Origin of the sequence: Oerskovia douganii (assembly GCF_015142735.1) — a bacterium.
Classification (GTDB): Bacteria; Actinomycetota; Actinomycetes; order Actinomycetales; family Cellulomonadaceae; genus Oerskovia; species Oerskovia douganii.
Genome location: NZ_JACSPN010000032.1, coordinates 1 through 44,352 on the forward strand (window position 1 = coordinate 1; position 44,352 = coordinate 44,352).

Here is a 44,352-nt window from a genome sequence, read left to right on the forward strand (position 1 = left end):
CACTGTTGAGTTCTCAAGCAACCGACACGCACCGAATCCAACCCGTTCCCAGGCCTTCACTCGGGGCAACTTCTCAAAGCTACCAGACTCATTCCCGCGTCTCAACTCGCCGTTTCCGGTGAAGCCGATCCGCCTGAGCCTGCCGCCCCGTCGATCCCGTGGCACGCAGAGGTGTCTCCGAGAACTTCTGAGGGGTGGCCACCCGGGGGATCCAGCCACTTCGCGGCGGCTCCGAGGAGCTTCGCAGTGGTGTCTGTTCCTCCCTGCCGGGCTGACTTCGAGAACATTACGCGGCGTCCGGCGGCTCCGTCAACTCGCTGCCCCGTCTCGCCCCCGCCCCGCCGCGCCGGGCACCCGCGGTGCCTCCCTGAACCGGACCCTGTCGCCCGGCCTGACCTGCGCCGCCGCGTCGAGCGCCCCTCCCACGACGACCCCGATCACGGGGTACCCGCCCGTGACGGGGTGGTCGCGCAGGAACAGGACGGGACGCCCGTCGGGCGGGACCTGGATCGCGCCGGGGACGAGCCCCTCGCTCGGGAGCTCGCCCGTCCGCCGGTCGATCCTCGGCCCGGCGAGCCGCAGGCCCACACGGTTGCTCGCGTCGGAGACCTCGAACGTCCCCTCCAGGAGGGCTCGCCAGGCCTCGTCCCCGAACCAGTCGTCGCGCACCCCGCGGAGCACCGCGAGCTCGACGACGCCGACCACCTCCGCGCGGGGAGCGATCGCGTCGACCACGGGCAGCCGCGACGGGCGGGGACCGATCGCCACACGGTCCCCCACCCGCAGTGGAGCGGGCCCCAGCCCCGCGAGGACGTCGAACGAGAGCGAGCCCAGCACCGGGGTCGCGGCGAACCCGCCTCGCACCCCCAGGTAGGCCCGCGTCCCGTGCGCGGCGAACCCGAGCCGCAGCTCGGCGCCCGGCCGCGCCTCGAGCAGCGACTGCCTCCCCACGGGTGTCCCGTCGAGCGTCGCGGGTACCTCTGCTCCCGCGAGCGCGAACGTGGCTCGTTCGTGGAACCGCACCGCGAGCCCGCCGAGGGTGACCTCGAGCGCCGCGACGGGGCCGTCGTTGGCGAGCAGACGGTTCAGCAGGCGCAACGCCCCCTGGTCGGCTGCCCCCGACCGTCCGACCCCTGACGCCGCCCAGCCCGGACGTCCCGCGTCCTCGAGCAGGGTGAGCGGCCCCGTGGCGAGGATCTCGACCCCTCCCGCGACAGGGCGCGCCGCCGCACCGGAGAAGGGCGTCTCGCGACCGGGCCGGGCCTCCGCGGCCGGCGCACCCGCGCGGTCGGCCCCGGGGTGCCCCTCGTCGAGGTCGGGAGGGGCTCCGTCCTCCTCGGCGGCGTCCGCGCCGGCGTCCCCCGCCAGCCGGTCGACGGCCCGGAACCGCACACGGGTCCCCGCCGTCAGCAGCGCAGGCGGGTCTCGGTCGACGTCGAACAACCGGGCGTCGGTGCGTCCCAGCAGGCGCCAGCCGCCCGGCGTCTCGCGGGGGTAGACCGCCGTGAGGCCGCCCGCGAGCGCGACCGATCCTGCGGGCACGCGCGTCCGGGGCGTCGCGAGGCGCGGGGCCGCGATGGTCGGGTCCACGTCGGTCAGGTAGCCGAAGCCCGGCATGAAGCCGCCGAACGCGACCACGTACCCGCGCCCGCGGTGCCGGGCCACGACCTCGGCGACGGACAGGCCCGCCCACGCGGCGACGTCGGGCAGGTCCTCGCCGTCGTAGACGACGGGGATCTCCACGACGCTCCCCTCCCCCGGGTGCGCCACGGCCGTCCGGGAGGCCCACGCCTCCCGGACCGCGTCCTCCACCCTGGCCAGGTCCGCCGTCGTCGCCGCGTCGTCGAGGACCACGAGCACCGTGCGCGCCGCGGGCACGACGTCCACGACGCCGGGTACGTCCGCGGCCTGCAGCGCGGCGGCGAGCGCGTGCACCTCGTCGAGCCCTGCGACGTCGGCCAGGAGGGCGTGGTCGCCGTACGCCCGGATGCTCGGCGCGTGCGGCTCGCCCGATCCCGTCGGCACGGTCACCGCCCGATCGCCTGCACGACGACGCCGCTCGCCTCGAGCGTCCTGCGCACCGCGGTCAGGAGCGCTACCGCGCCGGGGGTGTCGGAGTGGACGCAGACCGAGTCCGCCTCGACCGTGACCTCCGATCCGTCCGCCGCGACCACGATGCCCTCGGCCACGAGGCGCAGCGCGCGCTCGGCGACCTCGACGGGGTCGTGCAGGACCGCTCCCGGGGTCCCGCGGGGCACGAGCGACCCGTCGGGTGCGTAGCCGCGGTCCGCGAAGACCTCGCGCACCACGGGCAGCCCCGCCTCCCGGGCACGCCGCAGCACGGCCGAGCCGGGCATCCCGACGACGGGCAGGGTCGGGTCGTAGGCCGCGACCGCGTCGACGACGGCCGCCGCCTGCTCCTCGTGCCGGACGATCGCGTTGTAGAGCGCGCCGTGCGGCTTGACGTACCGGACCCGGTCGCCCGCGAGGCGGGCGAACGCGTCGAGCGCGCCGATCTGGTAGACGACGTCGGCGGTCAGCTCGGCCGGCGCGACCGCCACGAAGCGGCGACCGAAGCCCGCGAGGTCGCGGTACGCGACGTGGGCCCCGATGCTCACGCCCCGCTCGACCGCACCGCGCGTCACGCCACGCATGATCGACGGATCGCCCGCGTGGAAGCCGCACGCGACGTTCGCACTGGTCACGAGGTCGAGCAGGGCGTCGTCGTCCGCGAGCGCCCACGGCCCGAACCCCTCGCCCAGGTCGGCGTTGAGGTCGATGCGGCGCCCGGGCGCCGGGAGGTGTGCCATGCCCCCATCATGGCCGAGGGCACGCGTGTCGGTCGTGACCCGCGGGTCACGACCGGCTGTACCGTCTGGTGCGGTCAGGCCATCGAGGGCTCTGCGTCGACCAGGTCGGCACGGATCTGCTCCCTCAGCTCGGGCGTCGGTTCGTGCCCGTGCTTGCTGATCATGTGGTCGTACGCGGCGTCGAGGACCTCTTCCTCCTCGCCCGCGATCGTCAGCGTGCAGTTGATGACGCTGGGTGTGGTCCGACAGTCGACCATCTTCCTCATGTGTTCTCACCTCCCCTCACGCGGGCCCCGTCGTCGGGGCTCCGGCGGGGGCGGCGTCCGTGGGCTGGGCGGGCGACGTCTCCGGTCCTTCCACCGTCCTCCCCCCGGGGAGGGGTGTCAACGGCCCGACGGCCGGACACCCCTCCCGTTCGTGGGTGCACCCGGGTAGATTTCCGCGGGTGACGACCTCCCTGCGCCCCGCGACCCCCGACGACGCCGCCCGCCTCGCGGAGCTGGCCGCTCTCACGTTCCCGCTCGCCTGCCCGCCCGGCTCCGACCCTGCGGCGGTCGCCGAGCACATCCGCGCGCAGCTCTCCCCGGAGAAGTTCGTCGCGTGGGCCGCGAGCCCCGACCACGCGCTGCTCGTCGCCGAGGGGCCCGAGCAGGTCGCCGACCTGGTCGGCTACGCGCTCCTCGTGCGCGGCGTGCCCGACGACGCGGACATCGTGGCCGTGGTCGGCGACGAGCCCACGGTCGAGCTGTCGAAGATCTACGTGCACCCCGCCGCGCAGGGCACCGGGGTCGCGGGCGACCTCCTGCGGGCCGCGCTCGACGCAGCACCGGCCCTCGTCCCGGACAAGGCCGTGTGGCTCGGTACCAACGGGGAGAACGCGCGGGCCCAGGCGTTCTACCGCAAGCACGGTTTCGCGTTCGCGGGCACGCGCACCTACGTCGTGGGCGGCGAGGCGCACGACGACGTCGTCATGGTGCGCCCGCTCGACTGAGCCCGCCGCCCGGCGTGCTGCGCGACGGCGCGACGCCGAGGACGGGCCCGCCGGGGCTCGGCGCTCCGTAGGTGACCCCGCGAGCCGGGCGACGAGCGCCGGGCTAGTGGTCCACCGGGCTCGCGGCACCGTCCCCCGCGTCGTCGGGGTGGAGCGGCAGGAACACGTGGACGTGCCCCTGGTCGGCGTCGACGCTCAGCCCGTCGAGCTGGGTCGCGGCCATGGCCCACGTGTCGGCAGCGCGCAGCCGGAGGTCGGCCGCGAGCGCCAGGAGGGCGGCGCGGGTGGGCTCGGCGGCCTCGCCGGCCAGCACGAGCGTGTCGACCGTGTCGCCCAGCAGCGCGATCGAGACGCCCAGCCCGTTGCGCGTCACGTTGTACCCCGACGCGCCGGACGGCAGCGCCTCGGCCTCGGCCGTCAGGGCCGCGAGCTCCTCGCGCCAGCCGGAGACCTGCTCGGGCGTCGCGGGTGTGCCGGGCGAACCGTCGAACGGCAGCGCGACCGACAGGTCCTCCATGGTCGGGGCGAGGCGCTCCTGCGCGGAGACCGCGAAGTCGGTCACGACGCCCAGGTTCTCGACGTCGCGCGCGGCCTCCGCGGCCTCGAGCTCGGCCACGCGCGCCGGGTCGGCGACGTACGCACCGGGCGCTCCGGCGTCGGGCCGTTCGACGGCCCGGACGACCGCCGCGACGACCAGGGTGACCACCGCGAGCGCGGCGACCGCGAGCCAGGCTCGACGTGCGCGGGAGAGGTACCGCGGCCACCGGGCGCGTTCGCGCTCCGGCGGCCGCGGGCGGGGACGGCCGGCACCGTCCCCGGTCCGGGGGCCCGCTCCCCGAGCCGTCGCCGAGCGCGCCGTGCGCTGGGCCGTGCTGCGCCGGGCGGACGTGGTCCGTGCCACGGGAGAACTCCTGTCGTCGTGGGAGCGGGAAGGCTGTGGTCGTCGGGTGCGTGTCCGGCCGCGGCTCGCCGTGCGTGCCGCGGCCGGGCCGCTCCCCCGGCGCGGGAGCCGTGCGCGGCAGGCGCCGCCCCCGTGGGGGCGACGCCTGCCGCTCGTGCATCAGCCGCAGGAAGCGGCCGCGTAGTCGACGGTGAACGTCGACGTCCGGTCACCGATCGTCGCGACCACGGTGGCGGCGCCCGCCTCGACCGACGTCGCGCGCGAGGCGAACGACTGCGCTGCGGACTTGCCCGGGGCGACACCCGTGAAGGTCTTCGTCCCGAACGGCGTGGTCACCTTGATCGTGGCCGGCGCGTCGTCGGTGTTGACGACCCGCACGTTGACGAGCGCCTTGCCCGCCGTGCACTGCGTGCGCACCACGACCTCGGCCGTGACCCCGCCCTCGACCGCCGGCACCGAGAGGGTGAGCGGCTCGCTCACGTTCCCGGCGACGTCGACCGCGCGGTACGAGACCTCGACGGCCCCGTCCCCGACGGCGAAGGGCTCGGTGTACTCGAGCCACTCGTCCGCAGGGGTGTCGGCGAGGCGGTACTCGACCCGGGCGAGGCCCGAGCCCGTGTCCGCGCCGGCCAGGGTGACCGTGCGCTCGGACAGCTCGGCCTTCACGGTCGGTGCCGTGGCGTCGATCTTGACCACGTGCGCGACCTCCTGCGACACGTTGCCGGCCTCGTCGGTCGCGCGGAAGGCGAGCGAGTGCTCGCCACCCGTCGTGAGCTCGATCCCGGTCGTGTACGGGGCCCAGGCGCCGTCGGCGACCTTGACCTCGATCGACGGCGCCTGCGAGACGTCGTCGGTCGCGGTCGCGGAGACCGTCACGGCCCCGGTGTTCCAGCCGGACGCGCCGGCCGCCGGGTCCTGGGCGACGGTCACGACCGGCGCCTGCGTGTCCTCGTCACCCGTGGTGACGTGGAACCAGTCGAACGCGACCGTGACCGGGACCTCCTGCTCGGGGCCGATGGCCACGAGACCGAAGGACGTCAGTGCCGCGTCGTTCGTGACTGGCGCCCCGAGGGACGTCCAGTTCACGCCGCCGTCGCTGACCCAACCCTGGTAGGTGTTGCCCACCTTCTCCATGCGCAGGTACCAGTAGCCCGACTCGGTGGTGTCGGCGATCTCGAGCTGGCGGTTGCCGCCGCTCGAGGCCGCGTTCTTCTCCGACGCGAGCTCGGCACCCAGGTTCAGCGGGGTGCCCGGCTGGTTCTTGGCGACCACGTCGAGCTTGACGTAGTTGTCGTCGTCGCCGTACGCCATCAGACCCGCGTACTGCCAACGGTGCAGCAGCGGAGCCTTGAAGCGGGTCTCCGCGACCCAGTCACCCTCGGGGGCAGCCTGGAGCACGAAGTTGCGCGGGCTGACCGGGTTGTTGTTGTTGATGTCGCCCGGCTGGGTGGTGATGCGCAGCTCGCCGCCGGCGACCTCGACCTTCGAGGCGTCGTAGCGGACCACGTTGTTCCAGCGGCAGCCGTCGAGCGAGGTGCCCTCGAACTCGTCAGAAGGAACCCGCGTCCCACCGTCAGGTCCGTCCGTCGAGTCCGGCGTGACCTTGAACCAGTCGACCAGCGCGACCGAGTCGGCCGTGCCCGTGTCGCCCGCGGCGATGACGCCGAAGGTCGCGTTCGCCTTGACCGGGGCAGAGCCCGCGATCGCGGTCCACGTCTGGCCGTCCGCCGAGTACGCGGCCGTGATGGCCGTACCCGTCGAGGTCAGCTTGAGGTACACCGACGACGGGAAGCTCGCCGCGACGTTCGTCTGGCCGTGCCACGTGCGCGCACCGCCGGTCTCGGTCTGGAACTCCAGGAAACGGTTGCCGTTCTGGTTCTTCGTGAACGCGAACTTGGTGTACTCGTCGTCGTTCACGTGCACGAGGAGACCCGCGTGCTGCCAGTGCCGTGCGAGCGGGACCTCGACCTTGGTCTGGATCTCCCACGCCCCGGCAGGTGCCGGCTGGCCCAGGTAGCTGATCGGGCCCGGGACCGCCTCGTTGATGTCGCCCTGGACGACGGGCAGGACCGCCTTGCCGTCCGCGACCGTGATCGACTTCCCGGGTGCGGTGCGCACCACGGTCCAGCGACCGGTGTCGAGCGACGCGGCGTCGAACTCGTCGGACTTCTGCGCCGCGCACTGCGGCGGCGTGCCCGTACCCGGCTCGGTCGGGTCGACCGGGTCGTCGTCGAACGTGAAGTCCTGGAACTCGACCGCGCTCTGGTTCGAGCTGTGCGCCGTCACGAACAGGCCGACGTCCTGGACCGACGCCGCTCCCGGCAGGGACACCGGGTCGCCGATCTGGGTGAAGTTCTCGCCGTCCTTGCTCCACGACGCGGTGTACAGGTCACCGTCGCGCTCGATCCGCACCCACGCGGGGTAGCTCGACGAGCTCGCCGCGGACGACGTCACGAGCTGGCCCGCAGCGTTGCCGCGCAGCCACTCGAAACCACCGTTGGGGCGGATGCCCAGGGCCGCGTAGCCCGGCGACTTGCCCGGCTGCGTCACGTCGTTGCGGACGATCAGCCCTGCCTTGGCGGACCCGTTGGAGTTGCCCTGGCTGTTGATCCTGACCGTCGCGGACCACTTCTCGTCCGCCCCGGCCTCCTTGTAGATGGCCGAGTACTCGTCGGTGCCCTGCCACATGTTGGCACCTGCAGAGGTCACGAGGTACTTGCCCTCGGAGAGCTGCTCGAACGTGCCGTTCGCGTTGGTGAAGGTCTTCATGCCGGCGAACAGGTCGCCGACCTGCGCCATGACGATGCGGGACTTCGTGGTGAGGCCCTTGTCGTTCGTGGCGACCGCGGTCAGCTTGTAGTAGTTGTCCGCCGTCGCGTTCCACGTCGTGGTGTACGGCGCGGACGTGTCCGTGCCGATCGACTCGCCGTTCACGAAGAACTCGACCTGCGTGACCGTGTTCTCGGCGTCCGTCGCGGCGGCCGAGACCGTGATCTCACCCTGCTCGAGCTGGACGCCCGCCTCGGGAGCGGTCACGACGACCTCGGGGCGGGTCGTGGCCGAGATGCCCTTGCCGTGCGCCTCGATGAAGTTCAGGCGACGCTCGCCCGCACCGGGGAACACGACGTACAGCGTGAAGCTCTCGCCCGGGTCCGCCACGTCGACGCGCACGTCGGTGAAGGTCCCCAGGCCGGTCTCCGGGACGGAGGCCGTGGCGAGGAGCTCGCCGTCGGGAGCGTCACGACGCAGCTCGACGGTGCCCGCCTGGGCTGCCGAGACGCGCAGCGACAGGGCGCTGATCTGGTGGAGGTTGAACGGGTCGTACGAGGACCAGGCCCCGTCCTTGCCCGTGATGACGGACCCGCCGCCCTCGACGTCCCGGCTCGGGAGCTGGGTCGTGCCCTGCGAGGACGTCTGGAACTCGGCCTCACGCTTCTTGCCGAAGACCAGGGTCGTGTCGGAGCCGGTCAGCGCGGGCACGTCGCCCTCGCCGCCGCCGTCGGTGTACCGGGCATCGAGCACGTAGAAGACGTTCATGTCCTCGCCGTGGCCACCGCCCAGGCCGGTCTCGACCGAGCCCGTGGTGCCGTGGAGCGGCTCGGACGGGTGCGCGTGCGCGTCGTGGCCCAGTGCGGGCTGGATGATGACGTTCTCGTCGACGATCGAGGCGTCCTCGGCGTCGGTGACCTCGACGTCCCAGTCGATCCGGTCGCCGAAGTCGAAGAACGACCCGGTCGGCGGCAGGTTGAAGTCGACCTCGGGGCGCGTGTTGCCGACCGTGATCGGGACCGTCGCGGTGCCGACCTTGCCCGACGGGTCGCTCACCGTGAGGCGGGCGTCGTAGACGCCGTTCGCGGTGTAGGTGTGCACCGGCTTGGCGTCGGTCGAGTCGGTCGTGCCGTCACCGTCGAAGTCCCACGCGTACGTGAGGGCCTCGTTCTCGGGATCCGTGCTCGCGGCACCGTCGAACGTGACGGTCAGCGGGGCCGTGCCCGAGTCGGGGGTGGCAGCCGGCTTGGCCACCGGTGAGCGCGATCCGGAGACGTAGTCGATGCGGTGCAGGCCCGAGTTCGGGTTGTCACGCCCGAACCCGCCGCCCCAGTCGAGCACGTAGAGCGCGCCCTCGGGGCCGAACGTCGAGTCGATCGGGGCGAGGAACTGCTCGTTCGACAGGAAGGGGTTGACCTTCTCGACGGCGGCGCCCTTCGGCGTCGTGTCCTTGAGGTCGATCGAGTACATCTTGTTGCGCGCCCACTCGTAGAAGAAGGGCTTGCCGTCGTAGTACTCGGGGAACTTGGTGTCCGACACGAGGTCGGCGTCGTAGCTGTAGAACGGACCACCCATGGGTGCGAGCCCGCCACCGGCGTTGATGACGCCGGGGGCAGAGGTGCGCTGGTAGCCGTAGTACATGTCCGCGGGCTGGGCCGCGGGGAGCTGCGTCAGACCCGTGTTCAGGATGGAGTCGTTGACCGGGGCGGCGCAGTCGAAGTTGGCGCCGACCGTCACCGGGTTGGTGCGGTAGTCGACGTCGCGGAAGGGCTCGTTCTTGCCCATGCACAGGGGCCAGCCGAAGAAGCCCGGCTCCTGGATGAGGTTCCACTCGGCGATGCCCGCGGGGCCGCGGTTCGCGAGGTTGTCCGAACCGTTGTCCGGGGAGTAGTCGGCCACGCCGAGGTTGCCCGTGGCGGGGTCGATCGTGAAGCGGAACGGGTTGCGGAAGCCCATGGCGTAGATCTCGGGCAGCGTCTTGTCGGTGCCCGGGGCGAACAGGTTGCCCTCGGGGATCGTGTACGTGCCGTCGGCCTCGGGGTGGATGCGGAGCACCTTGCCGCGCAGGTCGTTGGTGTTCGCCGACGTCGCGCGCGCGTCGTGCAGCCGGCCCGGGCGCTCGGAGATCGGGGCGTAGCCGCCCGAGGGCTCGGAGTGCGGGTTCACGTCGTCGCCCACGCCGATGTACAGGTCACCGGTGCGGTCGTCGAAGATCAGGCTGCCGCCCGTGTGGCCCGGCTCGTCGGGCAGGCGCCCGGCCGGGACCTCGATGAGGACCTTCTCCGAGGCCGGGTCGATCACGGTGCCGCCGGGACCGCCGTCGGTCACGGTGAAGCGCGAGATCCGGTTGAAGAAGTTCTCCGGGTTCGTGTCGTCGGCGCTGGCCGGCGAGTAGTACTGGTACAGGTACCCGTTGGTCGCGAAGTCCTTGTCGAGCGCGAGGCCCAGCAGGCCGTCCTCACCACCGGAGTACACGGGGATGGTGAGCGCGGTCGTGGTGTTCTGGGTGCGCGGGTCGTAGACGCGGATCTGTCCGCGCACGAGCTCGGTGAAGAACACGCGGCCGTCGGGGGCGACGTCCATGCCGAACGGCGCGCTCGTGTTGGTGTCGAGCGCGACCTTCTCGAACTGGCCCCAGTCGGTGCCGCCGCAGTCGCCGGCCACCTGGCCGGACGCCCACTGGACGCCGCCCACGATGTGCTGGACCAGGTCCGGCTCGCCCGTGAAGTGCGCACCGAAGTGACCCATGCCGGTCATCCAGGCGCGGCCTCCGTCATAGGGCTTGCACCACGAGATCGGGTGGTCGGCGCCCATCTTGTTGCCGCCCGCGTCGTACGTCGACTCGTCCATCGTGGCGAGCACGTGCGCGCTGCCGCGCACGTTGGCCGAGTAGTTGTACCACTCGTCGGCGCGGTTCCAGCGCTGGTCGAGGTGCGACGTCGAGGGGTGCACGCGGTCCTCGACGCGGACCGTGCCGGGCAGGCCCGGGCTGTTGCCCGTGGCCGCGTGACCGGGCATGAGCGCCCCGATCATGTCGTCCCACCAGCCGTAGTTCCCGCGCATGTCGGTCGCGTTGTGGATCGCGACGATGCCGCCGCCGGCCTGCTGGTAGCGCTCGAGCGCGGCCTTCTGGTCCGCGTTCCACGGGTCGCCCGACGTCTGGAACATGACCAGGGCGTCGTACTCGGCGAGCCCGGCGTCGGTGAAGACCGAGGAGTCCTCGGTGTGGTCGGACGCGATCCCGACGTCGGCGAACGCGGCCTCGAGCACGGGCGTGCCCTGCGTGATCGCCTCCGAGTGCCGGAACTGGGTCGTCTTGGTGAAGATGAGGACCTTGCGGTCGTCACCGGGAGCATGTGGTCCGTCGTGGGCGGTGGCCATGGTCGCGGGCGCGAGAGTGAACGCCAGAGCTCCGATGGTCAGCGCCGCGACGGCTCTTCCCCGCAGGGGAAGTCGCGCAGCCTTCATGTGTCTTGCCTCCAGGGCAGTCGGCACGTGGCGAGAGTCCGTGCCCCGCTCGTCGGTGAACGGGGCCGCACGTGCTGTGAAGAGATACGTCGTCCCACGGCGTGCCGGCGCCGTCGGTCCTGCGAAACGAGGTGGTGCAACCTACCGGTCGGTCAGCCGCGCATCAGTCCTTTCAGGAAGGCCAGGCCATCGACAGCGATGGCGTCCTGGGTGGGGGCGAGCGACCGCCAGATCGAGGCGGCCGTCGCGATGGTCGCGTTGTCGGCGGTGAACGACTCGATGCACAGGGAGCCGTCGTAGCCCACCCGGTCGAGCGCGCCGAGGAACGCGGGCCAGTCGAGGTGATCGCTGCCGGGGGCCCCGCGGTCGTTGCCGCAGACCTGCACGTGCGCGATGCGGTCCCCGGCGCGCGTCACCGCGGCGGCCAGGTCCGTCTCCTCGATGTTCATGTGGTAGATGTCGAGCATGAGCCCGATCCCCTCGGTCGGGAGGGGTGCGACGACCGCGAGCCCCTGGTCGACCGTGTTGACCAGGCTCGTCTCGTAGCGGTTCAGGGGTTCGAGACCGATCCGCACCCCCGCGGCCATGGCGTGGTCCACGACGGGCGCGAGGTGGTCGACGAGCTCGGCGTACGCGGCCTCGCGCTGGCCGGGGGTCAGCCGCCAGGTGCGCCCGACCGACGCGTACGCGGGGCCGCCGATCACCCGCGAACCGACCGTGTGCGCCAGGTCGACGACCTGGCGCAGGTAGTCCTGGGTCCGGCGGATCGTGCCGGCGTCGGCTGCGACGAGCTCGCGCCCGGGCCCCATGACGAGGGACACCGACGCCCCGAGGCCGTGGTCGTCGAGGACGCCTGCGGCCTGCTGCGGGTTCCAGTCGGCGACGTCCTCGACGGGCAGCTCGAGGACGTCGAACCCCCACCCGGCGACGCGCGGGGCGATCTCTCGCAGGGAGGCGTCGGTCAGGGGCGAGGTCCACACCCAGGTGTTGACCCCCAAGGGGCGTGTGCGGGCCACTGTGCTCTCTTTCGTCGGTGGGTGCGTCTGCAGGGATGCCCGACGCCGGAGCTCGCCCTCGCGCGGAAGGCGGGCTCCGTCGTCGGGCACCCGGCGGGCCGTGCCGACCTACCCACGCCCGGCCCCTCGAGGAGAGCGAGGGACCGGGCGGGGGGCCGGGGTCAGCGGCCGGGGGCCGTGAGGTGCGTCGACCGCGTCAGCGGTTCGTCCACGCCTCGGGGTAGCCGGGCAGGTCCTCGCCGCCGAACTTGGCGTAGTGCAGCGAGGGCATGTCCTTGTTGGCCTCGAGGTAGGCGTCCAGGTCCTCGCCCGTGATGGGCGACTGCGGGAGGACCCACTCGGCCGGGACCTGCTCGCCGTTCCAGATCTTCTGGGCCGCGAGGATCGGGGTGCGCCACTGGAAGTTGGAGTACACGGCACCCAGGGCCGTCATGTCCGTCTCCTGCCACTTGCGCATGAAGCTCAGCTCGTCCTCGCCCATGAAGACCGGGTAGGGCTTGCCGGCGTCCTCGAACGCCTCGACCGCCGCGACCGCGCCGTCGCCCGCGTCCATCCAGATGCCGTCGACGTCGCCGCGCTGCAGGTACTGCGTCACGATGTCCTTGATCTTGGCGCCGTCACCACCGGTGAACTCCTGGCCCACGACCTCGATGTCGCTCTCCGAGAAGATCTTGTCGGCCGCGGCCCAACGGTTCTCGAGCACGTCGACGCCGGGCAGGATGCGCAGGGCCAGGACCTTGGAGCCCGGCTCGAGGTTCTCGACCAGGAACTCCGCGCCGTCGGCACCGTACGCGTAGCCGCCGATCGGGTGGATGTACGTGACCATGCAGTCGGAGTTGACGCCACGGTCGAACACGATGACGGGCTTGCCGCTCTCGCACGCCGCCTCGACCGCGGGGGTCAGGGTCGCGGTCGTGGACGGCGAGATGATGATCGCGTCGCAGTCACCGGCCTCGACGAACGCCTGGATGTCGGAGATCTGCTTGTTGTCGTCGTCCGCCGCGTCGGAGACCCGGAACTCGGAGATCTCGCCCGACGTCTTGAGGACCTCGACCTGCTGCTGCATGGTGATGAACCCCGTGACGCGCCACGGGTTGGAGACCGACGCGTTGGAGAAGCAGAGCTTCTTGCCGCCCTCCTTCGCGTACTGCGCGGTGTCCACGTACTCGGGGTCGATGGCCTGCAGCCACGGCTGCTCGGCCGGTCCCTCGGGGACCGCGGTGCGCTGCGCGAGCTGGCGGTCGTAGTCGGCCTGCACGAACCACTCGCTGTTCGCACCGGACTCGCTCGCCTCCTCGCCCGCCTCGGCGGCGGTCTCGCCGCCCCCGGCGGGGGCGTCGGGCACGTCGGTGCTGCACGCAGCGGTGAACAGCAGTGCCGCGGTCGCGGCTCCTGCCATGAGAACTCGAGAGCGTCGCATGTTCCTTCTCCTGTGATCGGAAGACTTCGTTGTCCTGCCCGTCGCAACGGTGCGACGGTCTGTCGGGGACGGATCTGTGTGGCGTTCCGGGGGGTGGCCGGAGGACTAGGGCGCTGCTGGCTGGGGCTCCTTGGGGACGGTGGGTTCGGGGACCCCTGCCGGGGTGGTCGGGGAGCTCGGGGCGCCCGGGGGCGCGGTCCTGGACCTGCGCGGCATCGCGGCGTAGGCCACGGCGGCGATGATGATCACGCCCTGGACGGCGGGGCGGATCGTGGACGGCAGGCTGAGCTGGTTGAAGAGGGTGAACAGGGCGTCGAGGGTCAGCGCGCCGGCCATGGCCGCGACGACCGACCCCCGGCCGCCGCCCAGGACGACGCCGCCCAGGACGACCGCGGTGATCGCCATGAACTCGAGGCCCTCGCCGACCTGGGCCGTCACGCCCGCGTAGCCGCCGATGAGGATGCCCGCGACCGTGGCCATGAAGCCCGAGAACAGGAAGGCCCGCGTGCGCACCCACCAGACCGCGGTACCCGAGAACGCTGCCGCCACGTCGTTGTCACCGGTCGCGACGAGCGTGCGACCGAACGGGCGGCGCATGACGACCACCGCGACCACGCCGAGGACGACCGTGATGAGCACCGCGTACGGGACCTGGAACTGGCCGGGCGTGTCGGGGAGCCCGCCACGACCCCACTGGCGGAAGCCCTCCGTCAGGGAGCCGGTCGGCGCCCCGCCGGTCCAGAGCCGGATCGCCCCGTACAGGACGAGCATCATGCCGAGCGTCGTGATGAACGACGGGACCTTGAGCAGCGTGACGATCAGGCCGTTGACGAGCCCGACGCCCAGGCCGAACAGGACCATGAGGCCGATCACGGGCCACGTCATGGACTCCTCGCCGTCGATGAGCTTGGCCGCGATCACGACCTGCGCCCCGACGAGCGAGCCGACCGAGAGGTCGAACTCCCCCGAGACGATGACGAAGTACTGCCCGATCGCCAGGACGATGAGCGGGGCCGCCTTCTTCAGGAAGGCCATGATCGACATGGGCTCGCCGAACGACGGGTTCATCACGAGGATCGCGACGAACACCACGATCAGCAGGGCGTAGACGGTCCAGGTGCTGCCGGACGTGACGCGCTGGACCCAGCGGGAGAACCCGCCCCGGGTCGGGGCCTGCGTGCCGCTCGGGCTGGTCGCGGGAGTGCTCGCGCTCATCGGGTGGCCTCCTTGCCGGTGGTGCTCGTGGGGCTCGCGGAGCCGGGGCCGCCGCCGTCCGGGCCCGAGCCCGGTCCGACGGACCTGCCCAGCGCCCGGAACCTCGCCCGGCTGCTGGCCGGGTCGATCTGACGGCGGGCGTACATGGCGACCGCGGCGATGATGATCGCGCCGCGCAGGACGTCCTTGAAGAACGGGCTGACGTCGAGCACGTTGAACACCGTGTCGAGCGACGCGAGGATCAGGACGCCCGCGATCGTGCCGAGGATCGAGCCGCGTCCGCCCATGAGCAGGGTCCCGCCGAGGACCACGGCCGCGATCGAGTTGAGGTCGTAGCCGTAGGTGTAGACCAGGGCGTTGCCCGTGCCGAACCGTGCCGCGATGAGGAGCCCGGCCACGCCCGCGCACAGCGAGCACAGGACGTGGGCCAGGATGATCGACCGGTCGGTGCGGATGCCCGAGAGCCGGGCGACGTCGATGTTCCCGCCGACCGCGAACATGTGGTAGCCGGGGCGGGTGCGGGTCAGCAGCACGACGCCGAGCACCATGACCACCGCGAGCACGATGACCGAGACCGGCACCGGGCCGATGCGGGTGTACCCGAAGCCCTGGAACGCCTTGGGGATCTCGCCCGAGGGGCCCTTGTACTGGGTGTCGAGGTAGCCCTTGATGATGAGGCCGACACCGAGCGTCGCGATGAACGAGTTGACGCGGAGCTTCGAGATCACCAGACCGTTGACCAGGCCGACCCCCGCGGCCACCGCGAGCGCCGCGACGACGCCGAGCCAGATGCGCGACGGGTCGCCGGCCATGGTCGTGGCGGCGACGAGCGAGGACCAGGCCACGACGTAGCCGACCGACAGGTCGAGCGACTTGCACAGGATCACGAACGTCTGCCCGATCGCGACGAAGCCCAGCAGGCTCGTCTGCGACAGCAGGTAGAACAGGTTCCCCTGGCTGAAGAAGCTGCCGCCCTGCGCCGCGACGAGCCCGGCCGAGACGGCCAGGATGCCGACGAGCGCGAGGTAGACGATCCCCGTCGAGCCGAGCCGGCGCCGTCGGGGGCCCGACGTCACGCTCCCCGCACGGGGCGAAGCGGTGCTCACCGCGGTGCTCATTTCTCCTCCTGGAGGGTGTCGCTGTGCGCGGGACGGGGTGGTCGGACGGTGGACCCGACAGGGACGTCGAGCGCGGAGAGGTCGACCTCGACGTGCTCGGACGTGTCCCCCGCGCCGGTCGCGAGCGCCATGACGGCCTCTTCGTCGCTGCCCGCGGGGAGCTCGCCGGCGAGCCGGCCGTCGCGCATCACGAGGATGCGGTCGGCCATCGCGACGACCTCGGGGAGCTCGGAGGAGATGAGCAGGATCGCGACGCCGCGCGCCGTGAGCGTCCGCATGAGGTCGTAGACCGCACGCTTGGCGCCGACGTCGATGCCACGCGTGGGTTCGTCGAGCACGATGACCGACGGGTCGGTCACGAGCCACTTCGCGAGGACGACCTTCTGCTGGTTCCCGCCCGAGAGGTACTGGACCTCGGCGTCCTTCGAGCGCGAGACCAGGTCGAGCGACGACAGGATGCCCGGGATCGCCCGGGCCCGACGGTCGGAGGACCGGGGGGTCACGGCGTCGAGCACGAGGCGCGCGTTCGCGGAGATCGACTGCTCGAGCGCGAGGCCCTCGGCCTTGCGGTCCTCGGTCACGAGCGCGATCCCGAGGCGGACCGCCTCACGGGCAGAGGCGACCGTCACGGGCTCGCCGTCGAGCAGGACCGTGCCGCGGGTGAAGGGCGCGACCCCGAACACGCCGTGCGCGATCTCGGTGCGTCCGCTGCCCTGGAGCCCGGCGAGTGCCACGATCTCGCCCGCGCGGACCTCGAGGTCGATCCCGTCGACCTGGGTGTTCCCGGCGTCCGAGAGCGCGAGCTTGACGGCCCCCGGCACCGTGCCAGGGTCCTTGTCCGGGTAGTAGCCCGCGAACTCGCGCCCGACCATGGTGCGCACGAGCCGGTCCGGGGTGATGTCGGCCGTCGCGGTCGTCAGCACGAGGTCACCGTCCTTGAGGACCGTGATGGTGTCGCAGAGGTCGAAGATCTCCTTGAGGCGGTGCGAGACGTAGAGGATCGCGACGCCGCGGTCGCGCAGCTGCTGGACGAGCGCGTAGAGGAGCTCGACCTCCTGGTCGGCGAGCGCCGCGGTCGGCTCGTCCATCGAGATGATGCGCGCGTCGTAGGAGACCGCCTTGACGATCTCCACGATCTGCTGCTCGGCGACGGACAGCGAACCGACCCGCATCCACGACGCGAGGCCGTGCAGACCGAGGTCGGCGAGCAGGGCGTCGGTGTCGCGGGCCATGCGCCGGACGTCGACGATCCCGAACCGGCGCGGCTCGCGTCCCAGGTAGACGTTCTCCGCGACGGTGCGCTCGGGCAGGAGGTTGAACTCCTGGAAGACCGTCGAGACCCCGGCCAGCTGCGCTGCGAGCGGCGACGCGAACGTCGCGGGGGCGCCGTCGAGCTCCATGGAGCCCGCGTCGGGCTGGTGGACCCCGGCGATGATCTTCATGAGCGTCGACTTGCCGGCACCGTTCTCGCCGACGAGCGCGTGGACCTCGCCCGGGCGCACGTCGAGGTCGATGCCGCGCAGGACCGAGTTGCCGAAGAAGACCTTGCCGATGCCCCGCAGCCGCAGGATGGGCGCGACCGTGGCGCTCGCTCCTCCTGGTGCCGTCGGTGATGTCATGCCCCTACCTCCACCCAGGTGCCGGTGCGTGCGGAACGGGCCACGGCCTCGGCGAGGTGTGCGGCCCGGAGCCCGTCGGCGAACGTGGGCAGCCCGTCGGGCGTGCGCCCGGCGATGGCCGCGGCGGTGTCGCCGACGAGAGCGTCGAAGCAGTCCTGGTACCCCTGGGGGTGCCCCGCGGGGAGACGGGAGTAGCGTGCGGCCGCGGGGGCGAGCGTCTCGGGGTCGCGCACGAGCAGGCGGCTCGTGTCGCGGCGTCCCTCCCAGAGGCTCTCGGGGGCCTCCTGGTCGAACGCGAGCGTCGACTCGGACCCCGAGATCTCGAGGAAGAGGCGGTTCTTGCGGCCGGCCGAGACCTGGCTGATGACCGCCGAGCCGAGCGCTCCGCCGTCGGTCTCGTACTGGAGCGTCACGGCGTCCTCGGTGCGGACCGCGGTCGGGAGCCCGTCGAGTCCCGTGCGCTCGGCGTTGACGGTCGCTGTCTGGGCGACGAGGCGCACGATGCGCTGACCCGTCGTGAACTCGAGGAGGTCGCAGAAGTGCGACCCGATGTCGCCGAACGCGCGGCTCGCCCCGCCCAGCGCCGGGTCGACGCGCCAGTTGTCGTCGCTCGCGCGCAGCAGCCAGTCCTGGAGGTAGGACCCGTGGACCAGGCTGATCGTGCCGACGGCGCCGCTGCGGACGCGTGCGCGCGCCTCGCGCACCATGGGGTGGAAGCGGTAGGCGAAGGGCACGACGGCGACGCGGCCGTCCGTGGCGGAGGCCTGCGCGGCGAGACCGGCCAGGGCGAGCGCACCCTCGAGGTCGGTCGCGAGGGGCTTCTCGCACACCACGTGCTTGCCGGCCGCGAGCGCCGCGGTCGCGAGGGGGACGTGCAGGAAGTTGGGGGTGCAGACGTGCACCACGTCGACGTCGGGGTCGTCGATGAGCTCCTGGGCGGTGGCCGCGTAGCCCTGCGCGCCGAGGTCGGCCGCGGCCTCGCGGGCACCCGGGGCGTCGATCCCGGCGACCGAGACGAGGTCTCCCCCGGCCGTGCGGATCGCCCGGGCGTGGACCTCCCCGATGAATCCCGTCCCGATGATCCCGGCCCGGTAGCCCGCGGCGGGCAGGCGGCTGGGCAGCAGGTCGGTCGCTGCGCGGTCAGTGGTGGGGGTGGTCGCTGCGGCCACGGTGGCGTGTGCGTCCAGGGTGGACGCCTGCGTCGGGGCTGTGGGGGCGGTGACTGCCCCGTGGTCTTGCGCGACTTCTTCGGCTCGCATGTCACACACCGTAGGGGGACTTCTGACGGCGGTCAAGCAAAAGCCGGAAGTTCATTGTCACCGTTCAGTAACATCATCGGTTAAACAATTGCTGCGGCGTACCGTCGGCGGCGTTTCCTCTCTCCCGACCGTGCACGGCCCCCACCGACGACGACGCAGGGCGCCCTCGCTCGGAGGACGCCCTGCGTCGTCGTACGGCCGGCCACGCCCGCGGCAGCACCTGCTGCTGCGTGGTCGGGAGCTGCTGCTACTGCTTGGTCGAGAACGCCGCGTCGAACGCCGCGTCGGGCGCCTCGAACGCGTACTGCTTGACGAAGGCCAGGGCCTCGGGCGCCCCGACGAGGCGGTCCATGCCCGCGTCCTCCCACTCGACCGAGATCGGACCGTCGTACCCGATGCTGTTGAGCATCCGGAAGGCGTCCTCCCAGGGCACGTCGCCGTGGCCGGTCGAGATGAAGTCCCACCCGCGCCGCGGGTCTGCCCAGGCCAGGTGGGAGCCCAGCCGGCCGTTGCGGCCGTTGTGCATGCGCTTCTTCGTGTCCTTGCAGTCCACGTGGTAGATCCGGTCCTGGAAGTCCCACAGGAACCCCACCGGGTCGAGGTCCTGCCACACCATGTGGCTCGGGTCCCAGTTGAGCCCGAACGCCTTGCGGTGCCCGATCGCCTCGAGCGTGCGGACGGTGGTCCAGTAGTCGTACGCGATCTCGCTCGGGTGCACCTCGTGCGCGAAGCGGACCCCGACCTCGTCGAACACGTCGAGGATCGGGTTCCAGCGGTCCGCGAAGTCCTGGTAGCCGGCGTCGATCATGTCCTGCGACGCCGGCGGGAACATCGCCACGTACTTCCAGATCGACGAGCCCGTGAAGCCCACGACGGTCTTGACGCCCAGCCTCGCCGCCAGGCGCGCCGTGTTCTTCATCTCCTCGGCCGCCCGCTGCCGGACGCCCTCGGGGTCGCCGTCGCCCCACACGCGGTCCGAGAGGATGTCCCGGTGGCGCTGGTCGATCGGGTCGTCGCACACCGCCTGCCCCTTGAGGTGGTTCGAGATCGCGTGGACCTGGAGGTCGTGCTTGGCCAGCAGGTCGAGCCTGCCCTGCACGTACTCGTCGTCGTCCCAGCGCCACGGGTCGAGGTGGTCGCCCCAGCAGGCGATCTCCAACCCGTCGTAGCCCCACTCCGAGGCGAGCCGGGCCACCTCCTCGAAGGGCAGGTCGGCCCACTGGCCGGTGAACAGGGTGATGGGTCGTGCCATGTCGATGTCTCCTTCGTTCCGACACCCGTTCGGGGGTCTTGGTCGTGCTCCGGTGAGTCCGGGGTGGTCTCGGGCGGGGCGTCGTCAGGCCCGCGTCGCGGTCGACGCCCGACGGCGCACCGCGACCACGGCGACCACGCCGAAGAGCAGGACCGCGCCGCCCACGACGAGCGCCGCCGTCGGGATCCCCGACCCCTCGTCGCCCGCCGCCGCGGCCGAGGTGCCCTCGGCGTCGGCCACGCCTGCGTCGGCGCCGTCGGCCGTGCCCGCCTCAGGAGCGGGCGCCGCAGGTGGCGGGACCACGTCGATCTGCGAGGTCGCGGTCGTGGCGACCGGGGTGGTCGTCGTCGCGGTCACGGTCCAGTGGCCGTCGCTCAGGACGTCCGGGGCCGAGGTGTACCACCCCACGCCCTCGGAGGCCGACGACAGCTGGAGCGGACCGACCTCCGTCCCCTGGTCGGAGACCGCGGTGACCATGACGTCGACGATCTCCTCGACCGGGTGCCCGTCCGTCTTGTAGGTCACGTTGACCGAGATCCCGCCGGCGCCGTCGCCGCCGATCGACAGGATGATGTCGCCGCCGTGCGCACCCGCGGGGGCCGCGCCCAGCATCGTCGCGAGCAGCGCGCCGAACAGCGCGACCAGGGCCGCGAGACGTCGCCGGGCTCGGACCGCCGTGCCGGGACGCGAACGGGGGCGTGGATCGCGCGCCCGGTCGGTGTGCCGGTTCGCCTGCTGAGTCATGTCGCTCATCACCTCGTCGTGAAGGAAGGGTCGTACGTCGGGCTGCGCGGCCCGGTGGGCCGAACGGTACTGCTGGTCGTGCGCCGCGCCACCCCAGGCCGCGCGGGTCGTGCCTCGGCCACGTCCACGGGGCGCCACCGGACGCCCCGCACCCTCCGTGTCCCGGAAGGTGGCTCCCGGCGCCAGCCGGAGCACCGGGATTCCGGCGCCGGGAGCCGGCGACCCCCCGTCGTGGCGGGGCGCCAGGTGTGCGCGCGGCCTTCGGCCGTGCTGACGGGGTCCCGGCCGAAGGGCCCCCGTCAGCACACGTCGGCCGATGCTCCACGGCACACCGGTCGTCGCCCGCGCGGCCGCGGGGGCACCGTGGCCGCCCGGGGGCCGGTCAGCCGCAGCTCGCCGCGGCGTGCTCGACCGTGTAGGTGGTGGACCTCCCCTCGGCGTCCGTCGCCGTGACCGTGACCTGTCCGGCGTCGACCGACGCCGCACGGGTCGCGAACGACTGGTGGGCAGACTTGCCCGCCGCGACGCCCGTGAAGGTCTTGGAGCCGTAGGCCGAGCGGAGCACGACCGTGACCGGGCCGTCACCCGTGTTCACGGCCGTGACCGCGAGCGCCACGCGGTTCGCGACGCACTTGGGGACCGCGGTGACCGTCACGGGGACGGACTCGCCCGCGGGCACGTCGACGGACTGCGCCGTGACGTTCCCTGCCACGTCCGTGGCCCGGTAGGAGAACGACACCGCGTCGTCCCCGACCGCGACCGGGCCCTCGTACACGGCCCACGTCGTCCCGTCGAGCGAGTACTCGACCGAGGCGACACCCGAGACGTCGTCCGTCGCGACGACCTCGACCGTGCGGTCCTCGCGCAGCGTCGCCGCGACGCTCGGGCCGTCACCGTCGATCTTGAGCACCACGTCGGCGCCGCTCGCGCTCTCGGTGCCGGCCGAGGCCCGCACCTTGACCACGTGCTCACCGGGCGCAGCCACGACCACGGGGGTCGTGTACTCGGCCCACGCGCCGCCGTCGAGCTGGTACTCGCGGTAGACCTGCTGGCCCGCGGCGCCACCCGTGGTGGCGACCGTGACCGTGACCGGCCCGGTCCACCAGCCGTCCGCGCCCGACGGCGAGGCCGGGTCGAGCGACCCGCTCACCGTGAGCGGCGCGGCCGCCGGGACGACCCGGAAGTGGTCGAACGTCGCGGTCGCGGACGCCTGCTGGCTCGCGCCGAGGGCGTACAGGCCGACCTTGGCGTCCGCCAGGCCCGGGTTGGTCACCTTCTCGGCGATCTCCGTCCACGTGACGCCGTCGGCGCTGTACGAGCCGGTGAAGGTCGTGCCCGCCTTGGCCAGGCGCAGCCACCACACGCCCTGCGTCAGGTTGTTGACGTTGGGCTGCGGGTTGAGGACGGTCGCCCCGGCCTCGCTGCGCAACTCCAGGCCACGGTCGACCGCCGCGCCCGGCTGGTTCTTCGTGATGAAGTCCAGCTTGACGTAGTTGTCGTCGTCGCCGTAGAGGATCAGACCACCCTGCTGGTACTGCTGGTTGAACGTCGAGCCGTCGACCTTCGTCTCGACGGTCCAGTCACCAGCGGGCTGGTCCTGCAGGACGATGTTCGGCACGTCGGTGTTGCCCGTGCCGTAGATGTCCGTCGGCGTGGTGTCGATCTCGAGCTTGCCGCCCGCGACCCGCAGGCCCGACGCGTCGGGACGGACCACGGTGCTCCAGCGGCAGCCGTCGAGCGACGTCCCCTCGAACTCGTCGTCCGGCCCGGCCGCGGTGGCCGTGTCGTCCGGCGTGATGTGGAACCAGTCGAACTTCGCGTCGACCACGTCCGGCACCGAGCCGTCGTTGGCGAGCGCGACGAGCCCGATCTTCGGGTTCACGAGCCCGTGGAGCGACTTGGTCTCCGCCATGGCCGTGAAGTCCAGGCCGTCCGCCGAGTAGTACGCCCGCAGGTTCGACCCGTCGCTCGTGTACCGCACGTAGAACGTGTCGGGGAACGCGGCCCCCAGGTTCGCCGTGTTGGACGCGGCCACCTCGTTCGGCGTGCCGTTCTCCTCACGGATGAACTGGAAGATGCGCTGGCTCGCGTCCGGCGTGGCCGAGCGGCCCTGGATCACCATCTTGGCGTAGTTGTCGCCGTCGCCCCACAGGAGCAGACCGGCCTGCTGGTACTGGGCGCGCGCCGGGAAGGTGACCTTGGTGGTCGCCGTCCACGGGCCCGACGGGAGGTCCTGCAGGACGATGTTGGACACCGGCCCCTCTCCCTGACCGTAGAAGTCCGCCTTGCTCGCCGGGACCACGAGGTGACCGTCGGCGACCGCGAGCTTCTGGTCACGACGGATGATCGTGGACCAGCGGTCCTCGTCCACCGCGGTGCCCGTGAAGTCGTCCGAGCGGCCCGAGAAGCACATGACCGGACCGGACTCGTTGACCTTGATGCTCACGTACTTGACCGTGTAGGCGCCTCCGGCGTCGGTCACGCGGACCTGCAGCCGGTAGGTGCCCGCCGAGGTGTACGTGTGCGAGAACTCCGGGCCGCCGTCGACGAACCCGCCGCCCAGACCGTCGTCCCACGCGTAGACGAGGTCGGAGGCCTCGCCGTCGGGGTCGGAGCCGGTCGCGGTCGCGGTGACCTCGAGCGGGACCGTCCCGGACACCGGAGTCACGTCGAGCTCGACGTCAGGACGGACGTTGTCCGTGACGCCGCGGCCGTCGATGTCCATCCAGTTGACGTTGATGCCGCCCGAGAGCAGGACGAAGTAGAGCGTCCCGCTGCCTTCCGGCACGTTCGTGAGCGGCGTCGAGACGTCGCGGTAGACCTGCCAGTCCCCCGTGTTCGGCACGGTGATCCGGCCGATCTCAGGACCCGTCGCCGAGTCCCAGCGCAGCGAGACCACGCCGCCCGCGTTGGGCGAGGCGACGCGCAGGCTGATGGCCTCGACGTTCGCCAGGCTCACGGGCTCGTGCGCCCACCAGTCGCCGGGCTCGATGTAGCCCAGGTTCTGACCGCCGCCCGCGGAGTCCGACGTGGTCTCCTTCTGGACGCCCGGGGTTCCGCCGGTCCCGATCGAGGTCTCGCGACCCGTCGAGGTGTAGAACTCCGACTGGACGCGCTTGGGCTGGAGCACCTGGAGGGCGTTGCCCGTCAGGGGCACGCCGGCCTCGCCGCCGTCGTCGGTGTACGAGCCCTCGATCACCCAGAAGATGTTCGACTCGATGCCGTGCCCCTCGTCGCGAGCGGTCTGGAGGACCCCCTCGCAGCCGTACAGCTCCTCCATGGGGTGGGCGTGCGAGTCGTGGCCGAGCGAGGTGCGCAGCGCGACCGCCGAGCAGTCGACGTCTCCGTCGGGGTCGTCGACCGTGATCCGGTAGCGGACCTGGTCGCCCCACTCGAAGAACCCGCCGTTGTCCGGGAACTCGATCTTCACCGTGGGCGCCTGGTTGCCCACGACCACGGTGACGTTGGCGACGGCGACCTTGCCGTTGCTGTCGGTCACGGTGAGCTGGGCCGTGTAGGAGCCGTTCGCGGCGTAGGTGTGGGTCGGGTTCGCCTCGGTCGAGGGCGCGGAGCCGTCGCCGAACGTCCACTGGAGCGCGATCGGCTCGCCGGCCGGGTGCCGCGTGCCCTCCGACGAGAACTGGACCGTCAGGGGTGCTGCGCCGCTCGTCACGTCCGCGCGGGCGTGGGCGATCGGCGACGGGTCGCCCTGGACGTAGTTGACCTTGTAGACCGCGCTCGAGTCGTTGTTGCCGCCGAAGCCCGAGCCCCAGTCGATCACGTACAGCGCGCCGTCGGGACCGAAGTCGAAGTCCATGGGGCGGTCGAACCCGTTGGACGGGTCCAGCACGCCCGGCATGATCCGGTTGATGTCGACGATCTGGTCACGCTTGTCGCCGTCGAGCTGGATCGAGAACATCGTGCCGTGGTTCCACTCGCCGAACAGCGCCTTGCCGTCCCAGTACGCGGGCCACTTCACGTCGGAGTCGAGCTCGGGGTCGAACGCGTAGACGGGGCCGCCCATGGGCGCACCGCCGCCGCCGATCTCGGGGAACTGCGGGTTCGCCGCGCCGGTGTACCAGATCTCGGCGGCCGTGGCGGCCGGGAGGTCCTGGATGCCCGTGTTGTTCGGCGAGTCGTTGGTCGTGCCCGCCGCGCAGTCGAACGACGCACCGGACTGGCCGGTCGCGAAGTTGAAGTCGACGTAGGACGTGTTGGCGCCCGTGCAGTACGGCCAGCCGTAGAAGCCCGGCTCGCTCACGACGTTCCACTCGACCGCGCCGCGGGGACCGCGAGCGGGGTCTGCCGCGCCCGAGTCAGGGCCGTAGTCGCCGACCAGGACGTTCCCGGTCGCATTGTCGATCCCGATCCGGAACGGGTTGCGGAAGCCCATGGCGTAGATCTCGGGCCGCGTCCTGTCCGTGCCCGGGGCGAACATGTTGCCCGCGGGGATCGAGTACGTGCCGTCGTCCTCGGGCGTGATGCGCAGGACCTTGCCGCGCAGGTCGTTCGAGTTCGCCGAGGAGCCCTGGGCGTCGAAGTTCTTGCGCCCGGGACGCTCGTCGGTCGGCGTGAAGCCACCGGACTCGAACGGGTTGGTGTTGTCACCCGTCGCGAGGATCAGGTTGCCGTCCTCGTCGAAGATCATGTCCCCGCCCGCGTGGCAGCACGTGTCGCGCTGCGTGGTCACGGTCAGGAGCTTCTTCTCGCTCGCCGGGTCGAACGTCCTCGACGCGGTGTCGTAGGTGTAGCGCGAGATCCGGTTGTGCGGACCGTCCGACCCGACGTTCGCGGGCGACCAGTAGGCGTAGAGCCAGCCGTTCGCGGCGAAGTCCGGGTCGAGCACGAGGCCCAGCAGGCCGTCCTCGTTGGCCTGCGTCACGTTGAGGGTCAGCGCCGTCGTCGTGACGTTGGCGTCGTGGTCGATGCGGCGGACGCGGCCGTCACGCTCGGCGTAGAACACCGTGCCGTCGGGGGCGACGTCGAGCATCATCGGGTTGCTCGTGTCCTCGTCGAGCGCGACGCGCTCGAAGCTCGCGCTCTGCGTCGCGCTGCAGTCCGAGTCCACGACGCCCGCAGCCGTCTGGATGCCGCCCAGCAGGTGCTCCACGAAGCCCGGCTCGGTGTAGCTGGCCTGGGTGTGGCCGCCGCCGGTGTACCAGGACCGGCCGCCCTCGTACGCCTGGCACCACGCGATCGGGTGGTCGGATCCCATCCTGGAGCCGCCCGCGTCGTACGTCGTCTCGTCCAGGCTCGCGAGCACGTGGACGGTGTCGCGCGGGTTGGTGCGGAAGTTGTACCACTCGTCGTGCCGGTCCCAGCGGGACGGCAGGTGCGCGGTCGAGGGATGGACCCCGTCCTCGACCTTGATCGTGGCGTCCTGGTTCTGCGGGTGCCCGGAGAAGTAGGCGCCCACGAGCGAGCCGTACCAGGGCCAGTCGTACTCGGTGTCGGACGCGGCGTGCACGCCCGCGTAGCCGCCGCCGTTCGCGATGTACCGCTCGAACGAGGCCTGCTGCTCACCGTTGAGCACGTCGCCGGTCGTCGAGAGCCAGATGACGACCTCGTACTGCGCGAGGTTCTCGTCGGTGAAGGCGGCCGCGTCCTCCGTGACGTCGACCGTGAAGCCGTTCTCGGTGCCGAGCCTCTCGATCGCCGCGATCCCGGCCGGGATGGCGTCGTGCCGGAACCCGGCGGTCTTGGAGAAGACCAGGGCGTCGAAGGGTTCCGCGGCGGCAGCCGCCGCGGCCGACGTCGTGGCGGACTGGTTGGAGCTGGGGACGGCGCCGGGTGCGGCGGCGAAGGCCGCCGCCCCGGTCGCCATGGACAGTGGGAGGGCCACCGCGGTAGCGGCGACGGCCGCGACCGTGCGCAACGCTGCGCGCGGTGCTCTCCAGAGCACGTTTCTCACCAAGGACTCCTTGTGATGTCGGGACATGCTGCGCTCCGGGGTGACGACGGCATCGGCCGTGAACCGTCGTCACCGATGGCGGACCAGCTCCGCCGGGCATCGTGCGCCACGCGTGGCGCGGCTCCCCGCCGCGGGCGGGGACGAGGGCCTCCCTTCTAGATCTGCTGCCAGTCGCCGTCGGACGCGGCGCTGCGCTCGACGGCGTGAAGGATCCGCTGGACGGCCAGGCCGTCGGCGAAGGACGGGGTGGGCTGGACGCCGGCCGCCAGGTCGCGCACGAGGTCCACGGCCTGGTGCGTGAACGCGTGCTCGTACCCGAGGCCGTGGCCCGCGGGCCACCAGTTCGCGATGTACGCGTGCTGGGGCTCGGTCACGACGATCCGCCGGAAGCCCGCGACCTGCGGGTCGTCCGAGGCGTCGAAGAAGTGCAGGACGTTCATGTCCTCGAAGTCGAACGCGACCGACCCGCGCGAGCCGTTGATCTCGAGGCGGATCGCGTTCTTGCGGCCGTAGGCGAAACGGGTCGCCTCGAAGACGCCCAGCCCGCCGCCGGCGAGCCGCGCGAGGAAGACCGCGGCGTCGTCGACCGTGACCGGTCCCCGCTCGGTCCCGGCCGTGCCGGACAGGCCCGAGAAGCCGGTCGCGACCGGCCGCTCGGAGACGAACGTCTCCAGGACGCCCGCGACCCCCGTGATCGCCTCGCCCGTGACGAACTGGGCGAGGTCGACGATGTGCGCCCCGATGTCGCCGAGCGCGCCCGAGCCCGCCTTGGACTTGTCGAGCCGCCACGACAGGGGCACGTCCTCGTCCGCGATCCAGTCCTGGAGGTACTGGGCGCGCACGTGGCGGATCGTGCCGATCCGCCCGTCGGCGACGAGCTGTCGCGCGAGCTGGACCGCGGGGACGCGCCGGTAGGTGAAGCCCACCGAGGCGAGCACCCCGCGCTGCGCGGCCGCGTCGGCCGCGGCGACCATGAGCTCGGCCTCCGCGACGGTGTTGGCCAACGGCTTCTCGCACAGCACGTGCTTGCCCGCCTCGAGCGCGGCGATCGCGATCTCCGCGTGCGTGTCGCCCGGGGTGCAGACGTCGACCAGGTCGACGTCGTCGCGCGCCACGAGCTTGCGCCAGTCCGTCTCGACGTCGCGCCAACCGAGCCGGCTCGCGGCCGCGGTCACCGCGTCCGCGTCCCGGCCCGCCAGCACGCGCATCTCGGGCGCGAGCGGCAGGTCGAAGAACCGCGGCGCCGTGCGCCATCCCTGCGAGTGGGCAGCCCCCATGAACGAGTACCCGACCATGCCGATCCCGAGGGTCGGGTGACCGTCTTGCGCCATCTCAGGCACTTCCTTTCGTGGTGGACGTCGCGGGCGGGTCGGTGGGAGAGGGGTCCGCCGGGCCAGGGCCCGGGGCTCCCGCCGGGCCGTGGCCCGGGGCGACCGACGTGCGGCCGCCGGGGCGTCCGACCCGCCCGCGACGTCGAGGGAGCATGCTCAGGACTGGAAGGCCGAGGGCAGGTACTCGTCGACGTTGTCCTTGGTCACGACGGGCGCGTAGAGCTGCACCTGACGCGGGACCCCCATCGACGCGAGGTCGCTCATCGACTTGCCCTGCACCGCGAGGCGGGCGAGCTTGACGCCGTCGGCGGCCTGCGTGGACGGGTAGACGACCGTGGCCTGCAGGACCGTGTCGCCCGCCTTGATGTCCTCCATGACGTCCTTCGAGCCGGCGCCGCCGACCATGAAGAACTCGTCGCGCCCGGCCGCGTCGATCGCGGAGAGGACGCCGATGCCCTGGTCGTCGTCGTGGTTCCAGATCGCGTCGATCTTGGGGGCTGCCTGCAGGAGGTTCGAGGCGGCCTGCTCGCCGCCCTGGACCGTGAAGTCGGCGGCCACGCGGTTGCTGACCTCGAGCCCGCAGCCCTCGAGGGCGTCGGCGAAGCCCTTGCTGCGGTCCTGGGTCAGGGGCAGCGAGTCGATGCCGGCGATCTCGGCGACGACCGCCTCCTTGTTGTCCCCGAGCTGCTCGCAGATGTACGTGCCGGCGCTCACGCCCATGCCGTAGTTGTCGCCGAGCACGGTCGCGCGGGCCGCGAAGGGGCTCGAGAACTCGCGGTCGACGTTGATGACCGTGATGCCGGCCTCCATGGCGTCGGTCGCGACCTCGGTGAGTGCGGCACCGTCGAACGGCAGGATGACGATCGCGTCGACGCCGTCGTTGATGAACGTCTCGATCTGGCTGATCTGGAGGTTGACGTCGTTGGTGCCCTCGGCGACCTTGAGGTCGACGTCGTCGTACTTGTCGGCCTCGGCCTGGGCGGCCTTGGTGATGGCGCCCATCCAGCCGTGGTCGGCGGCCGGGGCGGAGAAGCCGATCACGACCTTGTCGCCGGTCGCGTCGTTGTCGGACGACGCGACGGGGGCAGCCGCGGCGCCGCCGGTCTCCTCCGCCTCGGGGGTGTTCGAGGTGCAGGCCGAGGCGAACAGTGCGACCGAGGTGAGGGCGACGGTGGCGAGGGTCAGACGACGACGCACCGAGGTGCGGGTACGAGCGGACATGAGATCTCCCTTGATTCTGGTCCGGCTGGTGCGGGTTGGGTGTGCTGGTCGGGTGTGCTGGGCGTGCTGCGTCCGGTTCCCGCGAGCGGGTCCGGCAGGTGGAGGCGCGGTCGGGCGGTCTGGCGCCGTGGCGTCAGTCGGACCTGCTGCGCGAGGCGAAGCGCTGCTGGAGGAGCACGGCGACCACGATGATCACGCCCTTCGCGACGTTCTGTGCCGAGCTCGACATGTTGTTCTGCGTGAAGACGTTGGTCAGCGTGGTGAAGATGAGGACGCCGAGGACGGTGCCGACGATCGTCCCGCGGCCGCCGACGAGCAGGGTCCCGCCGACGACGACCGCCGCGATCACGTCGAGCTCGTAGAAGAGCCCGTTGGTCGAGGTGCCGGCCGTCGTGCGGGCGAGCATCATCACGGCGGCGATGCCGGCCGTGAGCCCGACGAGCCCGTAGAGGTACATGGTGTGGCGCTTGACCTTGATGCCCGCGAGCCGCGCCGCCTCGGGGTTGCCGCCGACCGCGACCGTGCGGCGGCCGAACGTCGTGCGGTTGAGGAGGAACCAGCCCGCGACGGCCACGACCGCGAACATCCACACGAGCACGGGGATGCCGATCAGGTCCGCACGGAAGAAGTCGAGGAACGCGTCGACCTCGGTCACGCGCTGCGTCTGCCGGTTGGAGATCATCTCCGCGAGGCCTCGGGCACCCACCATCATGGCGAGGGTCGCCATGAACGCGACGACCTTGCCGTAGGCGATGATGACCCCGTTGATCAGCCCGCACACCGTGCCGACCGCGAGCGCGACGCCGACCATGACGATCCAGTGGGTGTCGGCGGCCATGGTCTGGGTCGCGAGCGTGCTCGCCCAGACGGTCGCCAGCCCCATGACGGACCCGACGGACAGGTCGATCCCGCCGGCCGTGATGACGAAGGTCATCCCGATGCTCAGCACGCCGATCACGGCGGCCATGCGCAGGATCGTGAGGACGTTGTTGACGCTCGCGAAGTTCTCCCCCGCGGTCGCGTACCCGACGACGCACAGCACGACGAGCGCCAGGACGAGGCCGATGTTCCTACCCATCGATCCATTGAACAAATTGCGGCGCGATGCCCCGCCCCCGGTCGCTCCAGGGCTCGGGGCGTTCGCCGGCCCGTCCACGACGGCGGCGCGAGCCATCTCCTGCTCGCTCATGCGGCACTTCCTTCCATGACGAGGTCGAGCACGCCGTGCTCGTCGATCGAATCTGCTGGGCCTTCGTGCATGACGCGCCCCTCCGAGATCACGAGCACGCGGTCGGAGAGACCGAGCACCTCGTCGATCTCGCTCGAGACCACGAGCACGGCCGCGCCCGATGCCGCGAGGTCGCGGATCAGCGCGTAGATCTCGGCGCGAGCGCCGACGTCGACGCCTCGGGTGGGCTCGTCGAGCAGGAGGACGCGGCACCCGTGGACGAGCCAGCGCGCGAGGAGCGCCTTCTGCTGGTTGCCCCCGGACAGCGTCCGGGCGTTCCGCTCGACCCCGGCGGGCCGCAGGTCGAGCGCGTCCGACTGCTCCTTGGCCGCAGCCCGTTCCGCGCCCTCGTCGAGGAAGCCCGCCTTCGCGAAGCGTGCGAACGTCGAGAGCGTGATGTTGCGGTACACGGGCTCGTCGAGCAGCAGCCCCTGGCTCTTGCGCTCCTCGGGGCACAGCCCGATGCCCGCGGCGACCGCGGCGGCGACCGAGCCCGGTCGCAGCCGCTTGCCCGCGACCGAGACCGTCCCCTCGCTCGCACGGCGCGCCCCGTAGACGGTCTCGAGGATCTCGGACCGGCCGGAGCCGACGAGACCCGCGAACCCGAGCACCTCGCCCGCCCGCACCTCGAACGAGACGTCCGAGAACTCGCCCGTGAGCCCGAGGGCCTCGACCGCGAGCACGACCTCGGCCTCGTCGGGGATCGGCGCGCGGGCGGGGAAGACGTTCTCCACCGCCCGGCCCGTCATGAGCTTGATGAGCTCTGCCGTCGGGGTCTGCGCGACCGCGAGGTTCTGGGCGACCGTCCGGCCGTCCTTGAGCACCGTGATCCGGTCCCCGATCTGCCGGATCTCCTCGAGCCGGTGCGAGATGTAGACGATCGCGACCCCGCTCGCGGTGAGCTGACGGACCACGCGGAACAGGTTCTCGACCTCTTCGCTGTCGAGCACGGCCGACGGCTCGTCCATGACGATGACGCGCGCGTCGTGCGAGAGCGCGCGGGCCATCGAGACGATCTGCTTGCCGGCGGCCGACAGGTCGCCCACCTCGCGGTGCGGCGAGATCTCCGGGTGGCCGAGGCGCCGCATGAGCTCGCGGGTCTTCTTGGCCGCCGTCCGCCGGTTGGAGAACCCCGCGGTCGACAGCTCGTGGCCGAGGTAGATGTTCTCGGCCACCGTGAGGCCGTCGACGACGTCGAGCTCCTGGTACATCGTGGCGACCCCGAGCCTGAGCGCGGCCACGGGGTGCGGGATCGTGACGACCTCGCCGTCGATGAGGATCTGGCCCTCGTTGGGCTGGTGCGCACCGGCGAGCACCTTGATGAGGGTGGACTTGCCGGCGCCGTTCTGCCCGAGGAGGCAGTGGACCTCTCCGGGGAGGATGTCGAGATCGACGCCGTCGAGTGCTCGGGCGCCGGGGAACTGCTTGACGATGCCCCGCATCTGCAGGAGCGGCCGCATGGGCTGTGGGTCTGCGTTGACCATGTGGGAGAACGTAGCCGACCTTTTGACGAGCGTCAATCATAAGATCCGCAACTTCCGCTTCACAATCGCGACCTGACCGACAAAAGTAGCCATGCGTGTCCGACCCGCCGACCGTCCGATCCCTCGACACGCAGGGAGCGACACGCTGGACGAGCAGGTGAGGGACGGGAGAGCAGGCCTCGAGGCGGGCGTTCCGCGCCTGGGCGGGCGCGGGACGAGCTCCGGCCTCCTTGCCGCAGCAAACCACACGCTAGGTCGGCTTCTGTCGATCGTCAAGCAAAAGCCGCCGCGCGCAGTACGCTAGACGGATTGTCACCACTGCGTAGCAACGAGAGGCTCCGTGATACATCGTGCCCACCGAGGAACTGCTGAAGTTCGCCCCTCGCCCGACCGGCGCCGGGGACATGTTCCAGCTGCTCCGGGACGGCCAACCCCGCACTCGGGCTGACCTCGCCGCGATCACGGGCCAGGCCCGGTCCACGATCGCTGCTCGTATCGACCTGCTGATGGCGTCGGGGCTGATCGCCCCCGCGGGCGAGGCGAGCTCGACCGGCGGCCGGCCTCCCGTGACCTTCGCCTTCAACCCGGGCGCACGCATCGTGCTCGCGGTCGACCTCGGCGCGACGCACGCCCGCCTCGCGGTGACCGACCTCGCGTCGAACATCCTCGCGGAGGTCGATGCCCCGCTGACCATCTCGGACGGACCGCAGGACGTCCTGGCCTGGGTCGCCGAGACGGGCGAGAAGCTCATCGCGACGACCGGGCGGGACCTCGACGACCTGGTGAGCGTCGGCGTCGGCCTGCCCGGGCCCGTCGAGCACTCGACCGGACGTCCCATCAACCCTCCGATCATGCCCGCGTGGGACGACGTCGACGTGCCCGCGATCCTCAGGAAGACGTTCGACGCCTCGGTCCTGGTCGACAACGACGTGAACATCATGGCCCTCGGGGAGCACCGCACCGCGTGGCCGGGCGTGAGCGACCTGCTGTTCGTCAAGGTGGCCACGGGCATCGGTGCGGGCGTCATCTCGGACGGCGAGCTCCGCCGCGGCGCCCAGGGCGCCGCCGGCGACATCGGGCACATCGCGGTGCCCAACGGGGCCGACACCCCGTGCCGCTGCGGCAACATCGGGTGCCTCGAGGCGATCGCGAGCGGGCAGGCCATCGCCGGAGCCCTCACCAGGGAGGGCCTGGACGCCGCGAACAGCGGCGACGTCGTCTCGCTCGTGCGCGGCGGGGACCTCATGGCGAGCCATGCCGTGCGCCAGGCGGGCCGCGACATCGGCGCGGTCCTGGCGGCGTGCGTGAGCCTGCTCAACCCGTCCATGATCGTGGTCGGCGGTGTCATCGCGGACGCGGGCGAGCACCTGATCGCGGGCATCCGCGAGATCGTCTACCAGCGGTCCCTGCCCCTGGCCACGCAGCACCTGCGCATCGTCACGTCCCAGGCCCGCAGCCAGGCCGGCGTGCTCGGTGCGAGCGCCATGGCGATCGATCACGTACTCTCTCCCGCAGCGATCGACGCCCTGATCGCGTGAGCGCCAACGGAGGACTGATGAGCGTGCCGGACCGTCGGGCCCTGATCGTCCGAGGAGGGTGGTCAGGCCACTCCCCCGAGGAGAGCACCGACCTCTTCGTCCCGTTCCTCGAGGAGTCGGGCTTCGACGTCGCCGTCGAGTCCTCGCTCGAGGTGTACGCGGACGCCGACTACATGGCCGGCGTGGACCTGGTCGTCCAGTCCTGGACCATGGGCGAGATCCTGCCCGACGAGCTGCGGGGACTGCGCCGGGCCGTGACGGACGGGACGGGCCTCGCGGGCTGGCACGGCGGGATCGTCGACTCCTACCGCATGGCCACCGACTACCTGCAGATGCTCGGTGGCCAGTTCGCCGCGCACCCGGGCGACCTGGTCGACCACACCGTGGACGTCGTGCCCGAGCACGCGCAGCACCCGATCGTCGCCGGCATCGGCCCGATCCGGCTCCGCTCCGAGCAGTACTGGGTGCTCGCCGACTCCCTCAACGAGGTCCTGGCCACCACCACGATCGCCCCGACCGCCGACTCGCCCTGGCGATCGCCCGTGGTGTCCCCTGCGATCTGGACCCGCGGCTGGGGAGCGGGCAAGGTGTTCGTGTGCACCCCGGGCCACCAGCTCGCCGACCTGGAGAACCCCGGGCTGCGGGCAGTGATCGAGCGCGGCCTCCTCTGGGCGGCTCGCTGAGCCCGCCCGCGCCTGACGGGGCTGCGCCCCGGGAGGACGAACGGTCGCCGGCCCGCTGGGGCCGGCGACCGTTCGCCGTGCTGATCCGGGCGACCTACCAGGCGCGCGCGACCGCGGTGTGCACGTCGAGCAGCGGGCCGGTGCGCTCGCTCGGGCCACGCCCGAACCCGCACTCGGTCCCCACGCCGAAGCCGCGCCCCAGGACCTGGGTCGCGGCCGCGAGCCGACGCTGCGCGCCCTCGACACCGTCCTCGTGGTGCACGACCCCGAGGTACAGCTCGGTCGCCGGGTCGATCGTGAGCTCCGCGAGCGGCGCGACGTAGTCCACGTCGTCGCGCTCGATCGGCACGGGCAGGTGGAACCACGCGACGTCGCGCGTGACGGCCGCCGCGAGGCCGTTCGCGACGTCGACGAGGCGCCGCGTGTCCGCCGGCTCGACGAAGTGCTTCTCGGCGATGTCGCCGTAGCAGAGGTGGAAACCGAGCTCGACGCCCTCGGGGACGGTGGACGCGACGCGCGCGGCGAGCTCGACGCAGCCGGCCACGACGGGGGCGGCGTCGGTCGATCCCTCGGGGGCGAACCAGGCGCGCGAGGGACCTGCACCCAGGTTCGCGCCCTCGATGAACGCGAACTCGCTCGCGAGGTCGAGCTGGATCGCGAGGTCGGCCGCGGGCACCGCGGCGACGATCGCCTCGATCTCGCGGACCATCGCGGCCTCGTAGGCCGGGTAGACGGCCGCGCGCAGCTCGGGCACGACGAACGCCATGACGGGGGCCAGCGGCGTGGGCAGGCAGACCTGGAAGCGCGTGGTCGCGGGGATCGCCCCCTCGGTGCGCAGGCGTGCGAAGTCCGCGTACGACGCCGCCGCGGCGGCCGCGTAGCCCAGCTCGCCGAAGACCAGCTCGTCGGCCGGGACGGAACCGTCGAGGACGTGCGGGCGCGCGTCGAAGCCCGCCACGGGGATGGGGGCGATCGGGACGCGCACGAGCCCGGCGACGGCCTCGAAGTACTGCCCCTGGAACATGATCCAGTGGAACCGCTCGCCCACCTCGCCGTCGGGGATGCGCTTGAGGTGGGTGCCTGCGTGCGCCGCGACCGTGCGGAACGTGTCCTCGGCCGTGGGGAGGTTGACGGAGCCGACGAGATGGGCGCCGCGCACCGGGGCTGCTGCGGAGGATGCGGGGGCGTGCGTGGCGAGCTGGGGCGCCTGGTTCACCTGGGTCATGGCCGTCATCGTAGACGCGGGTACCACTTCGCTGGTCGGGCTGCCCACCCCTCGGCCGATGACCTGTGGCACCATCTCGCGGATGACCTCACCGACGCACTTCACGGGCCTGCTCGCCTACCCGATCACGCCCCTCGGCCCCACGGGGGCGCCCGCGCCGGACGTGCTGGCCCGCCTCGTGGCGGACGCGGTGCGCGCGGGGGTCGACGGCGTCACGGTCCTCGCCTCGTCGGGTGCGGGCACGTCGTTCTCGTCCGAGGAGCGCGCCACCGTGGTGGCCACCGCCGTGGGCGCGGCACGTGACGCCGGACCGGGACCGTCCGGGCGGCGGGTCCCGGTGCACGTCGCCGTCGCGGCTCCCTCGACCGCCGACGTGGTGCGGAACGCGGTCGCGGCACAGGCCGGTGGCGCGGACGGCCTGGTCCTGACGCCCTTCTCCTACGTCCCGCTCGTCGACGACGAGGTCGTGGCCCTGTTCGAGGCCGTGGCGGCCGAGACCGACCTGCCCGTGTGCTTCTACAACCGGCCCGCCCAGAGCGGGTACGACGCGACGCCCCAGGTGCTGGCCCACCTGTCGATGTCCGCACGGCTCCGGGGGCTCAAGGACCCGGCCGGGCGAGCGGGCGTGGGTGCACGCCTGGACGCGGTGCGGACGGCCATCGGGAGCGAGCCGTTCGCCGTGGGCCTGAGCGGCGACCTCGCGATGATCGAGGGGGCGTTCACGACCCTGCCCGCGAGCGACGCCTGGCACACGGGGGTCGCGGGGCTCGTGCCCGACGAGTACGCCGCGCTGCGGCGCGCGCACGTCGACCGGCGCCCGCTCGACGCCGTCGACGAGCGCTCGTGGCTCCTGGCGCTCGTCCGCGAGCTCGCCCTCCTGCGACCGGTCTCGGGCCTCCACGCGCTCGCAGGGCTGCTCGGCGTGCCCACCGCCCCGCCGCGGGGGCCGCTCCTCGCGACCCCACCCGAGCAGACCGTGGCGCTGAGGACCGTGCTCGCCCGGCGGCCGGCCGCGGCGCCGGGAGCCGCGACGTGGGGTCCCGCGCGGTAGAGGCCTCTCGTCGAGGGAGAGGACTCCTGCCCTCTCCCTCGACGGGCCCTCGCGCCCGCGGGTCGTCAGTCGGCAGCCTGTCCCTGGTCACCGCCGTCGACGTCGCTGCCGGCACCACCGGACCCGTCGGGCTCGGGCTGCGCGTCCTCCTCGAGGCCCGGCGCGTCGCCGACCGCTGCGGGGCCGCCGGCGAGGAGCGCCACGAAGCCTGCCTCGTCGAGGATCCGCAGGCCCAGGTCCTGAGCCTTGGTCTCCTTGGTGCCCGCGTTCTCCCCCACGACCACGTAGTCCGTCTTCTTGGACACCGAGCCCGACGACTTGCCTCCCGCCGCGAGGATCGCCTCCTTGGCGCCGTCCCGCGTGAACCCTTCGAGGCCCCCGGTGACCACGACCGTCAGCCCGGTGAGCGGGCCGGTCGTCTGCTCGACCTCGCCCGGTCCGGGGTGGCCAGGGATCGAGAACTGGACCCCGTCGCGCTGCCAGGTGTCGACGATCTCGACGTGCCAGTCGACCTCAAGCCAGGAGATCACCTCGTCCGCGATGACGGGCCCGACGCCCTCGACCGCCGCGAGCGCGTCACGGCCTGAGGTGCGAATCGCCTCCCGGATCGCGTCCAGCGAGCCGAACCACTCCGCGAGGGCACGCGCCGCGACGGGGCCGACGTGACGGATGTTGAGGCTCACGAGGATGCGCCACAGGTCCTTGGTCCGAGCGCGCCGCAGCTCGGAGACGAGGGTCTCCGCCGTGGTGGAGGGCCCGTACACCGGGACGTTCTTGACGACGCCCGCTGCGCGCCGTTCGGCGGTCGTCGAGTTCTCGTACCCGGGCGGATAGGTCTTGGCGACGACCTTCTGGAAGGGCCGGACGACCTTTGCGCTCATGACCGAGCCGTCGGACATCTCCACCTCACCCGACTCACCCACCCCTTCGAACGGGCGCGGCAGCCCGGTCTCGGGGTCACGGACGACGACGCGGATCGGGGCGAGCTGGTCGACGGTGAGCGAGAACAGCCCGGCCTCGGTCGGCAGCGGCGGCTCCGCGGGTTCGAGGGGCCGGGTCAGGGCCGCGGCCGTGACCTCGCCCAGCGCGTCGATGTCGAGCCCTCCGCGCGAACCGATGTGCTCGACGCGGCCCTGCACCTGCGCGGGGCACGAGCGCGTGTTGGTGCAGCGCAGGTCGACGTCGCCCTCCTTGAGGGGACGCAGCGGGTGCCCGCACACGGGGCAGTCGGCGGGCATCACGAACTCCGTACGGGGCACGCCGTCGTCCCGCAGCGCGACGACCGGACCGAGGATCTCGGGGATGACGTCTCCCGCCTTGCGCAGCACCACGACGTCGCCGATCAGCACGCCCTTGGCGCGCACGACGTCCTGGTTGTGCAGCGTGGCCTGGCGCACGGTGCTGCCCGCGACGAGGACCGGCTCCATGACGGCGTACGGAGTTGCCCGGCCGGTGCGCCCGACCCCGACCTGGATCGCGAGCAGGCGCGTGTTGACCTCCTCGGGCGGGTACTTGTACGCGATGGCCCAGCGTGGTGCGCGGCTCGTGGCCCCGAGGCGGCGCTGGAGCGCGAGCTCGTCGACCTTGACGACGATCCCGTCGAGCTCGTGCTCGATGTCGTGCCGGTGCTCGCCGTAGTACGCGATCATCTCCTGCACTCCCGCGAGCCCGTCCACGACCCGGTTGTGCGGGGACACCGGGATGCCCCACTGCTCGAACAGCGCGTACGCGTCCGACTGCCGCCCGAGCTCGGCGTGCTCGCCCTCCTGCCACTGCAGCGCCCCGACGCCGTGCGCGTACATGCGCAGGTTGCGGCTCGCCGTCACGGCCGGGTCCTTCTGCCGCAGCGACCCCGCGGCGGTGTTCCGCGGGTTGGCGTAGGGCGCCTGCCCGGCCGCGACGAGCGCCTCGTTGAGGGCCGCGAAGTCGTCGACCCCCAGGAAGACCTCGCCGCGGACCTCGATCACCGCGGGGTGCGTGGCCGGGTCGCCCGCGAGCTGCTGGGGGATGCTCGTGATGGTGCGGACGTTGGCCGTGACGTCCTCGCCCGTGCGCCCGTCGCCGCGCGTCGCGGCCCGCACGAGGCGGCCGCGCTCGTAGAGCAGCGCGATGGCCAGGCCGTCGATCTTGACCTCGCACAGGTACTCGACGGGGGCCTCGGGTGGGACGTCCAGGTCCCGGTGCACGCGCGCGGCCCAGGCCGCCAGGTCCTCCTCGGAGAACGCGTTGTCGAGCGAGAGCATGCGCTCGAGGTGCTCGACGGTCGCGAACCCCGTCGCAGCCCGTCCGCCGACGCGCTGCGTGGGCGACTCGGGGGTCTGCAGCGCGGGGTGCGCGGCCTCGAGCGCCTCGAGCTCGCGCATGCGTGCGTCGTACTCGGCGTCCGAGGACACGGGGGCGTCGGCCTCGTAGTAGGCCCGCTGGTCGGCCTCGACCTGCGCGACGAGCTCCGCCCAGCGACGCTGGGCGTCCGCCTCGTCGAGCGCGGGGGCGGCGTCGGGCACGACGCCGGACGCCTCGAGGTCGTCGGCGGGAGTCGTGGGGGGCGGCGGGGTGGCGTCGTTCACGTGCCCATTCTCGCCCGCGCCACCGACAACCGCCCGGTGCCCGCCGCGACACGCCTGCCCGACGACGTCGCTCTCCGTCGCGCGGCCGCCCCACCCCCGCGGGCCCCCCGTCCGGGCGGGGTGATCCGCGCCGTCGGGCCTGCGCTCCACCTCCCGACGGGGCCGGGCGGAACGGGTCCGGACAGCGCAACGCCCCCGCGCTGGAGGACACGGGGGCGTTGCAGGGGGGCCGGGGCCAAGGGGGGATGCCCCGGTCCCGAGGCGGGTGGCGCCACCCGGCAGGACGCGCCACCCAGCCGCTGACCCGTACCGCTCGGGTCGTCGGCAGGTCGCCGGCGGACGGGCTGCTCCCCGTCCGCCGGCGCCCGATCAGTCCGAGGTCGTGGCCGCGGCGAGCGCGGCCGCCTCCTCGGTCGCCTTGCGCTCTGCGCGGACCTCCTCGCGGGTCGTGCCGTAGTAGGCCGCCACCATGATGTCGCGCATGTCCTCGAGCATCGGCAGGCGCGGGTTCGCGGGAGCGCACTGGTCCTCGTAGGCCCGCATCGCGAGGGCGTCGAGGCCACCGATGAACTCGCGCTCCGGGACCCCCTGCTCCTTGAACGAGCGCTCGATCCCGACCTTGGCGCGCAGCTCCTCGACCGCCCGGGCGTAGGACTCGACGGCCTGCTCGGGCGTCGAGGCCGGGAGCCCCAGGTGCTTGGCGATCTGCTGGTAGCGCTCGTGCGCGATGTACTTCTCGGCCTTGGGCCAGCCCGTGACCTTGGTCGGGATCTGCCCGTTGTACCGGATCGCGTGCGGTAGGAAGATCGCGTTCGTGCGGCCGTGGACCAGGCCGAACGTCGAGCCGACCGTGTGGGCCATGGCGTGCACGATCCCGAGGAACGCGCTGCCGAACGCCATGCCGGCGATCGTGGCCGCGTTGTGCATCTTCTCGCGGGCCTCGGGCGCTGCCGCGCCCTGCGTCACGGAGGCCTCGATGTGCTCGAAGACCAGCTTGATCGCGTGCAGCGCCAGGCCGTCCGTGAAGTCGTTCGCGTAGACCGAGACGTAGGCCTCGGTCGCGTGCGTCAGGGCGTCGAAGCCCGAGTCGGCCGCGAGCTTGGCGGGCATGGTCGCCGTCAGGACCGGGTCGATGATCGCGACCGACGGGGTCAGCGCGTAGTCGGCGAGGGGGTACTTGTACCCGGTCGCGTGGTCCGTGATGACCGCGAACGGCGTGACCTCGGAGCCCGTGCCCGACGAGGTCGGGATGCAGACGAGCTTGGCCAGGTCACCGAGCGTCGGGAACTTGAACGCGCGCTTGCGGACGTCGAAGAACTTCTCGCGCAGGTCCGAGAACGCCATCTCCGGGTGCTCGTACTTGAGCCACATGACCTTGGCTGCGTCCATGGGCGAGCCGCCGCCGATCGCGACGATCGTGTCGGGCTTGAAGTCGCGCATCATCTCCGCGCCCTTCTCGACCGTCTCGACGCTCGGCTCGGGCTCGACCTGGTCCATGATCTGGATCGAGACCTTGTTCGGGCGCCGGCCCAGGACGTCGAGGACCTTGTCGACGATCCCGATCTGGCTCATGACCTTGTCCGTGACGATGGTGACGCGCTCGACGTCGGGCATCTGGGCCAGGTACTGGATCGAGTTCGGCTCGAAGTACGTCTTCGGCGGGATCTTGAACCACTGCATGTTGTTGTTCCGACGTCCGATCCGCTTGACGTTGATGAGGTTGACGGCCGACACGTTGTTCGACACCGAGTTGTGCCCGTACGAGCCGCACCCGAGCGTCAGCGAGGGGATCAGCGCGTTGTAGATGTCACCGATGCCGCCGAGCGCCGAGGGCTGGTTCCACAGGATGCGGACGGCCTTGACGCGCTGGCCGAACTCCTCCGCGACGGCCTTGTCCTCGGTGTGGATCGCACCTGAGTGGCCCAGGCCGTCGAACTCGACCATCTGCTCGGCGAGCGTGATGCCGTGGTTCGTCGACTCGGCGCGCAGCACCGCGAGGACCGGGCTGAGCTTCTCGCGCGTCAGCGGCTCGGCCGGACCGACCTGGGCGCACTCCGCGAGGATGATCGAGGTGTCGTCCGGGACGGAGAAGCCCGCCTGCTCGGCGATCCACTGCGGGCTCTTGCCCACGATCGAGGCGTTGAGCTTGGCGCCCGCGCAGTTCGCGCCGCCGGCCTCGACCCCGAAGATGAAGCGCTCGAGCTTGGCCTTCTCCTCGGGGTTCGCGAGGTAGGCGTGCATGTGGGCGAACTCGGCCAGGGCCGCGTCGTAGATCTCGGTGTCGAGGATGACGGCCTGCTCCGAGGCGCACACCATGCCGTTGTCGAAGCCCTTCGACAGGACGACGTCGTTGACCGCGCGGCCGAGCTTGGCGGTCTTCTCGATGTAGGCGGGGACGTTGCCCGCGCCGACGCCCAGTGCCGGCTTGCCCGCCGAGTAGGCGGCGCGGACCATCGCGTTGCCGCCCGTCGCGAGGATGAGCGCGACGCCGTCGTGGTTCATGAGGGCAGAGGTCGCCTCGAGCGAGGGCTGCTCGACCCACTGGATGCAGTCCTCGGGGGCGCCCTCCGCGACCGCGGCGTCCCGCACCACGCGGGCTGCGGCGACCGAGCACTGCTGGGCGCTGGGGTGGAACGCGAAGATGATCGGGTTGCGCGTCTTGAGCGCGATGAGCGCCTTGAAGATCGCGGTCGACGTCGGGTTCGTGACCGGGGTGATGCCCGCGACGACGCCGACCGGCTCGGCGATCTCGACGATGCCCGTGAGGTCGTCGCGTCCGATGACGCCGACCGTCTTGAGGTTGGCCATCGAGTTCGGCACGTGCTCGCAGGCGAAGATGTTCTTGGTGGCCTTGTCCTCGAAGACTCCGCGGCCGGTCTCGGAGACCGCGAGCTGCGCGAGGCGACCGTGCTCGTGGAGCGCCGCGACGGACGCCTTCTTCACGATGCGGTCGATGTCTTCCTGGGTGTAGGCGTCGTACTGCTTGAGCGCCTTGAGACCGCGGTCGACGAGGGCGTCGATCTCGCTGACTCCGACGGGGGGCTTGGCGGGGGCCTTGCTCGTGCTGCTCACGTTGCTCCTCCAGTGACCCGAGCGGCCGGGTCTGCGTCTGTCGTTCCCTTGCTTGTGAACACTTTCACAAGGTGCGCTTAGATGCAAGCGCCTCGTCGGTTCGTCTCGCCCGTCGGACGCCCGCCCCCACGCCCGCCCCCACGGCGGCCCACCCGGACGACGGACCGGGCCCCGTTCCCGACCCCCGGACCGCGTCGCCTAGGGTGTTCGGCATGAGTGCTGAGAACGACACGATGGACCCGACCGACGCACCACCGGCCGTGCCGCACGACCCGTACCTGTGGCTCGAGGAGGTCGAGGGCCGCGAGGCGCTCACCTGGGTCCAGGGGCGCAACGCCGAGACCGCGGCCACGATCGAGGCCACGGCCGAGTTCGCCGCGACCGAGCAGGCGATCCGCGAGGTCCTCGACTCCGACGACAAGATCCCGGACGTCTCCAAGATCGGTGAGCACTACTACAACTTCTGGCGCGACGCGCAGCACGAGCGCGGCATCTGGCGCCGGACGACGCTCGACTCCTACCGCACGGACCACCCCGAGTGGGAGCTCGTGCTCGACCTCGACGCCCTGGGCGAGGCCGAGGGCCGGAGCTGGGTCTGGCACGGCGCGAGCGTCCTGCGGCCCGCCCCGGGCGGCGCATGGCGGCACGCGCTGATCGACCTGTCCCCCGGCGGCTCCGACGCCGACGTGACCCGCGAGTTCGACCTCGTGACGAAGCAGTTCGTCGCGCCGGAGGACGGCGGGTTCTACCGCGAGGAGTCCAAGGGTGGCCTCGGCTGGATCGACGCCGACACCGTGTACGTCTACACCGACTTCGGACCGGGCTCCATGACCCCCTCGGGGTACCCCCGGATCGTCAAGCGGTGGCGCCGTGGCACCCCCGTGACCGAGGCCACCGTCGTGTACGAGGGCGAGCCCGAGGACATGTACATCTCCGCCTGGCGCACCCACTCCCCCGGCTACGAACGTGACTTCGTGGGCCGCTCGATCGCCTTCTACGACAGCGAGACGTACCTCGTCCAGGACGCGGGAACCCCGTCCGAGACGCTCGTCAGGATCGACGTCCCGCGTTCGGCTGAGGTCGGCGTCAAGCGGGAGTGGATGCTCGTCGAGCTGCGCGACGACTGGACCGTCGGCGGCACCACCTACCTCTCGGGCTCCTTGCTCGCGACCCGCCTCGAGGACTTCCTCGCCGGGGCGCGCGGCTTCACCATCCTGTTCGAGCCCACGCCCACGACCTCGCTCGCGGGGGCGACGTGGACCGCCCACCACCTCGTGGTCAACGTGCTCGACGACGTCAAGAACCGGCTGCACGTGCTGACGCCGCCCCCTCCCGCCGAGAACGTGGACGCACCGTGGACCCGCGGCGAGCTGCCCGGCCTGCCCAGCATCGGCACGGTCGTCGTGGGCGCGGTCGACTCCGAGGAGAGCGACGACGTCTGGCTCGTCACGACCGACTACCTCACGCCCTCGACGCTCTCGCTGCTGTCCGTGGGCGCGGGAACCCCGCCCGAGGTCCTCAAGTCCGGGCCCGCGTTCTTCGACGCGAGCGGCCTGGTCATCGACCAGCACTTCGCGGTGTCCGACGACGGCACGCGCGTCCCGTACTTCGTCGTCGGGCGCGAGGAGCACGTCCGGCCGGAGGCGGGTGCCGCAGGCGGTGACGCCGACCACGCCGAGGGCGCACGCGTGGGCGCCGCGCCCACGCTGCTCTACGGCTACGGCGGCTTCGAGATCTCCCTGACCCCCGGCTACTCGGGGGGCCTGGGGCGCGCGTGGCTGGCCGACGGCGGCGTGTACGTCGTCGCGAACATCCGCGGCGGCGGCGAGTACGGCCCGGCCTGGCACCAGGCGGCCCTCAGGTCGAAGCGCCACAAGGCCTACGAGGACTTCGCGGCCGTCGCACGCGACCTCGTCGCCCGGGGCATCACGACCCCCGAGCACCTCGGCATGGAGGGCCGCAGCAACGGCGGCCTTCTCGCGGGCAACATGCTCACGCAGTACCCCGAGCTGTTCGGCGCCGTGATCGTGGGCGTCCCGCTGCTCGACATGCGGCGCTACACGCACCTGCTCGCGGGCGCGTCCTGGGCGGCCGAGTACGGCGACCCCGACGACCCCGAGCAGTGGGAGTTCATCCGGACGTTCTCGCCGTACCACCTGTTCGACCCCGAGCGCGAGTACCCGCCCGTGCTCTTCACGACGTCGACCAAGGACGACCGCGTCCACCCCGGGCACGCCCGCAAGCTCGCCGCGAAGATGCTCGCGGCCGGCAAGGACGTGACCTACTACGAGAACATCGAGGGTGGTCACGGCGGCGCCGCGAACAACGCCCAGGCCGCGCACATGGCCGCGATCCACTACCGCTTCCTGCGCGAGCAGCTGGGCTGACGCCGAGCCACCGCGTCCCCGCGACCCCGCAGGGACGCGGGGGGGGGGGGGGGGGGGGGGGGGGGGGGGGGG

26 protein-coding genes are annotated in these 44,352 nt (G+C 72.0%); 5 read left to right on the top strand and 21 right to left on the bottom strand.

Translation table 11 applies throughout. From position 1 onward, the window contains the following. Positions 1–309: 309 nt before the first annotated feature. From pxpB to H9623_RS17450, 3 genes are all read right to left on the bottom strand, one after another. Positions 310–2,031: a 5-oxoprolinase subunit PxpB gene (gene pxpB, locus H9623_RS17440; RefSeq protein WP_321575522.1), complete on the bottom strand. Its 1,722-nt coding sequence runs from the start codon at positions 2,029–2,031 to the stop codon at positions 310–312. After that, positions 2,028–2,810, bottom strand: coding sequence for a LamB/YcsF family protein (locus H9623_RS17445; RefSeq protein ID WP_193721288.1), 783 nt, complete (start codon positions 2,808–2,810; stop codon positions 2,028–2,030). The genes pxpB and H9623_RS17445 overlap by 4 nt, the downstream gene beginning before the upstream one ends. A 74-nt stretch (positions 2,811–2,884) precedes the next feature. Then, positions 2,885–3,076 carry a DUF1059 domain-containing protein gene (locus H9623_RS17450; RefSeq protein WP_193721289.1) on the bottom strand — a complete coding sequence of 64 codons (192 nt, stop codon included), beginning with the start codon at positions 3,074–3,076 and terminating at the stop codon, positions 2,885–2,887. Positions 3,077–3,255: 179 nt separating this feature from the next. Between H9623_RS17450 and H9623_RS17455 the strand changes: the two genes are divergently transcribed. Beyond that, positions 3,256–3,801, top strand: coding sequence for a GNAT family N-acetyltransferase (locus tag H9623_RS17455; RefSeq protein WP_193721290.1), 546 nt, complete (start codon positions 3,256–3,258; stop codon positions 3,799–3,801). A 103-nt stretch (positions 3,802–3,904) separates the two neighbouring features. Here H9623_RS17455 and H9623_RS17460 read toward each other — a convergent pair whose 3' ends face one another. The 15 genes from H9623_RS17460 to H9623_RS17530 all read right to left on the bottom strand — a co-directional run bounded on the left by H9623_RS17460 (position 3,905) and on the right by H9623_RS17530 (position 31,757). Then, positions 3,905–4,702, bottom strand: coding sequence for a hypothetical protein (locus H9623_RS17460; protein ID WP_193721291.1), 798 nt, complete (start codon positions 4,700–4,702; stop codon positions 3,905–3,907). A 159-nt stretch (positions 4,703–4,861) separates the two neighbouring features. Further along, positions 4,862–10,939, bottom strand: coding sequence for a ThuA domain-containing protein (locus tag H9623_RS17465; protein WP_227748864.1), 6,078 nt, complete (start codon positions 10,937–10,939; stop codon positions 4,862–4,864). Positions 10,940–11,091: 152 nt separating this feature from the next. After that, a complete protein-coding gene (locus tag H9623_RS17470; protein ID WP_193721293.1) occupies positions 11,092–11,955 on the bottom strand; it encodes a sugar phosphate isomerase/epimerase family protein in 864 nt (287 codons plus the stop codon). A 196-nt stretch (positions 11,956–12,151) separates the two neighbouring features. Continuing rightward, complete coding sequence (locus H9623_RS17475) at positions 12,152–13,375, bottom strand: substrate-binding domain-containing protein (protein ID WP_193721294.1); 1,224 nt, start codon at positions 13,373–13,375, stop codon at positions 12,152–12,154. 105 nt (positions 13,376–13,480) lie between these two features. After that, entirely contained in the window at positions 13,481–14,590 is a 1,110-nt protein-coding gene (locus H9623_RS17480) for an ABC transporter permease (RefSeq protein ID WP_193721295.1), read from the bottom strand. Next, the gene (locus H9623_RS17485; protein ID WP_193721296.1) at positions 14,587–15,708 is read right to left on the bottom strand and encodes an ABC transporter permease; all 1,122 of its coding nucleotides are present in this window, start codon (positions 15,706–15,708) and stop codon (positions 14,587–14,589) included. The genes H9623_RS17480 and H9623_RS17485 overlap by 4 nt, the downstream gene beginning before the upstream one ends. After that, positions 15,705–17,327 (bottom strand): sugar ABC transporter ATP-binding protein, encoded by a 1,623-nt coding sequence (locus H9623_RS17490; RefSeq protein WP_193721297.1) that lies wholly within the window; start codon positions 17,325–17,327, stop codon positions 15,705–15,707. The genes H9623_RS17485 and H9623_RS17490 overlap by 4 nt, the downstream gene beginning before the upstream one ends. Then, positions 17,324–18,586, bottom strand: coding sequence for a Gfo/Idh/MocA family protein (locus H9623_RS17495; protein ID WP_193721298.1), 1,263 nt, complete (start codon positions 18,584–18,586; stop codon positions 17,324–17,326). Before H9623_RS17495 ends, H9623_RS17490 begins: the two co-directional genes overlap by 4 nt. A 247-nt stretch (positions 18,587–18,833) precedes the next feature. Further along, the gene (locus tag H9623_RS17500; protein WP_193721299.1) at positions 18,834–19,838 is read right to left on the bottom strand and encodes a sugar phosphate isomerase/epimerase family protein; all 1,005 of its coding nucleotides are present in this window, start codon (positions 19,836–19,838) and stop codon (positions 18,834–18,836) included. 84 nt (positions 19,839–19,922) lie between these two features. Continuing rightward, positions 19,923–20,591: a hypothetical protein gene (locus H9623_RS17505; protein WP_193721300.1), complete on the bottom strand. Its 669-nt coding sequence runs from the start codon at positions 20,589–20,591 to the stop codon at positions 19,923–19,925. Positions 20,592–20,964: 373 nt separating this feature from the next. After that, a complete protein-coding gene (locus H9623_RS17510) occupies positions 20,965–26,493 on the bottom strand; it encodes a ThuA domain-containing protein (RefSeq protein ID WP_321575523.1) in 5,529 nt (1,842 codons plus the stop codon). Positions 26,494–26,648: 155 nt separating this feature from the next. Then, positions 26,649–27,824 carry a Gfo/Idh/MocA family protein gene (locus H9623_RS17515; protein ID WP_193721302.1) on the bottom strand — a complete coding sequence of 392 codons (1,176 nt, stop codon included), beginning with the start codon at positions 27,822–27,824 and terminating at the stop codon, positions 26,649–26,651. Positions 27,825–27,980: 156 nt separating this feature from the next. Continuing rightward, positions 27,981–29,045, bottom strand: a complete 1,065-nt coding sequence (locus H9623_RS17520) for a substrate-binding domain-containing protein (protein WP_193721303.1) — start codon at positions 29,043–29,045, stop codon at positions 27,981–27,983. 133 nt (positions 29,046–29,178) lie between these two features. Next, the gene (locus H9623_RS17525; protein ID WP_227748870.1) at positions 29,179–30,123 is read right to left on the bottom strand and encodes an ABC transporter permease; all 945 of its coding nucleotides are present in this window, start codon (positions 30,121–30,123) and stop codon (positions 29,179–29,181) included. Positions 30,124–30,230: 107 nt separating this feature from the next. Next, positions 30,231–31,757 carry a sugar ABC transporter ATP-binding protein gene (locus H9623_RS17530; RefSeq protein WP_193721304.1) on the bottom strand — a complete coding sequence of 509 codons (1,527 nt, stop codon included), beginning with the start codon at positions 31,755–31,757 and terminating at the stop codon, positions 30,231–30,233. Between the two features lie 404 nt (positions 31,758–32,161). On the opposite strand from H9623_RS17530, the gene H9623_RS17535 reads away from it, so the two are divergent. Continuing rightward, positions 32,162–33,295: an ROK family protein gene (locus H9623_RS17535; RefSeq protein ID WP_193721310.1), complete on the top strand. Its 1,134-nt coding sequence runs from the start codon at positions 32,162–32,164 to the stop codon at positions 33,293–33,295. Positions 33,296–33,312: 17 nt separating this feature from the next. Then, complete coding sequence (locus tag H9623_RS17540; protein ID WP_193721311.1) at positions 33,313–33,978, top strand: ThuA domain-containing protein; 666 nt, start codon at positions 33,313–33,315, stop codon at positions 33,976–33,978. 94 nt (positions 33,979–34,072) lie between these two features. On the opposite strand, the gene H9623_RS17545 is transcribed toward H9623_RS17540, so the two are convergent. Then, positions 34,073–35,203, bottom strand: a complete 1,131-nt coding sequence (locus H9623_RS17545) for a uroporphyrinogen decarboxylase/cobalamine-independent methonine synthase family protein (RefSeq protein ID WP_227748865.1) — start codon at positions 35,201–35,203, stop codon at positions 34,073–34,075. Positions 35,204–35,285: 82 nt separating this feature from the next. Between H9623_RS17545 and H9623_RS17550 the strand changes: the two genes are divergently transcribed. Next, entirely contained in the window at positions 35,286–36,254 is a 969-nt protein-coding gene (locus tag H9623_RS17550) for a dihydrodipicolinate synthase family protein (protein ID WP_193721305.1), read from the top strand. Positions 36,255–36,319: 65 nt separating this feature from the next. On the opposite strand, the gene ligA is transcribed toward H9623_RS17550, so the two are convergent. Continuing rightward, a complete protein-coding gene (gene ligA / locus H9623_RS17555; RefSeq protein WP_407671982.1) occupies positions 36,320–38,821 on the bottom strand; it encodes an NAD-dependent DNA ligase LigA in 2,502 nt (833 codons plus the stop codon). A gap of 369 nt (positions 38,822–39,190) precedes the next feature. After that, positions 39,191–41,893, bottom strand: coding sequence for a bifunctional acetaldehyde-CoA/alcohol dehydrogenase (gene adhE / locus H9623_RS17560; RefSeq protein ID WP_193721306.1), 2,703 nt, complete (start codon positions 41,891–41,893; stop codon positions 39,191–39,193). Between the two features lie 212 nt (positions 41,894–42,105). Here adhE and H9623_RS17565 point away from each other — a divergent pair, with 212 nt between their 5' ends. Then, positions 42,106–44,280, top strand: a complete 2,175-nt coding sequence (locus tag H9623_RS17565; RefSeq protein WP_193721307.1) for a prolyl oligopeptidase family serine peptidase — start codon at positions 42,106–42,108, stop codon at positions 44,278–44,280. Positions 44,281–44,352: the final 72 nt, after the last annotated feature.

Bases quoted from the DNA above. Each gene is read 5' to 3' on its own strand.
- H9623_RS17445 (WP_193721288.1), bottom strand. From the start codon at position 2,810: ATGGCACACCTCCCGGCGCCCGGGCGCCGCATCGACCTCAACGCCGAC.
- H9623_RS17450 (WP_193721289.1), bottom strand. From the start codon at position 3,076: ATGAGGAAGATGGTCGACTGTCGGACCACACCCAGCGTCATCAACTGC.
- H9623_RS17465 (WP_227748864.1), bottom strand. From the start codon at position 10,939: ATGAAGGCTGCGCGACTTCCCCTGCGGGGAAGAGCCGTCGCGGCGCTG.
- H9623_RS17475 (WP_193721294.1), bottom strand. From the start codon at position 13,375: ATGCGACGCTCTCGAGTTCTCATGGCAGGAGCCGCGACCGCGGCACTG.
- H9623_RS17480 (WP_193721295.1), bottom strand. From the start codon at position 14,590: ATGAGCGCGAGCACTCCCGCGACCAGCCCGAGCGGCACGCAGGCCCCG.
- H9623_RS17485 (WP_193721296.1), bottom strand. From the start codon at position 15,708: ATGAGCACCGCGGTGAGCACCGCTTCGCCCCGTGCGGGGAGCGTGACG.
- H9623_RS17490 (WP_193721297.1), bottom strand. From the start codon at position 17,327: ATGACATCACCGACGGCACCAGGAGGAGCGAGCGCCACGGTCGCGCCC.
- H9623_RS17495 (WP_193721298.1), bottom strand. From the start codon at position 18,586: ATGCGAGCCGAAGAAGTCGCGCAAGACCACGGGGCAGTCACCGCCCCC.
- H9623_RS17500 (WP_193721299.1), bottom strand. From the start codon at position 19,838: ATGGCACGACCCATCACCCTGTTCACCGGCCAGTGGGCCGACCTGCCC.
- H9623_RS17505 (WP_193721300.1), bottom strand. From the start codon at position 20,591: ATGAGCGACATGACTCAGCAGGCGAACCGGCACACCGACCGGGCGCGC.
- H9623_RS17515 (WP_193721302.1), bottom strand. From the start codon at position 27,824: ATGGCGCAAGACGGTCACCCGACCCTCGGGATCGGCATGGTCGGGTAC.
- H9623_RS17520 (WP_193721303.1), bottom strand. From the start codon at position 29,045: ATGTCCGCTCGTACCCGCACCTCGGTGCGTCGTCGTCTGACCCTCGCC.
- H9623_RS17525 (WP_227748870.1), bottom strand. From the start codon at position 30,123: ATGGGTAGGAACATCGGCCTCGTCCTGGCGCTCGTCGTGCTGTGCGTC.
- H9623_RS17530 (WP_193721304.1), bottom strand. From the start codon at position 31,757: ATGGTCAACGCAGACCCACAGCCCATGCGGCCGCTCCTGCAGATGCGG.
- H9623_RS17535 (WP_193721310.1), top strand. From the start codon at position 32,162: ATGTTCCAGCTGCTCCGGGACGGCCAACCCCGCACTCGGGCTGACCTC.
- H9623_RS17540 (WP_193721311.1), top strand. From the start codon at position 33,313: ATGAGCGTGCCGGACCGTCGGGCCCTGATCGTCCGAGGAGGGTGGTCA.
- H9623_RS17545 (WP_227748865.1), bottom strand. From the start codon at position 35,203: ATGACCCAGGTGAACCAGGCGCCCCAGCTCGCCACGCACGCCCCCGCA.
- H9623_RS17550 (WP_193721305.1), top strand. From the start codon at position 35,286: ATGACCTCACCGACGCACTTCACGGGCCTGCTCGCCTACCCGATCACG.
- H9623_RS17565 (WP_193721307.1), top strand. From the start codon at position 42,106: ATGAGTGCTGAGAACGACACGATGGACCCGACCGACGCACCACCGGCC.